47 protein-coding genes (1 of these 47 running past the window's edge) are annotated in these 57,671 nt (G+C 36.7%); 18 read left to right on the top strand and 29 right to left on the bottom strand.

Annotated features, from left to right (window positions below):
* Positions 1–208 precede the first annotated feature (208 nt).
* The 7 genes from IV36_RS01990 to IV36_RS02020 form a co-directional block, all read right to left on the bottom strand.
* Positions 209–580 carry a DUF956 family protein gene (locus IV36_RS01990; RefSeq protein ID WP_056990545.1) on the bottom strand — a complete coding sequence of 124 codons (372 nt, stop codon included), beginning with the start codon at positions 578–580 and terminating at the stop codon, positions 209–211.
* A gap of 268 nt (positions 581–848) precedes the next feature.
* Positions 849–1,763 carry a PTS system mannose/fructose/sorbose family transporter subunit IID gene (locus IV36_RS01995; protein ID WP_056990546.1) on the bottom strand — a complete coding sequence of 305 codons (915 nt, stop codon included), beginning with the start codon at positions 1,761–1,763 and terminating at the stop codon, positions 849–851.
* A 17-nt stretch (positions 1,764–1,780) separates the two neighbouring features.
* Positions 1,781–2,593: a PTS mannose/fructose/sorbose transporter subunit IIC gene (locus IV36_RS02000; protein ID WP_056990547.1), complete on the bottom strand. Its 813-nt coding sequence runs from the start codon at positions 2,591–2,593 to the stop codon at positions 1,781–1,783.
* A 23-nt stretch (positions 2,594–2,616) separates the two neighbouring features.
* A complete protein-coding gene (locus IV36_RS02005; RefSeq protein WP_056990548.1) occupies positions 2,617–3,588 on the bottom strand; it encodes a mannose/fructose/sorbose PTS transporter subunit IIA in 972 nt (323 codons plus the stop codon).
* Positions 3,589–3,680: 92 nt separating this feature from the next.
* Complete coding sequence (locus IV36_RS02010) at positions 3,681–4,172, bottom strand: PTS sugar transporter subunit IIB (protein WP_056990665.1); 492 nt, start codon at positions 4,170–4,172, stop codon at positions 3,681–3,683.
* 202 nt (positions 4,173–4,374) lie between these two features.
* Complete coding sequence (locus tag IV36_RS02015; RefSeq protein ID WP_056990549.1) at positions 4,375–7,215, bottom strand: sigma-54-dependent transcriptional regulator; 2,841 nt, start codon at positions 7,213–7,215, stop codon at positions 4,375–4,377.
* Between the two features lie 299 nt (positions 7,216–7,514).
* The gene (locus IV36_RS02020; protein WP_056990550.1) at positions 7,515–9,134 is read right to left on the bottom strand and encodes a peptide ABC transporter substrate-binding protein; all 1,620 of its coding nucleotides are present in this window, start codon (positions 9,132–9,134) and stop codon (positions 7,515–7,517) included.
* 295 nt (positions 9,135–9,429) lie between these two features.
* Between IV36_RS02020 and IV36_RS02025 the strand changes: the two genes are divergently transcribed.
* From IV36_RS02025 to IV36_RS02040, 4 genes are all read left to right on the top strand, one after another.
* The gene (locus tag IV36_RS02025) at positions 9,430–9,861 is read left to right on the top strand and encodes an Hsp20/alpha crystallin family protein (RefSeq protein ID WP_056990551.1); all 432 of its coding nucleotides are present in this window, start codon (positions 9,430–9,432) and stop codon (positions 9,859–9,861) included.
* Between the two features lie 397 nt (positions 9,862–10,258).
* Positions 10,259–11,482, top strand: a complete 1,224-nt coding sequence (locus tag IV36_RS02030) for an L-lactate MFS transporter (RefSeq protein ID WP_056990552.1) — start codon at positions 10,259–10,261, stop codon at positions 11,480–11,482.
* Between the two features lie 150 nt (positions 11,483–11,632).
* Positions 11,633–12,568, top strand: a complete 936-nt coding sequence (locus IV36_RS02035; RefSeq protein WP_056990553.1) for a DMT family transporter — start codon at positions 11,633–11,635, stop codon at positions 12,566–12,568.
* Between the two features lie 13 nt (positions 12,569–12,581).
* Positions 12,582–13,460 (top strand): NAD(P)-dependent oxidoreductase, encoded by an 879-nt coding sequence (locus tag IV36_RS02040; protein WP_056990554.1) that lies wholly within the window; start codon positions 12,582–12,584, stop codon positions 13,458–13,460.
* Positions 13,461–13,798: 338 nt separating this feature from the next.
* Here the strand turns inward: IV36_RS02040 and IV36_RS02045 are convergent, their stop codons facing one another.
* From IV36_RS02045 to IV36_RS02085, 9 genes are all read right to left on the bottom strand, one after another.
* Positions 13,799–14,308, bottom strand: coding sequence for a GNAT family N-acetyltransferase (locus tag IV36_RS02045; protein ID WP_156648620.1), 510 nt, complete (start codon positions 14,306–14,308; stop codon positions 13,799–13,801).
* Positions 14,309–14,402: 94 nt separating this feature from the next.
* Positions 14,403–15,200, bottom strand: coding sequence for an alpha/beta fold hydrolase (locus tag IV36_RS02050; protein WP_056990555.1), 798 nt, complete (start codon positions 15,198–15,200; stop codon positions 14,403–14,405).
* Positions 15,200–16,603, bottom strand: coding sequence for a triphosphoribosyl-dephospho-CoA synthase CitG (citG, locus tag IV36_RS02055; protein WP_056990556.1), 1,404 nt, complete (start codon positions 16,601–16,603; stop codon positions 15,200–15,202). The genes IV36_RS02050 and citG overlap by 1 nt, the downstream gene beginning before the upstream one ends.
* Before the next feature lie 176 nt (positions 16,604–16,779).
* Positions 16,780–18,318 carry a citrate lyase subunit alpha gene (gene citF / locus IV36_RS02060; RefSeq protein ID WP_056990557.1) on the bottom strand — a complete coding sequence of 513 codons (1,539 nt, stop codon included), beginning with the start codon at positions 18,316–18,318 and terminating at the stop codon, positions 16,780–16,782.
* Positions 18,308–19,222: a citrate (pro-3S)-lyase subunit beta gene (gene citE, locus IV36_RS02065; protein ID WP_056990558.1), complete on the bottom strand. Its 915-nt coding sequence runs from the start codon at positions 19,220–19,222 to the stop codon at positions 18,308–18,310. The genes citF and citE overlap by 11 nt, the downstream gene beginning before the upstream one ends.
* Positions 19,222–19,518, bottom strand: coding sequence for a citrate lyase acyl carrier protein (gene citD / locus IV36_RS02070; protein ID WP_056990559.1), 297 nt, complete (start codon positions 19,516–19,518; stop codon positions 19,222–19,224). The genes citE and citD overlap by 1 nt, the downstream gene beginning before the upstream one ends.
* On the bottom strand, positions 19,508–20,563 hold the full coding sequence (citC, locus tag IV36_RS02075; RefSeq protein WP_056990560.1) for a [citrate (pro-3S)-lyase] ligase: 1,056 nt from the start codon (positions 20,561–20,563) through the stop codon (positions 19,508–19,510). The genes citD and citC overlap by 11 nt, the downstream gene beginning before the upstream one ends.
* A gap of 18 nt (positions 20,564–20,581) precedes the next feature.
* Entirely contained in the window at positions 20,582–21,568 is a 987-nt protein-coding gene (locus IV36_RS02080) for an AEC family transporter (RefSeq protein WP_056990561.1), read from the bottom strand.
* 68 nt (positions 21,569–21,636) lie between these two features.
* Positions 21,637–22,788, bottom strand: coding sequence for an NAD(P)-dependent malic enzyme (locus IV36_RS02085; RefSeq protein WP_056990562.1), 1,152 nt, complete (start codon positions 22,786–22,788; stop codon positions 21,637–21,639).
* 309 nt (positions 22,789–23,097) lie between these two features.
* Here IV36_RS02085 and IV36_RS02090 point away from each other — a divergent pair, with 309 nt between their 5' ends.
* Positions 23,098–24,039, top strand: a complete 942-nt coding sequence (locus IV36_RS02090) for a sugar-binding transcriptional regulator (protein ID WP_056990563.1) — start codon at positions 23,098–23,100, stop codon at positions 24,037–24,039.
* Positions 24,040–24,346: 307 nt separating this feature from the next.
* On the opposite strand, the gene IV36_RS02095 is transcribed toward IV36_RS02090, so the two are convergent.
* Together IV36_RS02095 and IV36_RS02100 are read right to left on the bottom strand one after the other, a co-directional pair.
* Positions 24,347–25,555 (bottom strand): NAD(P)/FAD-dependent oxidoreductase, encoded by a 1,209-nt coding sequence (locus IV36_RS02095; RefSeq protein WP_056990564.1) that lies wholly within the window; start codon positions 25,553–25,555, stop codon positions 24,347–24,349.
* 18 nt (positions 25,556–25,573) lie between these two features.
* Positions 25,574–26,485, bottom strand: a complete 912-nt coding sequence (locus tag IV36_RS02100; protein WP_056990565.1) for a prenyltransferase — start codon at positions 26,483–26,485, stop codon at positions 25,574–25,576.
* A 105-nt stretch (positions 26,486–26,590) separates the two neighbouring features.
* Here IV36_RS02100 and IV36_RS02105 point away from each other — a divergent pair, with 105 nt between their 5' ends.
* On the top strand, positions 26,591–27,571 hold the full coding sequence (locus IV36_RS02105) for a polyprenyl synthetase family protein (protein ID WP_056990566.1): 981 nt from the start codon (positions 26,591–26,593) through the stop codon (positions 27,569–27,571).
* A gap of 200 nt (positions 27,572–27,771) precedes the next feature.
* On the opposite strand, the gene cydC is transcribed toward IV36_RS02105, so the two are convergent.
* From cydC to IV36_RS02125, 4 genes are read right to left on the bottom strand one after another with little or no spacing between them, the layout of a single operon-like run.
* Complete coding sequence (cydC, locus tag IV36_RS02110) at positions 27,772–29,532, bottom strand: thiol reductant ABC exporter subunit CydC (RefSeq protein WP_056990567.1); 1,761 nt, start codon at positions 29,530–29,532, stop codon at positions 27,772–27,774.
* 1 nt (position 29,533) lies between these two features.
* Positions 29,534–31,249 (bottom strand): thiol reductant ABC exporter subunit CydD, encoded by a 1,716-nt coding sequence (cydD, locus tag IV36_RS02115; RefSeq protein ID WP_056990568.1) that lies wholly within the window; start codon positions 31,247–31,249, stop codon positions 29,534–29,536.
* Positions 31,249–32,265 (bottom strand): cytochrome d ubiquinol oxidase subunit II, encoded by a 1,017-nt coding sequence (gene cydB, locus IV36_RS02120; protein ID WP_056990569.1) that lies wholly within the window; start codon positions 32,263–32,265, stop codon positions 31,249–31,251. The genes cydD and cydB overlap by 1 nt, the downstream gene beginning before the upstream one ends.
* Positions 32,265–33,683 (bottom strand): cytochrome ubiquinol oxidase subunit I, encoded by a 1,419-nt coding sequence (locus IV36_RS02125; RefSeq protein WP_056990570.1) that lies wholly within the window; start codon positions 33,681–33,683, stop codon positions 32,265–32,267. The genes cydB and IV36_RS02125 overlap by 1 nt, the downstream gene beginning before the upstream one ends.
* 484 nt (positions 33,684–34,167) lie before the next feature.
* On the opposite strand from IV36_RS02125, the gene IV36_RS02130 reads away from it, so the two are divergent.
* Positions 34,168–35,244: a glycosyltransferase gene (locus tag IV36_RS02130; protein ID WP_056990571.1), complete on the top strand. Its 1,077-nt coding sequence runs from the start codon at positions 34,168–34,170 to the stop codon at positions 35,242–35,244.
* 155 nt (positions 35,245–35,399) lie between these two features.
* Here IV36_RS02130 and glmS read toward each other — a convergent pair whose 3' ends face one another.
* The 7 genes from glmS to IV36_RS12580 all read right to left on the bottom strand — a co-directional run bounded on the left by glmS (position 35,400) and on the right by IV36_RS12580 (position 45,204).
* On the bottom strand, positions 35,400–37,220 hold the full coding sequence (gene glmS, locus IV36_RS02135) for a glutamine--fructose-6-phosphate transaminase (isomerizing) (RefSeq protein ID WP_056990572.1): 1,821 nt from the start codon (positions 37,218–37,220) through the stop codon (positions 35,400–35,402).
* Between the two features lie 238 nt (positions 37,221–37,458).
* A complete protein-coding gene (locus IV36_RS02140) occupies positions 37,459–38,613 on the bottom strand; it encodes a mannitol-1-phosphate 5-dehydrogenase (protein ID WP_056990573.1) in 1,155 nt (384 codons plus the stop codon).
* Positions 38,613–39,056: a PTS mannitol transporter subunit IIA gene (locus IV36_RS02145; protein ID WP_056990666.1), complete on the bottom strand. Its 444-nt coding sequence runs from the start codon at positions 39,054–39,056 to the stop codon at positions 38,613–38,615. Before IV36_RS02145 ends, IV36_RS02140 begins: the two co-directional genes overlap by 1 nt.
* An 8-nt stretch (positions 39,057–39,064) precedes the next feature.
* Positions 39,065–41,134, bottom strand: a complete 2,070-nt coding sequence (locus tag IV36_RS02150; RefSeq protein ID WP_056990574.1) for a BglG family transcription antiterminator — start codon at positions 41,132–41,134, stop codon at positions 39,065–39,067.
* A gap of 15 nt (positions 41,135–41,149) precedes the next feature.
* A complete protein-coding gene (locus tag IV36_RS02155) occupies positions 41,150–42,955 on the bottom strand; it encodes a PTS mannitol transporter subunit IIBC (RefSeq protein ID WP_056990575.1) in 1,806 nt (601 codons plus the stop codon).
* 281 nt (positions 42,956–43,236) lie between these two features.
* Positions 43,237–44,703, bottom strand: a complete 1,467-nt coding sequence (locus IV36_RS02160; protein WP_415586894.1) for a PTS transporter subunit EIIC — start codon at positions 44,701–44,703, stop codon at positions 43,237–43,239.
* Positions 44,704–44,718: 15 nt separating this feature from the next.
* The gene (locus tag IV36_RS12580; protein WP_056990576.1) at positions 44,719–45,204 is read right to left on the bottom strand and encodes a PTS sugar transporter subunit IIA; all 486 of its coding nucleotides are present in this window, start codon (positions 45,202–45,204) and stop codon (positions 44,719–44,721) included.
* 194 nt (positions 45,205–45,398) lie between these two features.
* Between IV36_RS12580 and treR the strand changes: the two genes are divergently transcribed.
* From treR to IV36_RS02220, 11 genes are all read left to right on the top strand, one after another.
* Positions 45,399–46,163 (top strand): trehalose operon repressor, encoded by a 765-nt coding sequence (gene treR / locus IV36_RS02170; RefSeq protein WP_056990577.1) that lies wholly within the window; start codon positions 45,399–45,401, stop codon positions 46,161–46,163.
* Positions 46,156–47,835 (top strand): alpha,alpha-phosphotrehalase, encoded by a 1,680-nt coding sequence (gene treC / locus IV36_RS02175; RefSeq protein WP_056990578.1) that lies wholly within the window; start codon positions 46,156–46,158, stop codon positions 47,833–47,835. Before treR ends, treC begins: the two co-directional genes overlap by 8 nt.
* A 430-nt stretch (positions 47,836–48,265) precedes the next feature.
* Entirely contained in the window at positions 48,266–50,299 is a 2,034-nt protein-coding gene (locus tag IV36_RS02180; RefSeq protein ID WP_056990579.1) for a BglG family transcription antiterminator, read from the top strand.
* A gap of 9 nt (positions 50,300–50,308) precedes the next feature.
* Positions 50,309–50,935: a bifunctional 4-hydroxy-2-oxoglutarate aldolase/2-dehydro-3-deoxy-phosphogluconate aldolase gene (locus tag IV36_RS02185; protein WP_056990580.1), complete on the top strand. Its 627-nt coding sequence runs from the start codon at positions 50,309–50,311 to the stop codon at positions 50,933–50,935.
* 14 nt (positions 50,936–50,949) lie between these two features.
* Positions 50,950–51,414, top strand: a complete 465-nt coding sequence (locus IV36_RS02190; protein ID WP_056990581.1) for a PTS sugar transporter subunit IIA — start codon at positions 50,950–50,952, stop codon at positions 51,412–51,414.
* Between the two features lie 49 nt (positions 51,415–51,463).
* Positions 51,464–51,751, top strand: coding sequence for a PTS sugar transporter subunit IIB (locus IV36_RS02195; protein ID WP_056990582.1), 288 nt, complete (start codon positions 51,464–51,466; stop codon positions 51,749–51,751).
* 50 nt (positions 51,752–51,801) lie between these two features.
* Complete coding sequence (locus IV36_RS02200; protein WP_056990583.1) at positions 51,802–53,178, top strand: PTS galactitol transporter subunit IIC; 1,377 nt, start codon at positions 51,802–51,804, stop codon at positions 53,176–53,178.
* 58 nt (positions 53,179–53,236) lie between these two features.
* Positions 53,237–54,382 (top strand): galactonate dehydratase, encoded by a 1,146-nt coding sequence (dgoD, locus tag IV36_RS02205; RefSeq protein ID WP_056990584.1) that lies wholly within the window; start codon positions 53,237–53,239, stop codon positions 54,380–54,382.
* A gap of 30 nt (positions 54,383–54,412) precedes the next feature.
* Positions 54,413–55,015 carry a hypothetical protein gene (locus tag IV36_RS02210; protein WP_056990585.1) on the top strand — a complete coding sequence of 201 codons (603 nt, stop codon included), beginning with the start codon at positions 54,413–54,415 and terminating at the stop codon, positions 55,013–55,015.
* A 786-nt stretch (positions 55,016–55,801) separates the two neighbouring features.
* Positions 55,802–56,629: an undecaprenyl-diphosphate phosphatase gene (locus tag IV36_RS02215; protein ID WP_056990586.1), complete on the top strand. Its 828-nt coding sequence runs from the start codon at positions 55,802–55,804 to the stop codon at positions 56,627–56,629.
* Positions 56,630–56,876: 247 nt separating this feature from the next.
* Positions 56,877–57,671, top strand: the 5' portion of a protein-coding gene (locus tag IV36_RS02220; protein WP_420864913.1) for an amino acid permease. The gene runs 582 nt beyond the window's last position; 795 of the gene's 1,377 nt are visible here — the first part of the coding sequence; its start codon is at positions 56,877–56,879; the stop codon falls past the right edge of the window.

Consider the following 57,671-nt stretch of genomic DNA (forward strand, 5'->3'; position numbering starts at 1 on the left):
TTGATTTGTCGAAACTTTGTTCAGTTTTCAAAGGTCTACTTAATTGCTTAACGCAACCTTTATATAATACCATGTTTAACAACAACTGTCAAACACTTTTTTATTTATTATTGGTTGCTTTCACTTTTTCTGAAACAAGCAACGAAATTAAATATACTCTTAATTTCATCACTCGTCAATCTTTTTATTACTAAAAAACACAATTTAATTACTTTTTCTTTTTTCTCGTCATTGCTCTCTTTAAAACTTGGAAAAAAGTTAGCGATTTTACTATTTTGTTGGCATCAACATATTTTCTGATCGCACGTAAAACTTTCTTGGGATCTTTGGAGGAAAAAGTAAATAATCCATTTCTCTTGGTCTTTAGAGCATAGCGTGGAATCCACATTCCTTTAAATAAAACCGATACCACAACAACATCTACTTCTTCCCATGGAATTTGAATGAAGTTTTTTACATTGCGACTATCATAAAATTCAAATCCCTTATCACCTATCATTATTTTGCCGTAGTCTGTCATTCCCATATGAGAATTTCCCTTAATAACCAGATCCACTGTCGTATTAATCGATTTAACCATTTTTTCTTCTCCTTCTTAAATTACGTACTTTAAGCAATTATATAGCTTTGCCATTGAACACGTAAAGCATTCTATTTCTATATTTTTCAATCCAATCAAAGACTCACTTATTATAGTAAGAAAAGGACCAGATCAAAAATTTCATTTTGACCTAGTCCCTCCTTAATTACATGTAAATGTATTCCATAAGTCAGAATTTCTTGCCTAATTCAAGTTAGGTCTCAAATTTTACTGACTTATCTTATACATTTTTTATTCATTTTTAGTTCTACATTACACCTAAAACATGCATTACTACCCCAAATACAAAGAGGCCAAGTATGATAACAATTGGAGAAACGTTCTTCTTTAATAGCCACATACATAAGAATGTAATAAGCAAGGCTGCTAGCCCTGGAATCAATTGATTTAAGTTATCTTGTAAAGTAGTGACCTTGTATTCTGTTAGAGAAAGACCCGAACTCTGCTGAATTAAAGCCTCCTTAATTCCTGCTGCTCCTGAAGGTAATTTACTCCAGTCAATATATGCACCTGCACTTTGTTTGATACTTGAAACCTTAACTGGACTAAAGTCAACGTTAACCCATCTCTCTATAAGTGCCGCTAATATGAACATACCTAAGATTGAAGCACCTTTGGTAATATCTTGTAAAATTCCACCAGATAAATCTTCTGTAATTTTTGAACCAGCCCTATATCCTAGTTCTTGTGTATACCACATAAAGCCCATTCTAATTGCATTCCAAACGACAAAATAAAGAATTGGTCCAATAATACTTCCACTTATAGCGAGTGATGCGGCCAATGCACCGACAATTGGTTTAACTGTATACCAGAACACTGGATCACCTACACCAGCTAATGGTCCCATCATACCAACTTTTACACCTTGAATTGTAACATCGTCAATTGGTGCACCGTTAGCTTTTTCTTCTTCAAGCGCTAATGTTACCCCAATAATTGGTGAAGCTACATATGGATGAGTATTAAAAAATTCCAAATGACGAGTTAGCGCTTCTGAACGTTCTTCTTTAGTCTTGTATAATCTTTTTAGTGCTGGTATTAAAGTGAAAGCCCAACCACCATTTTGCATTCTTTCATAATTCCACGAACCTTGAAGGAATGTTGAGCGCCACCAAACACTAATACGATCCTTTTTACTTAATTTAATTTGATTAACCATTATTTTTCCCTCCTTCTCTAATATTTATCTATCAGGTCGCCGACTGGATCACCTGTATTTGAACTTCCACCATCGCCGTTACTATTGCCGCCTTTTTTCGAAAGAGTCAAGTAAATCAACGCTATTGAAATACCAATAGCACCAAGTCCGATAAGTGTAATTTCACTAATAGCTGCAAAAACAAATCCAAGGATGAAGAATGGCCAAACTTCGCGACTAGCCATCATGTTTATAACCATTGCATAACCAACGGCAACAACCATTCCACCACCAATAGATAAACCATCTGTCAACCAACTTGGCATTGAGCTTAATAATGACTTAACTGGGCCCGCACCTAAAGCTAAAATTAGAGCTGCTGGAATTGCAATACGTAATCCCTGCAAACAGATAGCGACAATTTGCCAAAATTCGATTTTCCTAAAACTACCTTCTTTAGCAGCACCATCCATAAGGTGAACAATACCTGTTGCTAACGTACGAGTAATAATAGTGAGAAGAAGACCTGCAACTGCCAGAGGGATCGCTATAGCAATAGCTGATGAAACCCCTGCACGTCCTTGACCACCTAAAACTAAAATAATTGCTGATGCAATCGATGCGAGAGCTGCATCAGGTGCAACTGCAGCACCAATATTTGACCAACCCAATGCGATCATTTGTAAACTTCCGCCTAAAATAACACATGGTAATAATTGCCCTGTTACTAAACCTACCAATGTACAAGCAATAACTGGTTGATGAAAATGAAATTCATCCAAAATGCCTTCCATGCCGGCTAAAAACGCCACTAAGACAACCAAAATGATTTGAATCATACTCAGGTTCATAATTTATCCTCCATTTCTTTTGACTAATGCTTTTCCTTCAACATTTCTTGTGCCTTTTTAAGAATGTTATCCATATTTTCTCTGCCATCACTTGGAACTTTACGTACATCAAAGGAAATTCCTGCATCTTCCAATTCCTTATATGCATCAATATCGCTCTGATCAAACGCCAGAACCTTATTAGGCTGTACTTTCCCAGCAGAATGTGCCATTGAGCCAATATTTAGTGTTTTAATAGGCACTCCACCTTTAATTGCCTTTAATGCATCTTGTGGATTTTCAAAAAGCAGCAAAGCTCTTTGTCCTCCAAAATGCTTATCATCTTTTGCTAATTTAATCATCTGCTCAATTGGCACCACATGTGCTTTGACACCTGCTGGAGCTGCTTGTGTGATCATCTTTGTGCGTAAATCATCTCTAGCTACATTGTCAGAAACAACAATAATTCGGGTTGGGTTAACCGTCTTGCTCCAAGCCGTTGCAACCTGTCCATGCAATAAACGTGAATCAATTCGTGCAAGAACATATTCAAATTTGCCTGGGCGACCACTAGTGTTAGTTCCTGCAGCTGTTGCAGTCTTCACTTCTTTAGGTTGCAATTTCTCTGGCTTAACCTTCACACCGTCTTTTGCTGTCTCTATAATGTGTGTCGCAATTTCCTGGGCAGATTCCATTGATAATCTTGATGCATAAGCTTCAATTACCATTGGAAGATTCATCCCAGCAACAATCGCCCATTTGTCTTTATGTTGCTCTAACAAATTGTTGGCTTGATTAAATGGTGTTCCACCCCATAGGTCAATCAAGAAGAGAACTTCATCTTGATTATCAAAAGAAGAAATAGCTTCTTCCATTTTGGTTCTTACATCATCTGGGCCTTCATTAGGCATTAAGGTTACAGCCTTAACATTTTCTTGTTCGCCAAAAATCATCGAACCAGACTGGAAAATGCCTTCTGCAAACCCGCCGTGGCTCGCAAGAATAATTCCTACCATGTTTAATACCTCCTAATATTTTTTCTTTTGCATCTTATGCAAAAGTTGATAAAACCTACTATATAACTCCACTATATTAAGTAATAAATCCATCAAACCAATTTTTTTTCTGAGAGTGCATGCCACAAATCCTTTGAACTATCGCCCGATACTTTACGAACATCCAGCTTAATTCCCTTCTTGTGAATCCAAGAAAAAGCTGCCACATCCACATCATTCACTGCAATCGCATCACTAACCATTACCTTTGTTTTATCAAAACTAATTGCACCAATATTGACAGTATCAACTGCAACACCACCTGCAATCAATCTCTTAGCATCTAAAGGTTCTTCTACTAGAATCATCACCTTTAGCAAACTAAAACGAATATCGTGGTAAATGCCGATCATCTTAGCAACTGTAATGACGTTGACGTTTATTCCCGGCGGACTGGCTTGTATCAATAAAGTTCTTCTAATTCTGTCTCTTGCAACTTTGTCAGAAACCACTAAAATACGATTAACCTTTGTTACCTTTGCCCAATTAGTAGTTACTTGACCGTGAAGCAATCGGCTATCAATTCGTAAAAGACGAACATCCATAGGCACTGCTTATCACCTCATAGCAAATGAAATTGTCACTTAATATAGTTTGTAGTCATCTTGTAAGCGATACCTACACCCTATGTATTAGCAACTTTCATGCCAAGTTTTGTGTATTATCGAATTTTCCTTCCATTAAGGGCTTTCTTTATAAAAAAACAAATAATGACACACTAAAATTTAGTGTGTCATTATTTGTGTATCAATTTTTCTGGAATTCTGTATTAAAAAGTTGCATTATATAATAAATTTCATTCCCACCTAATTTGATGTTCAAGGCTTCTTGAAGTATCTCATTGGCCTGTTGTACTGTACTATACAATGAGTCCTTCTTCATCAACTCAAGTTCATCAGCAGGAACTGCCATTTCAGAATTCGTTAAAACCCTCTCAATTGCTCCGGCCAAATGCATAATCAAACTGATTTTAAAGGCATTTGTAAGTTTTTTTTGAACCCTTCTATCGAGAAAGTCACAGTATTTCCACAGTATTCCCGTAATTTTCTTAGGATTTATAAATGTAAAATACTGCTCTAAATATTTCTGGGCAATCTCTTCTGTAAGAACATCAGAATACTCAAAATCCTCGCTTTGATCTATTTCTAATTCCATACCCTCAATCAAGCTGATTAAACTCTCTCCACCATCTTGTAATAACTTTTCTAGCGGAATAAAGGGAACCGACACATTGGGATCAACTATTCCAGTTGCAGCCACTATTCGCTGATTCTTCTTTATCTTTTGTACTTCTTGTTTCATCTGTACTACCGAAATCGGGATGACTTTTAGGTCATTAATTAAATTATCAATGAGGATTTTGTCCAATAACTCCTTAATTTTTTTTGCTGTTCCTTCACCCGTAGAACAAACTGCAATAATAACTTTCTGTCGTCCATCATCGTTTGGTAGTGTACCTTTCTCCTTTTTTTCTGTAACCTTTTCTGTGGTACGTGAGTATCCTGCAAATTCACGCAATTCACGGTACACCGTCAATAGATCACTGTCGATTAACGCCGTCTTACGAGCAGCTTCTAGGATCATCGCAGTTGTAACCATGTCAATCGTTCGAACCTCTATCCGCGTTTTCTCCGTCAACTTGCTGCTAAAGGTACTTAAAGATCCCATATCTACTAAAAGCAGTACCCCATTGCCTTGATTTATTTTCTTCACTTGGACAGCAATTCCGTCCAGTGCAACTTTTGGACTCATTTCTAGCGGCATATCAAAGGAAGTTATATTATCAACTGATAATAATTGCGTAACTACCTGAGCCATTGATGAAGCAGTACTTTTACCATGTGCCGCAACTACAATACCAACCTTTCCCGCCTTTGGTTCTGCTTTTAGTGATGCAAGCAAAATTGCCATATAATACACTTCTGACTCAGGAATAGGAAATTGGTAAGAGTCTTCTATTATGCCTTTGACCTTCTGTGCGACTTCTAATTCATCCGGATAATCATGTACCATGGACGTCAAATCCTTTGATATTTGTCTAAGCGGCTTGCCAGACTGGATTCTCTTCACAAAAGAACTGATATGTAGGCTCATTGCATATATGAAATTAGCGCGTGCAGGATAAGCCTCTTCTTCAACCAAAAATTTTTGAATTCTCTTTGTTAAATCAATTATATCCTGATCGACAATTTCATTTAATTTATTCTCCGCCTTGTCAAGTTTTCCTCTACTATAAAATGATTTCAAATGTAAATTGATATCCGTCATAATAAAATTGTTTATTGATGATTTGTCTAATCCTTCATCCTTTAAAAGAGCCGCTTTATCACCAATAATTTCATATAGATTATATGGCAATTCATAACTATCAACTTCGGTATATTTCTTTTGGGCATCAGGTTTAATGATCATCTTTGTATCTAATAATTTCGTTATCTCACCTAGTTCATGCCTATTATTTGCCAAGTGGGACAACCCATCCTTGATATTTGGCGGTAATTGTTCGAATTGTAAACTAATTTCATTTTTATCTTGCATGCTGTTCAAAAAGCCCTGTGCACACACAAGTTGAACATTTGATTTAAGTTGCCCAACATTTCCATATGTGACACTCCCAATTAACGCCTGTACTACATCTTCATTTAGACATATATTCTTCTGAATTCGATTTGCTTCGAGAGTCAGCAGCTGTTCCAGCAACTGAATCTTTTCGTGTGCAGTTTTTTGCTGAAAAGCAGGTAATTGAATAATAATGGGGATTCTTCTTACAAATGTTTGAAGCAGCGAACTCTCTGGATTCTCAGTTGTAGCACAAACTAATCTGATATCAGCATGATGTACCTTCGCGGTTTCGCCAAGTCTACTATATATACCATGATCCATGAAATAAAAAATCATTTCTTGCCCCTCAGGAGGCAAACGGTGAACTTCATCCAGAAACAGCATTCCACCATCAGCTTGCTGAATCAAACCGTCCTTATCCTCATTAGCTCCTGTAAAAGCACCTTTAACATATCCAAACAGATGAGACATTAACAATTGTGGGTTATGAGCATAATCTGCACAATTGAATGTAATAAACTGTTTTTTCGTTAAAATATCGGAATCGACCGCAAAATGATACATAGTATTAGCAAAATAAGTTTTACCTGAACCAGTTGGGCCAATAATCAATGTATTTAATCCATGTGGCGGATAGAGCAAAGCCGCTTTAGCCTGTTCAACTTGATTCTTTAAACTGTCTTGGTGTCCAACCATGCTTTCAAAAGTGTTTCCTTTTCTCCTTGAAAAAGGAGTGAAAACTTTCTTAGGTTCAATGCTTTTATCTGCAGCAAAACCTATTTTTGTACTTTCAATCTTTTTTTCTTCAATCGGATCAAGTTTTATCCCAGTTGTGTTCAACCAATATCTTACTGGTCTGCCACTTTGTTTATTCACAAGACCTTCGCGTACAAGTTGATTTAACTCCTTACTGACATTCGATCTAAGGATACCTAGTCCTTCCGCCACCTCACTGGTTGTAACAGCCTCAATCATCCCAGTGCCATGACTCGCTAAATAATCAATAATTTTTTCGCGCCGTGTCATACTTGTAACCCCTTTCGCATTGTGTATCAAGAGTGTATCACTCATTTGAATTAGTTTCAAATTTTGACACTCAAATGTAAAACACAATCTTTCTTACACAATATTCAGTAGCTAGTTTTACTCACAAACAGCTTCATATAATTAGCTTGAAGTTGTGGTAAAGTACGCTGCATAAAAAAGGAGATTACTGAAAATTTAAAAACATTTTCGGTAATCTCCTTCATTTTTGAAACATATTAGGTTCTTCTATTCCTTGCTAGCGTCACACTGAAAAAATAATTTCTGCTTTGGTTACTTCACTACTTCACATATGCATCCTTGAAGTTAAAGTTAACACCAGCTGAATTGTAAATAACACCCTTAACCTTAGATCTAACCAAAGTTGCCTGTGCCTGTTGATACAATGGTGAAACACCTTGCTCCTTCATAAGAATTTCTGAAGCTTGTACCATATCACTCCAACGTTTTGCTGTTGAACCCGCATCCCTATTCTTGGAAGCAGAAATTAATGAATCATATTCGGAATTACTCCACTTACCATTGTTATATGAATTATCAGACGTAAATAAATCTACAAAACTAATTGGATCTGAGAAATCAGCTCCCCAACCTGAAAGAACTACATCAAATTGGCCATTCTGGGATTTACTTAAACGTGTCTTGAAAGGTACATTATTCACAGAAACTTTAATTCCTGATAAAGTTTCTTCAAGTTGGCTCTGAATATAAGCTGAAACATCCTTTGCAGCATCTGTATCATCAGCTAACAGAGTAAATTGCACACTGTTTGTTCCTAATTCTTTAAGACCTTCTGCCCAAAGTTTCTTTGCCTCTGCCTTGTCACTCTTAACTCCGTCATAAGTCTTAGCATCCTCTGTAAAATCTTTGCCGTTATATGTTGCAAGTCCCTTAGATACAATACCAGGAGCAACAACAGATCCATCACCAAGAACTTTCTTGACTAATTGTTTACGGTTGATTGCCAAGGAAATAGCCTGACGAATCTTTTTATTTTGGAAAACCTTTTGTGTTTGATTAAATTCAAGGTAATTGATTCTTGCCCCACTACGAACGGTAAATTCTTTTGAATTTGACAATTGCTTTGCCTGTTCAGAGCCTAAAAGTGTCTCATCAAGTTTCCCGCTCTGATACAAATTATAACCAGTTGTTGTACTCTTAGTAACCTTAAAATTGATTGCTGATAATTTTACATCCTTCTTATCCCAATAGTTGCTGTTCTTCTTAAGTGTCCAGCTAAGGTTAGAACCTGTCCAGCCAGTCATCTTAAAGGGACCACTGTAAACCATATACTTGGAAGCTGTTCCGTATTTGCTGCCGTATTTCTCAACCGCACTCTTGTTTTGTGGGAAGAATGAAGGGAAACCCATTAAAAGTTTGAAGTAAGGTACCTTCTTTTCAAGTGTAACTACCAACTTATAATTACCTTCAGCTTTTATTCCAAGTGTATTAACTGCTTTCTTGCCTGCAGCAATATCATCAGCATTTTTAATGCCGCTAAACAGGTACGCATATTCTGAAGCTGTCTTTGGATTAACAGTTCTTTGCCATGAATAAACAAAATCTTTGGCTGTCAATTTATCACCATTACTCCACTTCGCATCCTTACGCAGAGTAAATGTATAGGTCATCCCATCATTAGAAATTTTTGTAGACTTTGCAATTCCTGGCTCGATCTTACTATTTTTACCTAGACGATATAAACCTTCGTTTGTGTTGTTCAACATATCAAAACTAATTGTATCTGTTGCCTTTGAAATATCCATTGAAGGCAGCTCCGACGGCTCACTCCAATTGATAACTTGTTTTGAACTAGATGAACTGCTATTACCACAAGCTACCAAAATTAACGAGCAAGCGGTAATTGCCACCCCTAAACTAAACCTTTTTTGTATCTTCATAAAAGCATCCCCTTTTTTCCACAAAAAATTCAACATGTTAGCATGAAATCAATTTTAAATTAAAATATCATTAAAAGCAATAATTTAAAAAAAGTTTATTTAATCGTTTTCGCAACAAATAAAAAATGGCGCCCACCTTCCGCAGTGGACGCCTCACCGTATAATAGAATCTTAAGCTTACCAGTTAATCAAAAAAAAGTCAATATCATAAAGAGAACTTCAGTTCGCTTTTGTTGTTTTTTTTTATAAAAGGACTTAAAATATAGTTGAAAAATAAAGAAAGGAAGTTTTAGAAATGAGTAACGAATTAACTAACAGAATCAATAACTGGATGGGACAAGACGATTTCTTCAGCAATTTGGGACATTCATTTTTTGAAGGAGCAAAATCTTTTAATCAGGCTCTTAAGACCGATATCAAAGAAACAGATGATGCATACGATGTTAAGGTTGATGTCCCAGGGATAAACAAGGACGACATTTCTCTATCTTATGACAATGGAATTCTTTCAATTAGCGCAAAGAGGGACTCCTTTGAAGATGAAAGCGATAAGGATGGAAACATCATCACCAGTGAACGCAGTTATGGCAGCTACTCAAGACAGTATCGTCTTCCTAACATTATTAAAGATCAAATTTCTGCAAAATACACTGATGGAGTATTGGAAATTACACTTCCAAAGTCAAAAAATGCTTCCTCATCTGAAAATCAAATTAAAATTGACTAATCATTTTATCACGAGTTTCTTTTAGAATAATATAGAAGGAGCTGGATCAAAAGCTATATTTTGACCCAGCTCCTTCTATTTATTACGTAAGTTAAAATTACCCATCCAATCTCGAATTAATACTCAGTCTTTATTGACTAATGTTACACTCCTTTTTTATTTGTCTAATTTTTCTAAAAACAACAACTTTAATTTGTGAGATACTGACTTTTATTTCATTGTTGTGCAGAAAAAATCATCTTTTATCACTAGATTCTTTTTTGCCACTGACATATAGTTCGTAAAATTATAAATAATCATCTTACAAAACATATTATTGTATGATATAATCTCAATAAGCATATTATTAAGTTAATAAAACACAATATAGTTCGCGTTTAACGGAGGAGAATTTATTTTGAAGACAAATAGATATATTGTTGCTTTGGCAGGTATTATGTTACACCTAATGATAGGTTCAGTTTATGCTTGGAGCGTTTTTACGGGCCCAATTGCTAAGCAGACCGGTTGGACTGAATCTTCTGTTGCAGGAGCTTTCAGCATTGCAATCTTTTTTCTAGGAATGTCTGCTGCTTTTATGGGTAGGATTGTTGAAGCAGCTGGTCCAAGATTAACTGGTACAATTTCTAGTATCTTATACAGTCTTGGAATAATTTTAACGGGTTACTCGATTCACATTCATTCACTTGTTCTTTTATACATTGCATACGGTGTTATTGGCGGACTGGGTCTTGGTTCTGGGTACGTTACACCAGTATCAACCATTATTAAATGGTTCCCCGATAAACGTGGCCTAGCAACAGGACTTGCAATCATGGGATTCGGCTTTGCCGCAATGCTTACAGGACCAGTTGCTCAGAATCTAATGTCCACAGTTGGACTTGAAAGAACGTTCTATATTCTTGGCACATTCTATTTTATTGTAATGATTATTTCTGCACAATTCATTCGCAGACCTGATTCTTCGAATGAGGAAGTAACCCTTGAGAAAAAAGGGGTCCGAATTACAGTTGGGCCAGAACTTACTGCTAATCAAGCAGTTAAAACAAAATCATTTTCTCTCCTTTGGCTTATGTTCTTTATCAACATCACATGCGGCATTGGGCTTGTATCCGCAGCGTCTCCAATGGCACAGGAAATGACTGGTATGTCAGCTGCCACTGCTGCTGTCATGGTAGGAATAGTCGGCCTGTTCAATGGTTTTGGTCGACTCGTTTGGGCCACTCTCTCTGATTTCATTGGCAGACCTATCACTTTCAGTGCTATTTTCATCGTGAACGTTGTAATGCTTTCAGTTATTCTTGCCTTCAGTAACCCGCTAATATTTGTAATTGCACTGTGTTTAGTATTGTCATGTTACGGAGCTGGTTTTTCTGTAATTCCTGCATATCTAGGAGATGTATTCGGTACAAAGGAACTTGGAGCTATTCATGGATATATTTTAACTGCTTGGGCAGCTGCCGGAATAGTTGGACCACTACTCTTATCCTTCACACACCAAGTCCTTCATAGTTATTCCGTTACATTAATTGTTTTCATTGTAATTGATCTTCTTGCCTTAATATCCTCATTTTGGATTCAACGAGGATTTATTAAACTCGGAAAATTAACAGATAAGTAACAATGTGCAACCATAATTACGGAACTTTATCCATTTTATAGTTCCGTATTTTTTTGTCAAAAAATCCTTTAGTTTTACTACCAATTTTTATCTGCTAATATGTAGGCATAGATTATCAATCTTGTCTTTTAATAAAGTGAGGTTATAAAAATGTATTTATTTGCTATTGGCATCTGTATTGGCATTTTCTTACCTATGCAGACTGCGATCAACTCGCGCTTGCGTGTCTCCGTAGTTTCCCCTTTCATCGCTTCAACAATCTCCTTTAGTGTTGGTACCATTTTCTTAGCAATTCTCGTGATCATCACTCATGGTGTACTGTTTCCAAGTACTACCCTCATCTCAAACCAACCATTGTGGATTTGGTTAGGGGGAATTCTTGGAATCATATTCTTAACTGGTAATATTTTTCTTTTCCCACATATTGGCGGAGTTCAAACAGTCATCATGCCGATATTAGGACAAATACTCGCAAGCATGTTAATTGATAATTTTGGATTATTCTATTCATCCCATCATCCATTGACATTTCTTCGCCTTTGCGGAGCAATTTTAGTTTTTGTAGGAGTAATCGTAGCAGTTGCGTTGCCCAGTATTCTCCATCGTGATAAACTTGCTGCAAAAGCAAAAGAATCATCTCTCTTATTGTTTTGTTGGCGCCTTTTTGGAATTATCACCGGTTCTTTCAGTGCTATCCAGACTGCGATTAATGGTCATCTAGGTGTTATACTTAATTCATCCATCAATGCAGCCTTCTTTTCTTTTCTGGTTGGTACGATCTTCTTATGGCTAATTGTGTTGATTAAGGATCGTAAAAATCTCAAAAATCTAAAGAGTCCGCAAATTATTTGGTGGAACTGGACGGGCGGTTTGCTTGGCGCTATCTTCGTAACAGGTAATTCTTTTTTAGTGCCACATCTCGGAACAGGAATCGTAACTGTGATTGTGTTGATTGGAATGATTATCGGGAGCCTTTTGGTCGATCATTTTGGCTTGTTTCTCTCACCAAAGCACCCTGTCCAATTCACACAAATCATTGGGATCGTTGTTATGGTAATTGGTGTTGGTATTATCAAATTGTTGTAGAAATTCGTATCATATGGAAAGGATGACAAAATTGAAAATTGGGTTTATTGGAACTGGCGTAATGGGTGCTGCAATTGCAGGCCATTTAATAAAGGCTGGTCACAAACTAACTGTCTATAATCGTACAAAAAGTAAAACCGACAAATTAGTCGCTGCTGGTGCAACTTGGGCCGATACTCCGACTGAGGTTGCCAAAACAAGTGATGTTGTCTTTACAATGGTAGGCTTCCCAACCGATGTCGAAGAAGTTTATTTCGGTGGCAAGGGTATCTTCAAAGGCTTAAAAGCAGGAAGTATTACAGTTGATATGACGACAAGTCGTCCAAGTTTAGCAGTCAAAATTGCAGACTATGCAAAAAAACATGATTTCCATGCTGTTGATGCGCCCGTTTCTGGTGGTGATGTTGGCGCTCAAAACGCAACATTAACCATAATGGTTGGTGGAGAAGAAGAAACATATAACGAACTCCTCCCCCTCTTCAAAGTTATCGGTAAGGCAACTAATTTCTTTGGAGCTGCGGGATCTGGCCAACACGCTAAAATGGCAAATCAGATAATGATTGCTGGTACAATGACAGGTTTGACAGAAATGCTTCTTTATGCGCAGCATGCTGGACTTGATGAACAAAAAGTCCTTGAGACGCTTTCTGCCGGAGGTGCAAATAACTGGAGCATGACTAATTATGTCCCACGCATTCTAAAAAATGACTTCACACCTGGATTCTTTGCTAGACATTTTCTTAAAGATTTGCGCATTGCTCTAGAAGAAGCCGATAAAATGGGGCTTGATCTTAAAGCCACTGCTGAGGCTAAACGACTTTATGAAGTAATGGTTGATGTCAAAGGCCTTGGAAATCAGGGAACTCAGGGCTTAATCAATATCTATAAATAATAATCACTACAAAAAGTCAGTATCCATACAATGATATATCTGTACAGAATTATAATTTTTACCAATTCTATATCTAGATTTTTTGTTTCTTGTCAGTGACAGTTGCTGGAAAGTTTAAAAAAGAAATCAACTCAAAAACGAGTTGGTTTCTTTTTTATTTGAACAGTAATTAAATTCTGCCAAATTTATGTAAAAAAATGCGCTCAATTTAGTAACTAACTTTTTCAACTTGCTTGATCTTACACTTGATCCCTTATAGAAATAGGAATCTATTAAAAATAGTATTCACTGTTCTGTCTTTGATCAAGTGCATAACTGACCCTACCAGCTAATATGAATTAGCCTTCATAATTTTGAAACCTTCTTTCAAAATATGCTAGGTCATAAACCCTTCCATTTTTTTCAAAAGCCCTTTTTTCTAAAGTAAAAAAGGACATCCCATTTTTAAGCATCACTTTCTTTGAAGCAACATTATCCGGTACACATCCCCCAATTACTTTGTTTAATGAAAAACTCTTAAAACCAAATTCTATTAATGTCTTGACGGTTTCGCTAGCAAAGCCATGCCCCCAGTACTCTTCTGCAATTGTGTATGACAACTCACCAGTTGTCCCCTTGATCGCGAATTGACAATTACCAATTAGCTTATTACTTTTCAAGAAGATACCCCAAAAATTGCCTGCTTGATTATGCCTTTCAATAAAAGCTTGCGCCTCTTCAATACTTTTGAAATTGTCATGCTTGGTATACACAAATAAATTTGGGTTTTTAAATATTTGATATTCTTCTTGTGCTAACTCAATTGGGATAACAGCTAGTTTAATTCTATTGCCATTAATTTCATTCATCTGAATTCCCACTTTCTAAAACTCACAGGGATGTTAGATCAAAAGTTAAGTTTTACCAACTTATGTCGCCCCCATGAAATACAGATAATTACTACTACTCTTCATCATCCTTTTTCATTATAAAAGTCAATAATATCTGATTAAATTTCTCTGGTACCTCCATGTGTACTAGATGGCCCGCATGTTTTACAACTGATACATCAGCATCTTTAGCGATATCTGCACAAAAGGTTGCGTAATTGCTTGACCATAATGGCGAACATTCCCCTGCAATAAATAACTGGGGCTTTTTGATTGTAGAAATAATATCACGCCAATCTTGTTCCATATGATTAACCAACAACGGTTGATTAAGCTCATAATCGAATGGATATTGCTCACGTTGTTCTTTCAATTCTTCTACAAATTCAGGATTCAAAGCAATCGCATTCAGATGTTTTTTACCTAGCAGGGATATATTTACCCAAAAATTATTCCAGTAAATATCCTTACTTCCATATTTCCAATAATCATCGTTAATTAGTTTTGGCGATTGATCAACAGTTATAATCTGCTCAATTTTGTCCTCACCAAATAATGAAACATATGCCCAAATGGTGCTGGCCCCCATTGAGTGACCAACAAGAATTACTTTTTCCAATCCCAAGTATTCTATCAATTCTGAAATATCCGCAGCTAAACGGTAAATACGCAAATTTTTGCTAGTTCTCATTGATTCCCCATGATTGCGCCAATCTATTGTCAGCACATGATAATTATTCGCTAATAATACCTTTTTTTGATACTTCCATTCCTCTTTGATTCCTGAATACCCTGATAACAATAAGACGGATCGTCCACTTCCTTCGGAGGTATACGTCAGCAAGACATTATCACTAGTTTTAAACTGCATTAAATAATCCCCTCAATTCTGCCTGCAAAAATCGTCAAAATCAACAGATCTGCCGATCCCCCTAAACTCAGGTTCCTTCTTTTAAAAACCTCATCTAATTCATTCAAAAATTGTATTCCAGTGACAGTTTGGCTCCCACCTAACTCGAAAAATCTCGCAGACCATGATTTCATCTCACCTAGAATTGTTAAACTTTGTGCCCTCTTAATCAAATTAGAATCACTCGCATGTCCTGCAATATACATCAGCGTATTAAGCAGCCGTTCATTAATATTGCCCTTTGTACTCTTCAAGAATGGCAATGCTAAATCAAACACAGCTGGATATCCAGCAGCAGCCTCACCTCTGATTCCCATGGTCTTGTATTTCAAGAATTGGAATTCTCCCGCGCTTAGCTTATCTTTAGGTTTCTTAGAAACTTCCTTAAAATCATTTTGCAATAAATTGATCAGCATTGCTTTAATCGTTGCTGTCAAAGTAGATTGGCTATACACCCCGTTTTTCTGCAAGTATGCAGTGGCACACACAAATATTCCTAATGAGAAAATTGCACCTTTGTGGGTATTTACTCCATTTGTAGCATGAAACATTTTCCTTTCAGCCTCAACACCAACCCGACGTAACTGATTAAACATCTCGGGTAACGAATTACCAGCAAATTCAAAGCCTATCTCCTGAGCAAGATGAAAATATGACCGTAATGACTGAGCACTTTCGATAAAGGTAAAGACATCCATGTCTTTATGTGCCCCATTACTAGCAGGATCGACAAGACCTGGCTTGGGATTCGTAACGACTTCATATAATAAGGCTGTAACTGCAATTTCTGCTAAATCTTCAGTTCTTCCCAGATTATTAGATTTCTGATTGTCTTCATCAATCAGTTTTTGAATTGCCCGATATATTTCATTGAGAGTGTGCCTTTGTTCTTTTGCACAAAATTTTGCATTGCGTCCACATACAAGGCACCTGCGCGCCTCAAAACCCAGTTGAGTTCTTGACAGCTGATATTCATCACCATTTTGTGACATCACATCGGCATCAAACAATCTTCCAAATAAGAAGCTGCTTTCAAATAGAATCGTTAACTGCTTAATTTGGTTTATTTTACCGGTAACTACCAGCATCCCTTCCGGTCCCGTTTGCTTATCTAGAAAGAGTCTTAGAAAAAGAATCTCATGACTAGCTGCCCGAAGCTGTTCTAATAGCTCTTTCCAACCATCAAGAAACATCTTCTTCAAATATATGCTTGTTTTTATAGGACCAGGGATATTTAACTTGACCCCAATTACTATCTCATTTGGAAATTGCATTTCTAAGCTTTCCTGATAATTTTGCCTCCATTCCCTTGTCTCAAGAACTGCATTCAACCCTATTTCCTGCCCACCGGCTAGAAAATCCATCCTGATCCCTCCAAAAATAACTTTACACATGTAACACTTATATATGTATTAAAAAGAGCTGCAACACTCTTATAATTGTTGCAACCCTAGTATATCAAATAGCTCTGATTAAAGAATCAGTCCTTTATTGACTCTGGATAAACGTATTTTCCCCAAGTCAAAATTCTCAGTTATAGCTAATCTTTGACTTCCTTGATCACATCGATCAGTGAACCATCACGATATTCGATCAAAGCGACCACACGATCAGTGAATTCTAATGGCTTTGGTGTCCCAACCTTTTCTTGTGCCATTTTCTGTAATTCTTCGATCGTGTATACAGGAACACCTGGAATCTTACTTAAACTTGCAATTAAGTCTTTCCGTTTTGGATTTATTGCAATTCCGACTTCAGTAACTAATACATCAATCGAATCTCCCGGAGTAACAACCGTAGTAACATCTGGAACTACAGTGGCAATTCGACCGCGGACCAGTGGTGCAGAAATAATTGTCAATTTGGCAGTCGCGGCGTCCTGATGTCCCCCAATTGCACCACGGATCACACCATCTGAACCGGTCATTACGTTAACATTGAATTTAGTATCGATCTCAAGAGCCGACAAGATTACCACATCTAAAGCGTCGACCATAGCACCTTTGTTAGCAGGATCTGCATACCATGAAGCATCAATTTCTTGTTGATTCTTATTTTGATGCATTGATTCCGCAGCACCCTTATCAAAATCCTGCACATCCATTACCCGATCAACAAGACCTTCTTCGAGTAAGTCAACCGTTGGCTTTGTAATCCCGCCAAGGGCAAATGAAGCCTTAATCTGATTATCAATCATTGACTGACGCAAGAAACGTGTCACAGCTAATGCAGCACCGCCCGAACCTGTTTGGAATGAAAAACCATCCTTGAAATATTCAGAATGAGTAATTACATCATTAACAGTTTTGGCAATCTTCAATTCTTTTGGATCCTTAGTAAATCGAGTTGCTCCAGAACCGATTTTATCTGGATTACCAACTGCATCGACTTTAACAACATAATCAACCTGTGTTTGTTTGATTGAAGCAGGAGTATTTGGATAAGGTCTGATATTATCAGTTACCAAAACAACCGTTTCAGCGTATTGTGCATCCATTAAGGCATATCCTAAAGACCCGAATGCAGTCTCTCCGTCCATTCCATTTGCATTACCCATCGCATCAGAATTAGGAACACCTAGGAATGCAACATCAATCCTTATTTCACCCGTTTCAATTGCACGTGCACGATTGCCATGAGACCTGAAAATAACAGGATTTTTTAGTGCACCATGTGATACAGCATCTCCAAGGGAACCACGCATGCCAGAAGATGTAATGTTAGTAACAACACCCTTTTCAATAGCTTCAACGACAATATCATTCATTACATTAGTCAACGATGATGGTGCCAGAGTTAAGTCCTTAAAACCATGATCAATGATAATACGCATTACTTTATCGAATACATAGTCGCCTTCTCTGAAATGATGATGGAAAGAAATTGTCATTCCGTTCTTAACTGTTTTCAGTACGACATCTTCAAGCGAGTCAACGACTTTTTCACTCCCAGTCGTTGCACGCAGCTTTGGTGCTACTTTCTGGATTACAGGAGTTCCAAAATCATCCGTTGTATATGCTTGGTAATTTTTTTCTTTTAAGATTTCGTCTGGTATTTCACGGTTTATACTATTTTTCAATATAGTTTCCCTCCTCATCAACAAGATTTGCGGCAGCTGCGAGGCGCATAACACGTTCTGCACGCAACACAACTGGTCGGTCAACCATTTGACCATTCATCGAAATAACACCAGATCCCCTGCGTTTGGCTTCTTCAATTGCTGCAATTACGCCTTGTGCATTCAAAATCTCTTTCTTAGTTGGCTCATATACTTTATTAACCATCTCAATCTGACGAGGGTTGACTAATGACTTACCATCAAAACCAAGTTGGTGGATCAACTCTGTTTCACGGTAGAATCCTTCTTCATCATCCATGTTTGTAAAGACAGTATCAAATGCTGCAATACCTGCTGCACGCGCAGCATGTAAGATAACATTGCGAGCATATAATAATTCTTGTCCATCCGAATAACGATGTGTCTTCATATCGGTTGTATAATCTTCAGCCGATAAAGCAATTCCGATCATCCTATCCGAAGAAGTAGCAATCTCATAGGCATTAATTACACCCTTTGCAGATTCAATTGCTGCCATCAAATTTGTTGTCCCAACTTCAATGCCAAATTCTTTTTCAGCTTCAGCGACTAATTTTTCAAGCTTTTTCATCATGTCTGCAGATTCGACTTTTGGCAACCGAATAACGTCAACACCGGCCTTAACCATTGCCTTAATGTCATTCTTATAATATGGTGTATCTAATCCGTTTATTCTAACAACAAGCTCAGAATCACCATAATCAATTGTTCTCAATGCCTCATAAACAAGATAACGTGCAGCATCTTTTTCTGTTATTGACACAGCATCTTCCAAGTCGAACATAATTGAGTCAGCTCCAAAGATTCCAGCATCCTTAACCATCGCAGGATTGTTGCCTGGTACAAACATCATTGTCCGACGCAAACGTTCTTTTTGGTCTTTCATTATTTGAGCACCTCCCATTTGGGTGCATCAACAATATCTAAAGCACGTTGAACTGCAGCAATTGCACGGGCTTTGATAACAAGATCTAAGGCGCCTTTATCGACTACCTTTATTTTTGCATTTTTCACATCATACATCTTCAAAACTTTTGTAATTGTTTCCTTGATTTGATCACCAAATTGTTTAGCAACATCTGATTCAAGATCAAACTCAAAACCGTTTGATCCTGCACTCAACATAATCTGTACGTCCGAAGATTCCAATGTTCCCGCAATTGCGGTTTTCTTAATTTCCATCAATCCTCTGTCCTTTCTTTATGCGTAACTGCAATCTATCTAAGTTTGCCGTAATATAGGCAACTGTCGTGCTTGGAATATACTTCAAACACTTATTAACATCACCTTCTGCAATTGCTTCTCTAACCTTTGTAGCTGACACCACTTCCTTATCAACTTCTAGTCGATCAACGATCACGACATCAATTTCAGCTCCCAATTCTTTTTGCAATGCTTCATTATATAAATCCGTAGTATGTGAAAGTGGCTCATTTCCTAAGTAACGGCTGGTAATGCCCAACGGTTTAATAATCTGCGTCCTAAAAATTCTAGCATCCAGCAGTGTTTGATATTTAATAATTTTATCCGTATTCTTAATGAAATAAGCAGGGAAACTAACAAAGCTAACCATATAGTCACCGCCATTAATAACAGCAACATTCTCCAAATCAGCGGTCCCCTCTTTAACCAATTCTAATCTTTCTGCCGTTTTAAAGAGTGAAGCATCTTGTTTAACTACAAACACATACACATAATCATTTTCTTTTGCCGCTTTTTCAACTAAGTATCTATGCCCATTGGTAAATGGATTCGCATTCATCACAATGCTCGCAATTTTGTTTCCGGCATCAAATCGTGGAATCTCATCAAGATAGTCATCTACATTAGGTGTGCCCTTTTCAAGAATTACACCAAACTCAGTTGCGGCCAAGGCTTTGAAACCTATATACTCAAAACTTGTTTGATATCTTGGCTTAGTAAATACGAAATAATGAAATTTGTTCAATTGAGCCAGTCGACTCTCTATTTCTGAAATTATTTTATTGAATCTTGCACCTTTATTGTGTGCTCCAATATCACAGACCGCTACATATTTAATGACATTATTAGCAATGGACCCTGTTGCGACTAACCTGTCTTGCTCGTCAAAAAGCCCGATCGTTTGTTCAATTAATTTCGTTTCGCTTTCTGCAAAGTTCTTGATTCCACGTTTCTTTAAAAATGCCATCCACTCTTGCTTGGCACTTTTATTAGACAAATAAATATCTTGAATCCTCTCAGTCATTTCAAACCTCACTCTTTTTTACAAAGCACTTTGTAAAATCATAACTATTGGAACAACTATTACGAATAAAACCGATGAAGAAACAACCACATTTGTAGCAAATTTTACATCACCATGATATTCATTAGCCATAATTGGTAAAACAGCCAGTGTTGGGGTAGCCGATTGAATAATCAATGTCTTTTGGAAGATTGATGTCAATTCAAACCCCAATGCATGTGCACCAACCAAAATTACGATTGTCATAACGATTGGGGAAATAACGAATCTTCCAATCAAAGTTAAGGAGATATGCCGGTCGAATTTCATATTCTTCAATCCGAATTGCTGTAACATAATTCCAATATAAATCAGCGATAATGGTGTTACAAGGGCTCCCATATTAGGAACAAATGTATTACTTAAAAATGTCAGGTTCATATAGAAATGTTTCAACGGTTCAATATAGATAAATGGCAATGCAACAATAAAGCCATACAAAGGAACCGGTAATAAGTGAGATAAATCAAACTTTACATTGTCATTTCTGCCCTTAACAGTTGGATCATCATTAGCGATAACCCATACACCGACTGTCCATATAACTATGGTATTCACAATGTAGTATACAAGTAAGTATGGAATAGCACTTGTTCCAAATAAAGCATTGTTCAAGGGCATACCAATAAATACGGTATTTGCACCCGTAAATGCTTGGATCATCAGTCCCCTTTTACCTCTTGGAACGCGAAATACTCTTGTTAAGAGAAATGCTATTACGTAGTCAATTGCAACCGCAATGATCACATAAATAAGTCCTGCACCTAATCTACTCAAAACAGTTGGGTTGAAGTTTTCTAGCATTGAGTTGAAAATCGCCAGTGGTAAAGCAATTTTCATAATTAGTTTTGATAATGAATTAGAAAAATCTTTACCGAAAAATCCAACCTTTTGTGCAAAATAACCAACAGCGATCATTAAAACAATAGCCAAAACGCTTTGTATCGAAGTGAAAAAAACGCTCATGTTCTACACCTTCTTTTAAATTTAGGTGTGGTAGAATTGACCATCGCACCCAGTAATGCCTTTATATACTATTTATTTGCCTTACTGTATTCCACAACTGCATTTGCAACAGCATCAACGACACCATAATCAAACACAGCTGGCACAATATTATCTTTATTCGGTTCTTTAATCATGTTTGCCAAACCATTTGCCACGCTAATCTGAAGATTCATATCAACACTCTTCACACCGCTAGCCAGCAGACCTTTGAACAATCCTGGAAATGCCAAAACATTATTTACTTGGTTTGGCCACTGTGCTGATCCTGTAGCTGTGACAACAGCACCACCTGAAGCGGCTTCTTCCGGTAAAATCTCAGGAACTGGATTTGCAAGCGCAAACACAATCGCCTTGTCATTCATTCGTTTAACTTGGTCAACACTTAATACCTTTGCATCAGAAAGCCCAATAAATACATCTTGGCCATCAATAACATCATCAAGTGTTTTCCCCTCAGTCTGATTAATTTGGCTAACCAAACCGCGCTGATATTTGTTATATCTGTCATCGTTAGCCGTAACAACACCGTGAATGTCTACAAGCGTTAAGTTCTTTGCTCCCGCGGCAATCAGTAATTTAGCCGTTGCAACTCCAGCTGCCCCTATACCATTAATCAGTATCTTCATATCCTTTAATTCTTTGCCAACAACCTTAGCAGCGTTAATAAGACCAGCTAAAACAACAATTGCTGTACCAGTTTGGTCATCATGATAAACAGGTATACTTAATTCTTCACGCAATCTCTTCTCAATCTCAAAAACTCTTGGAGCAGCAATATCTTCCAAATGAATTCCTGCAAACGATGTTTCCATATTCTTCACACAACTCACAAATTCGTCAACTGTACCTTGCGCAAATGCCAGTGGAATTGCATCTACTCCTGAAAAACTCTTGTATAAGAGTGCCTTGCCCTCGATAATTGGAAGCCCAGCTGCTGGTCCAACATTCCCCAGTCCCAATACAGCAGATCCATCAGTTATGATTGCGACTAATTTACCGCTCATCGTATATTTATTCTTATTTTCAGGGTTTGACTCAATCAATTTGGCTAATCCAGCAACACCAGGTGTATATGCTTCGCTAAGTTCATTGCGATTAACAACGCTGAACTCAGGAAAAATCCCTAATACACCCTTATGTTTTTCATGAATTGACAAGACCTTATCCATATCAACCATTTGTTTTCCTCTTTTCAAATTTTTAAAAAAACACAATACGTATTAATGTAATTCCCGTTGCCTAGTGTAGATCTTATATTCTAAAATGTAAACAAAAATATTTATAAATTTAAAAAATAAACAGCAAAAACAAAATAATTTTTAAATTTTTTAAAAAAGAAAGTTGCTTTTTAATTACTATAACTGTTTGCAAAACATTTTAAAAAGATGAAATGTTGTTTAATTTTTTAAAAAGCTCTATTATATACATTGAACTAAAGTTTTATTTATACACTACTCAAAATTTATTTAGGTTAGGAGCTGACTATCTTGTCTCATGAAGAACTATTATCAGCGATCTCAGAGGATTACTATCTTAACAAATTATCATTTGGAGAAATTTCAAAAAAATACGACATCAGCCGCTACCTCATCAATAAGTACTTAAATGATGCAATCAAAGGCGGCATCGTCAAAATTGAAATTGCAACTGTTACAAAAAGAAACACTCAGCTTGAAACAATGCTAAGTGACAAATTCAAAGGAATCCACTTCTTTGTCATTTGCGACGGTTCAAATGATATTGCAACATCTAAGGAACTATCGCAATCTGCCGCACTAGTTGTAGAAAAAATGTTCAAAAACAATTGCAGTGTCGTTGGTACAAGCTGGGGAGAAGCCATATACAGCCTAGTCGACAGCCTGCATAGTTTCCCGCTTGAATCAGTAAAATTTACTCAATTTATGGGGGAAAATATGAAATACAATTCAACGGCCGGCTCTATGAGAATGGTAGAGAAAATCGCATCAAAATTCTCTAGTGAGTTTCTAACTCTACCTGCACCCCTATACATCGTGGATAACGATACAAGACAGGGGCTTTATGCAGAGCCTTCAATAAAGCACACTCTGAATGTTGCTAAAAAAATGGATGTCTTATTAACAGGACTGGGGACAATTCGCTCGTTGCAATCCATTCCCATCTGGAAAGAAAACATACCTCTGTTATTTCCTGGCTTAGATATGACCAAAGTTGCGGGATTTATATATGGACGGCCATTTGATATTGAGGGAAACATTTTAAATTCCAGTGATGATAAGGTCTTAGGAATAACAATTGAAGAAGTGCTAAACACACCAAAAAGAGTCTGCCTAGTTAGAAGCAAGTCAAAGACACGGGCGATCCTCGGAATTCTACGTGGAAAGTTGATTACAGATATTATATTAAGTGAGACCCTTGCATACCGTGTTTTAGCAGAACTTAATCTGTAACCACTGTAATCGCTTATAAATTTAAGTTATTTTCTTAACTTGTATAAATTAAGTTTTGCACAATCTTTTTATAAAACAAATCCTTATTTTAAAGATTTTTTTATTAAATTGGCTAAAAATCATTGACAATTTGAATATAAATGAGCAAAATCATAGTATACAAAAAAAGTGTCGCCACAAAAATACTTTGTGACAACACTTCTATTGATTAAAAAAGTATGTTTCAAAACTAAAATTGACTCTAAAGCTTGATCAAATTATAAACATTATCAATCTAAGACTTATTCACAATTTACGGTTATGCTCTCTAATGATACAAATCGAAACGTCCCTTAGCAAGTACTTCTTTGACACCACCAGTAGCAAATAATGACTTATCCATAATCGCTTTCTTAATAAATGATGCTGGATAGCCCTTGACTGCTGATTTACCAACCATACCGAATGCATGGGTATTTCCGATAGAAGCAACAGAGCCAAGTGATTTAAAGGTAAACTTTTCGATCTCATTGCCTTTTAATTGTGCAAGTAAATGTTTTGCAGCGTAATCACCCATTTTAAGAGCAACTTGTGCTGTTGTTGGATATGGTCGGTTGTTTTCCTTATTCATGAATGCCGAAACGTCCCCAACAATATAAACATTATCAAAGTCAGGATCCGTCAGGTTATCACTCACAATAACGCGCCCACGTCTTTGTGAAAAGCCAGAAGCCTCCATCACTTTGCTGCCACTTACACCTGTTGTCCAGATGATTGTGTTTGCAGAAAGTTCCTTAGTCGCACCAGTTTCTTTGTCGTCCTGATAGATAACTGTATTTGGTTTGATTTCTTTAATAGGTTTACCAGTAAGGAACTTGATACCCCAGTTCTTCAAACTAGAAATCCCATAATCAGCCAGTTTTTCATCAAACATTGGTAAAAGACGAGTAACAGCTTCGACACAATAGATTTCTATCTGGTCAGCAGATACTCCAGCAATCTTAGCTAAAGATGAACGAGATTCTGTAAGTGAGCCTAAGAGTTCGATACCTGTAAAACCGGCACCACACACGACAATCTTCAGGTCGTCAGGATTCTGTGTCTTACTGTAGTCTTGCATTCGTTCAACAATATGGTGGTACACCTTCTCTGCACTATTAACGTCTACCATCTCAAGTGCATTGTCTTCAACACCAGCAATCCCAAATGATTCTGAGCGGAATCCAAGCGAAACAATTGCATAATCATAGTTAAGAACCTGTCCATTATCCAACGTGACCGTTTTTGCTTCACGACCAATTGTTTCAACCTTAGCCTGAATAAATGTTGTCACTGAAGGTTTAACAACATCAGTTATTGCATAAGTAATCTTTTCCTTTGATTGAGTACCTGCAGCAACCTCATGTAAATCAGTTGCCTCATAATGATAACTATTGCGATCAATAAGAGTAATATGGAAATCACCCACGTTTGCTTGTAATCGATGAAGAGCACGTAATCCAGCGTACCCTGCACCTAAAATAACTATTTCCTTCATTTCTGCATCTCCTTCTTCTTAGTTATTAATGAATGGCATGTAAATCAAAAAAGTTAATGTTTGACTTACAGCTCCAATGGCAAGTATTTTGATTGCGCAGCTAAACGTCTCCTTCTTGACTTGTTTGTTGAAAAAAATCATAACTTGTCTAACGATAACTGGCAATGCAACCAAGGATAGCAACATCGTCCAAGGTGCAATTTTCAAAACGGGTGCAGCCACCAGAGCAATTATAGCTACAAAGTTCATTATAACAAATAACTGTAGTGAATGTCTCTTCCCAATATAATGAACTAAGGTAAATCTTTTATTTTTTTCATCCTCTGCAAGGTCACAGATATTATTGGCCAGCATTAGATTCGAAATCCACATAGTATTAGGTAATGAAATTAACAATATTGCCCCTACATTCACCAAACTCCACGAAAAATTCTGGTACGAATTAATGTATACACAAATTAATGTAATCATAAAACCCATTGTTGGGCCGGAAAAAACTTCCCCTAAAGGCAAGCTGGAAAGCGGCTTAGGACCTGAGGAATAAAAAATTCCTACAAGGTAACAAACTCCCCCCATTATCAATAATGGCCAACCTGTTACATAGGCCAGAAAAAAGCCAATAATCGCTGATACAGCAATCATTCCAACCATAATCCCAAAAACAAGTTTCAAAGATAGATTCTCACGCCCAATAATATTGGTTTTCTTCTTGTAATCATGTTCCTCAGTTGCATTTTGATAATCGTTGTAATTATCTAAAATATCAACGGCCATATTGAACAAAAACATTGCAATAAAAAACATAACTAGCAATCCAAGATTTAATGAATGATAGTTGAACCAGCTAAAACATGCTCCCAATAAAAATGGTAGGATACTTGCCGTTTTAGCCTTTATTTCAACTAATTCTAAGAAAACTGGAACAGTCAATTAAATCACTCCTTCTCTTTATTATAGCTAAACTGCTGATTTTGGTTTAATATAGTGTAGAACATATTATGCTCATAGTTCACCGGAAAGGAATTCAATGTTAATATGCTAGATATATGGTCTCACTACCCAAATGTTGCTCAAAAACTCAATACTGTCAGTTCTTTAATCAACGAACATCTCAGCACTGATAACCCTGACGTACAACAATTGCTTGCTGATTTGTCTCAAGAACAGGGGAAAATGTTACGTCCTGGCCTGTTTTTTCTTTTTGCAGAGCTTGGTGACAGCCATGAACAAAATGAAGAACAACTACTTAAAATTGCTGCTTCTTTAGAAATATTACATAAAGCTACACTCGTCCATGATGATATCATTGATGACTCTCCCTTAAGACACGGTGCAGTTACGATTCAATCTAACTTTGGGAAAGATGTTGCCGTTTATGCGGGCGATTTGTTGTTCACAGCATTTTTTGAATTATTGATTGATACCATGAATGGTATGTCTATGATGGAAGATAATGCTGCAGCGATGAAAAAACTCTTATTTGGAGAGCTCAGCCAAATGCATGCTCGATTTAATCAAGAACAGACGATTGAGAACTATGTTGAAAATATCAAGGGAAAAACAGCAGAACTATTTCGCCTAGCATGCTTGGAGGGGGCTTTCTTCGGCAAGAGTTCTCCCGAAACAACCCAAATAGCAGCCTCAATAGGTGAAAACATTGGCATCGCCTTTCAAATTTATGACGATATCTTGGATTATACTTCCTCAAGTAAAATTTTAAAAAAACCTGTGTTAGAAGATTTAGCTCAAGGTGTCTACACTTCACCACTGCTATTTGCAATTGCAAAGAAGCCCCAAGCCTTCGCTCCCTTTTTGGATAAAAAGCAAGATATTTCAGTCGCTGAAATCAAGAATGTAAGTAATCTGGTTCACAAGCTTGGCGGTGTCAAAGATGCAATTTCTTTTGCCCAAGGCTACACAAGAAAGGCCCTGGAAGATATTGATAAGTTACCTCAAAATAAGATTACAGCCAGTATCAAAGAATTAACAACTAGCTTACTGAATCGTAAGTTCTAAAAAACTGCCCGGAAGGGACTGGACCAAATGTTAAGTTTTGGTCTAGTCCCTTTATTGTCCTCGTGTGAATAACTTCCATAAGTCACATTCTCTTTTTTCGCAGAGTACGACCTTTTAGTGAACTAGCGAACCATTGAGGGAGACATGCTCAGTTCACTCAATGATTATCACCAACCTATTTCACCACTGACCAAGCTTATTTATTCGACAACATAATCACCATGGTCAATTGCTAAAAGTTTCTTATAATGCTCGTTGGAAGATGCAAGTTCACCAGGTGATCCTTCAATTTTAAGTTTTCCATCTTCAATAAAAATCACTTTATCCATCATTGATAATCCCTGCAAATGATGCGTAATCCAAATTATCGTTTTGCCCTCTAACTGTTTCATAAATGTCTCTATCAAGTCTTGTTCAGTCAGAGGATCGAGACTGACTGTTGGCTCATCTAATATCACTATTGGGGTATTCTTCAATAGTATCCTAGCTAATGCCAACCTGTGCCGTTCTCCTCCAGAGAAACGAAGACCGGCTTCATCGACTACTGTTTCAAGTCCTTCGGGAAGACTTGCCACAAGATCCTTCAACCCCACACGCTCTAATACATTCCAAAGACTAGCAGCAGTTGCGTCTTCATTGCCAACTCTCAGATTATTGCTGATCGTCGTATTAAAAAGATATGGTGCTTGATGGATAACTCCAATATAGTCACTAATTGATTCACCAAGTTCACTCACATCTATTCCATTCAACTTAAGACTGCCTACACTTGGCTGCAAGTCTCCACGCAACAATTTAGCTAGTGTTGTCTTACCTGAACCACTTCGTCCTAAAATTGCCAGCTTTTGTCCACTGCCAACACTCAGAGTTAAATCATCCAAGACTTGTTTGTTATCATCTGGGTAATGATAACTAAGATTATTTACTGTTAGTACAAAGGGTGTCTTCAATTGCTTGATGCTTGCACTTGGTTTTCTATCTTTGGAAGATTCATTTGACAGTCCATTTAGACGTTTCAGCGAATCTTGATAAATATTTGTTTCTTGAGCAGCGTCATCCAACGGTGCAAATGCATCAATCAACGGAAAAATAACCAAAACAAACGCTGCAATCCAATTAGCTGCACCTCCATGATTTCCGGGGAATTGCATCCCTGACCAAAGCAACAGGGCAATCGCTATCACTCCAAACATCAATTGAACTCCAGTATTACGATAATGATTACTCTTCTTGATTGCTCGTGTCACATGGTGAAGCTTATCTTCAATCTCCTTATGAAACTCTAAATATTCTTTTCCTCGTTGACTGAATATCCAATCAGAAACACCCAAAATATTATCAGTAAGCTCTGTATAAAGCTCATTTTTTAACATCTTCTGTTTCTCTTGACGCGCACCATTAACAAGAATTGCCATGAGTGGGAACAAAATAACTTGGACACAAAGCAATAGAAGCATTATCAATGCAAACCACAGCGAAAAGATACCAAGAGCTATTACAATAAACACAGTGAGTATCCAAGCTATTACTGTCGGAAAAACCGTTCTTAGATACAGGTTTTGGATATGATCGATATCTTCTGACAATAACCCTAGAATATCTCCCGTCTGATACTTATTCTTAAAAAAAACGGCGTCCTTTTCCAAGACCCTATATAATTTTAAACGTAATTCTGAGGTTAATTTCAGGACCCAATTATGACTAGTCAGACGCTCCAAGTATCTAAAAACAGGTCGACCTATTCCAAAAGCTCGTGTTAATACAATTGGCACATATACTAGAAGGATGTTTTCAGGATGTGCAGCGGATTTACTAATTAAAAAACCCGAATTAAACATGAGCGCACCGCCACAAAAGAAAGTCATAAAGCCTAACGCCAATGCAAAGAAGAGCGACTTACGGTATTTACCTAAAAATGGTCTAATCCAAGTATCTTTTTTGAATAACTTAAATATCTTCATCCTATCTTCTCCTCAAAGACCGCATTAGTTCTGCGAAAGCCCCATTACTTTGTCGTAATTCATCCAAGGTTCCAGCTTCAACTACTTGCCCTTTATCCATTACCAAAATCAAGTCCATTTCTTTCATCCAATGTAATCTATGAGTGGCAAAGAACACCAAATGGTTCTCCATCAAAGGCAGCATTCTTTCCTTCAATTCAACTTCAGTTTCAATATCCAAGTGAGCCGTGGGTTCATCAAACAAAAGAACTTTCCGTTGTTTATCCAAAAAGGCTCGAGCTAAAGCTATTCGCTGTGCTTGTCCGCCACTAAGTGCACGTGCGCCCTCACCGATTTGCGTATCTAACCCCATTGGTAATTCTGAAACCAGTTCACTCAGCCCAACAACTTCTACGGCTTGTTTGACCTGCTCCATTGTTGCATCAGGTTGATAGAACACAACATTATCTCGCAGTGTCCCCTTAAATATATAGGGACTCTGCGGAATGTAAATAAGTTGCTTCTGCCAATCTTTTTGAGCAAAGGAGGCGGCTTCTTTGTCATTAAACCTAATAACTGCTTCGTCCGGATTCAAAAAACCGCTTAGAATGTTGATTAACGTAGATTTACCTGAACCACTTAATCCGATAATCCCAACTTTTTTATATCCGGAAACTGCAAGCTTTATCTTCTTCAATGCTGGTTTATTTTCTGCATAGGAAAAACTCAGATTACTAAATTCCAATCGTGAAGAATTATTCCATTCATTGATAGAAAGCGGTAGAATTTTCGGTTCTGGTACATCCAGAATCTTGTTTATTGCACCTAACGCGTTTTTCCCATTTAGCGTTGCATGATAGTCACTCGAAAAATCTCTAATAGGCAGAAAATATTCTGGACTGAGAATTAGAATCGTCAATGCTGGATAAAGAACCATATGACCATCTATTAACCGCAATCCCAGAAAAACAGCGACAACGGCTATTGAGAGAGTTGTAAAAAAATCCAGTGCAAATGTTGAAAGGATTGCAATCTTCAGTGTGTTAAGTGTTGCCTTGCGGAATTTCTCACTTGTCTTGAAGATACTATTAGCATACCGCTTACTGAGCCCAAAGTACTTTAAAGTGTCGATTCCTCTGAGAGAATCAACAAAGTGATTGGACAGCATCTGATATGAAACATACTGTCTGTCAGCCCTTGATTGAGCAGCATAACCCAATACAATCATAAAAATAATAATAACAGGAAAAATGCCTAACAAGAACGCAGCCGACTCCCAATCGAAGTAAAAAATTGCTGCTAGGACAATCCACGGAACAATCATCAAAGTTGTAACCTTAGCAAAAATAAGATGCAGATAATCTTCAACCTGATCAATTCCTTCAAGTGCCATTGTTGTGGTATTACCAGTACCATTACTTTGAATAACAATTGGTCCCAGATAAAAAATCTTTTCCAAAAGTTTTCCGCGTATGTTGCCAGCCTGTTCAGCAGCATATTTATCCAACAATTCCTCACGATAAAAATTAACCAGATGTCTGAGTGCATAGCACAAGAAAAACAGTAAAATCCACTTGAATTGACTGACTAATCCATTCCCGCTCCACAAATTAACTATTGCTGTCGACAAAAAGCAAGCTTGTCCAACAATTGCGACAGCTTGCATTAAAGCCAATCCGGTCAGGATTAATAATATTTTTTTTATTCCCGGCAACAACATCAGCTTTTTATCAATCATTATTTCGTCTCCAAAACCGGTGCATGTTTTACTCTTCTTCTAAAAATATAATAGGTCCACGCAATATATGCCAAAACTAATGGCAAGAACATAATTGCTGTATATGACATAATTTTCAGCGTATATGGACTGGATGAAGAATTTGTAATCAATAAATCATACTTAGAACTAATTGAGCTAATCATCACTCTTGGAAACATACCCGTGAAGATTAACGCAACAAGTGCTACAAAAGTTGAACCACTTGCTACAAAAGTCGTTATCTCAGCGTCTTTCATAACAGCAACATTGGCAATTACCGTCAATACAACCATCAATACAAGCAAGGTCAAGGTAGTTGCAAAATGCAGCCTGAAGAAATCTGTTTCAAAATACATCAAAACAGCAAACGCAACCAAGCCAATGTACAAAATTCCATATAAAAACTTTGCGTAATTCTTTGCACGGTCACGAATAGGTCCAGTTGTCTTAAGAGCAATATAGTTCAACCCATGCAAGTAACTAAGCAAGACCATTGCAACTCCACCAACGATCGAAAATAAATTAATGTAATCACCAAATGTAGCGGACATATTGCCGTTAGCATCTATCGGCATACCTTGAATCATACTAATAAACATCACACCAAAGAAGAATGGCACAATCAAACTACCAATAGAAAGTGTCCAATTCCAAAATTGTTTCCGCTTAGCTGGAACATTCTTCCTAAATTCAAATGATACACCACGAATAATAAGCCCTGCTAATATCGTAAATAATATTAGATAATATCCACTGAACAATGTAGCATACCAGAAAGGATATGATGCAAACAAAGCTCCTCCAGCTGTTATCAGCCATACTTCATTTCCATCCCAAACAGGCCCAATTGTTGCTACAATTTGATCCTTTTCATTTTCATTATGCGTAAGAGATTGAACTGCCATCCCCACACCAAAATCAAAACCTTCAAGAAAAAAGAAACCTGAGAATAAAACTGCGATTAAAATAAACCATAGTAATTGTAATCCACTCATTATTCAAATGCCTCCTTATCAAACGGATCAATCTTAGCAGCTCTTTTTTCCTCTTCATCGAGCTTTTCTTCATAATCTGGGCCCTTTTTAAGTTCACGAACAACCAATGAAATCATTGTTATCCCTATGCCAGTGAATAAGAGGAAATAGACAGTATTTGATATTAATAATGATGCAACTGAAACATTTGGCGAAATACTTTGTTTGATAGTAAATAAGCCGTAAACAGTCCATGGATAACGTCCTAATTCTGTTACTAGCCAACCAGTAGTATTAGCTAAAAATGGTGCAAAAGTACATAACCCTAAAATCCACAGCATCCATTTTTGACGATATAAAAGTTGGTTTTTCTTTCTAGTAAAGAACAATCCCAGTAGAGAAATGAGCAGCATTAATGTTCCAAAGCCAGCCATTATCCTAAAACTCCAAAAAAGTACGTTAACTGGTGGGTAGTAATTACGATTCCCATATTCTTTAACCAGTTGTTTATTTATAGCGTTCATTCCCTTAACAGATCCAGATGGTTCATCATATGCCAAAATGCTTAATACGTAAGGTACTTCGACACCCCAGACGCGTTTATGACCATTCTCATTTGCCCATGCTACAAGCGTCCAAGCAGCAGGATCACCCGAGTTTTTATATAACCCTTCAGTCGCCGCAAACTTCATTGGCTGCTCTTTTACAAGGGCCTTCATCTGGAGATCTCCAGCTGTTAAAACTGCAATTGATCCAAATAAAGCCACTAACAAACCAATATGCATCGACTTCTTGTAAAAATCAGGATTCCCAACCTTTTTCTTGAGTAACTGAAATGCTGATAGCCCTGTAATAATAATCCCACCGGTTACAACTGCGGCAGCAATTACATGCCCAAATTCGTACCATAATTGCGGATTCTTTAAAAGTGCACTAAAACTCGTCATAACAGCATGACCATTCTTGATTGTATAGCCAGTAGGATGTTGCATAAAACTATTAGCTGCCAAAATCCACAATGCTGACAGCGATGAAGCTAGGGTTACGATCCACATAAAAGTAACGTGTAATTTTGGACTAACCATCTTCCATGTGAAAATCCATAGTCCTAAAAACGTTGACTCCATGAAGAAAGCAAGCAGTGCCTCCACTGCCAATGGTGCCCCAAAAATATCGCCGACAAACCGCGAATAAGCCGACCAATTCATTCCAAACTGGAACTCCTGAATAATACCAGTTACAACACCAACCGCGAAACTCAATAGGAAAATATTACCCCAAAATTTCGTCATTTTTAGATATTCGTCTTTTTTTGTAACAACATACATTGTTTCCATAATTGCAACTACCAATCCCGTTCCAATTGAAAAAGGAACAAAGAAGTAATGATAAATTGTTGTCATCGCAAATTGAAACCTTCCAAGTGCGACAATACTCATACGAAACCCCTCCTTTTTGCTTTTTTAAAACCACTAATATTCCTCACACGCCACTAATTTATGTAAGAACATTAAACATACCCACCTAAAAATATACTACTATAATAAGTAAAATCAATTATTAGACCGTGAAATATTGTGAAAAACCTATTTTTTTATTCAATTTTAATATTACCCTTTCTAATTACCTAATTTGGCAATTACTTTTATTTTCCCTACTATAAAAGGGGTAGATAATTATCATTCTTTTTCCAGTCCTACTCTTTCAATGGTAAAATATGCTTTTCTCTTTATTATTGTAATAAATTATAGTAGCTTTGAAGGAAGTGAGGAGGATAGACACTACTTTCGTTATGAACAGTTCCAAATAGCCAGCAGAAAATGCCTTCGATATATACAATGATGCACAGAACTTATTCTGCTGGGAAACTTATTATTTCAGTAGGTAAAGTTGGGAAGAGCTCATATTTAGGAGATGTAGATTATGAAGATATTAATTTGTGTAGAAAATCTAGTAATGGATGGACTCAAACGAGTCTCAACAGTTATTGGCAATGAACTCGCCAAAAAAATAGAAGTAAATTATTATTCTCTTTCAGATAATGCTTCTTTCTTTAAGCTCGCCGCTCCGCTGATTACATCAAAACATCCTGTAAATACCGGGAAGAGCTTCAGAGGCAAGGAACCATTTATTAATTACCAAGATCAAATAACGGACTTGATTAGAGTATTGGAAGTTGGAAATTACGATGCAGTTATCTTGACTGCTGGCTTACTAACTAGTTTTATTCCAAAAATAAAAAATCAACTCCCCAATATGCATTGTGTTGCTTGGATGCATAATAGTTATGAGACTTATATGAACAATTATTATCAATTTATGAAAACAGAATTTACAGACGGATTAGCCGCCGCTGATAGGGTAGTGGTTTTGACAAGCCATGATTTGAAAGGGTTTTCAGGACATCAATCTAAGACCATACTATTATACAATCCGCTTACCATTAACATTAATCAACTTTCTAACCTGAATAATCCTGTTATTAGTATGGTATCTAGAATTGATACACAGCAAAAAGGATTGGATTTATTGCTCAGCACAGCCAAACAACTTCAAGATGGTTGGACTATCAAATTAGCTGGTGATGGTCCGGACTTTAATGACTTTCAAAAAGAAATTAAGCGACTGGGACTGGAATCCAAATTGCAGCTTTTAGGAACACTAGCAGATCAACAATTACAAAAACACTATCAGACCTCCTCAATCTTTCTTATGACCTCACGTTGGGAAGGAATGCCCTTGGTGATTGGTGAGGCCATGAGTTTTGGTCTGCCCATCATTTCAATGCATAACACAGGTGCTTACGAATATTTGCTGGATAATAAATTTGGTATTATCACTGACGACCACATCGTTGCCGACTTGGTTGAAAAACTTAACCGTCTCACACAAAGTAAGAAAGCGCGTGCATATTGGGCCGATAAGTCCTTAAAAAGATCTCAAAGTTTCTTACTTCAAAATATTGCCGCACAGTGGAAAGTAATGTTAGAAACAATCTGACTAGTAAATTTTTAATAGTAGGATTTTTGAAGTTACTGGTGTAATTATCAATATTTTTAACATCAGATCAAAATAGAGACCAGATCAAGATTTAAATCTTGATCTGGTCTCTATCAATTTTCTGTAAACTATTACTTATTTTTTAAAACTTATTTCTATTCAACAGTTACACTCTTAGCAAGATTACGTGGTTTATCAACATCGTATCCCCGTTGAAGACTTGTGTAATAAGCCAATAACTGACAAGGTACAATAGCTAACAATGGAGTTAACAGCGAATGTACATCGGGCAAAATAATTTGATCACCATCTTCTGCCAGATTACGACTTACGATATTTATAACGTTTGCACCTCGAGCCAAAACTTCTTGTGTATTGCTCCTAGTATGTTTTGCAGTCTTTGCCCAAGTAATAATTGCTATTACAGGAGTTCCCTCTTCAATCAACGCAATCGTTCCATGTTTCAATTCACCTGAAGCAAATCCTTCAGTCTGCACATAGGATACTTCTTTTAACTTCAATGCAGCTTCTTGTGCAACATCATAGTCGATTGCCCTACCAATATAGAACGCATTACGTGTTGTTGCAAGGGCGTTTGCTGCGATTTGTTCATACTGACCTTTTTCATCAACAAGTTCCTGCATCCCATTCGCAACGGTTGTAAGTTCGCGTGCAACATTAAATGAATTTGCGGCTGAGACATCTTTTTCTTCGCCTAGTCTCTTTGCGAGAATTGCTTCAAGTGCAATCTGTCCAGTATATGCTTTAGTAGAGGCCACCGCTATCTCAGGTCCCGCGTACAACAACAGTGTAAACGTTGCCTCACGTGATAATGTCGAGTTTTCAACATTTGTAATTGTTAAACTTTCGTATCCCCACTTGTTGACTTGTGCCAAAACTTGGCGACTATCCGCAGTCTCTCCGCTTTGTGTAAGGAAAATAAAGAAGGGCTTCTCAGACAGTATTGGTGGATTATAACCGAACTCTGAGGCAACATGAACTTCTGTTGGTACCTTTGCCAATCCTTCAAAAATTTCTTTACCAACAAGTCCTGCGTGATAACTGGTTCCAGCTGCTACTATATATAAGCGATCAGCTTTTTTCATACTGTCCAAGAGTGCACCGTCAATTATTACTGATCCATCATCTGCAGTATAATGCTTAATTAACGAACGCATTACCGTAGGCTGTTCATCAATCTCTTTCAACATATAGTAAGGATATGCGCCCTTTTCAGCTTCAGAAGCATCTGTATCCACATGGAATGGTTTCCGATTAATGATATTTCCCTGTGCATCTTCAATTGTCACGCTTTGTGGTTTAACAATCACAATCTCGCCATCAACAAGTTCGATAAAATCATGTGTTTGATCAAGCATTGCAATTGCATCACTACATACAACATTAAAGCCTTTGCCTACCCCTATCAGAAGTGGGCTCTTATTTTTTGCAACATACAATGTTTCCGGTTCCTGATTATCCATCAGTAGGAATGAGTATGAAGAGCTTTCATCTATTAGCGAGATAACCTTTTTAAAAGCCTCTTTAGTTGCAAGATTCTCTTCTTTTGCAAATTTTGCAATCAATTGCACGATTACTTCTGTATCTGTATCGCTGGCAAATTTAACGTCTTGAAGATAAGTTGCTTTTAATTCAGCAAAGTTCCCGATTACACCGTTATGTACCAAAAAGAAACGTCCGTCTGCTGAAACATGTGGATGTGCATTTTCTTTACTAGGTACTCCATGCGTTGCCCATCTTGTATGACCAATGCCGCTTGAGCCATGGACATCTTCCCCGATTTCCTTACGTAAATCGTCAATACGTCCCTTTTCCTTAACAAGATACTCCTTGCCATCTTGCGAGTTCACATATATGCCTGCAGAATCGTAACCTCGATACTCCAAACGTTGTAGCCCATTCAATAAAATGTCAACTGCATTTTCGTTACCTGTAATACCTACTATTCCACACATACCAAAACCAGCCTTCCTAACCATTTTCTAATTAATTACTAATTTTTTAAAATTGGTCTATATCAAATTTTATTTATTAATAGCTTGAATACGTCTAATATAATACCTATCAATACAGTTGTCAAACACTTATTGAAATATTGGTATACGAAAATGTATAACAAAAAATTAACATATACCAAAAAGACACACAGCTTAGATAATCTTTCAGCCGCATGTCTTTTTCTAATGAATTTAGTTATTTATTAGCAAGTGCTTTTTTATAAGACGTAACAATCTGTGTTACTAATTCACGGTCCTTCAATCCGGTTGTCTGTTCTACAACATCCTCGATTGGTTTATCGGCAATTAACTTCTTCAATTCTTGACTTTCAGTATCATTAGGCTCGTCAAAAGTATAGATCATCCCAACTGTTTCCAACAGTGCTTCATATGATAAGCCCCTATCTTTTGCTTCACGAATTGGCCGAATAAATCTTTCGTCATATCCTAATTTGCGAATTGGAGTTCTTCCGACTCGTGCAATATCATCAGATAAATATTTATTCTCAAATCTGCCAATTATCTTTCGTTGATAAGCTTCATGACTCTCACGATCAAAGTTCCATTTTGCAATCAACAAGTCCCCTGTTTCTTTCAAAACTCGTTTTAACTGTCCAAGAACTTGTTCATCGACTATCGCTGAACCAATATCTGAGTATCCTTTGTATTTACCAGTATATGCAACTGTTGCATGCCCCGTATTTACAGAGAATAATTTTCTCTCAATGTATGGTTCCAAATCAGGAGCATATTCTACACTCTTTAGTTTTATTTCAGGTGCCTTCATCTGATGTTCATCAACAACCCATTCTTTAAATGGTTCAACTGATACAAACAATGGATCTTCATGTTTTTGTAGTGGAACAATCCGATCAACTGCAGCATTCGGGAATCCAACCGCTTCATCAGCATATTCCTGACCTTCGTCAGTTAAGTGTGTGTATACTTCCTTCTTCAGATTTTGGCTTCCACCAATCATATTCTCGCAGGCAATCACATCAATTTTATTCTTGTTGCCCGCAGCCTTTCTAGCAACAATCCCGTCTGCTATTAATGGTGCAATGAACTTTAGAATCTTTGGTCCGATCGCTGTTGTTACAATATCTGCACCCGCAATTGCTTGAACAACCTTTTCCGGATTTTTAGCGTTATTAATACCGCTAACATTAGTTACTGTAATTTCCTTTTGGGATTCATCGGCTAACTGGATTGTATAGCTTTTCTTCTCATTCAATGCATCGATTATCGTTTCATTAACATCGACGAATTCAATTTCAAATCCATTGGCTGCAAGTGTTTCACCAATAAATCCACGACCAATATTACCTGCTCCAAAATGTACTGCTTTCATTATTTATCGACCTCTTTCAACAAGTTTATAATTTCTTGTTCCGATTGCGCATCCGCAAGCTTTACAACATTATTAACATCGCTACAAAAAAGTGCTATCTGTGATAACAAGTTTAGATGTTCCCCATTTAGGCCTGCTATCCCAAAAACTACAGTCACAACATTTTCATTCTGACTATCTTCCGAAAAATCAACTCCCATTGGAATTTGAACAACTGAAATTCCAGTCTTCTTAATAAACTTCTTACCATCTTCGGTTCCATGGGGGATTGCAATAAAGTTCCCCATGTATGTTGAAACATCTGCATTTCTAGCAATCATAGATTCTACATATTCAGGCTCAACATCTCCACTATCCACAAGTAATTTTCCTGCAAGACGAATAGCTTCTTCCTTGGTTGCTACATGCTGATTAAGCTTGATCATCTCTTTCTCCAAGTCCATCTTCATCATCACTTTCCTTTTATTTCAATTTGTTCCAAAAATTGCGTAGCTATCAGGTCGCGAACTTGTTCCTGATTACCTTTTTCAAAAATACCCGTAGTAAAATTACTCATTACGATTGCTCCACTGACCGTCCCCATTAAAACATTCTGAAAATCTGTCATCGGAGTCGGACCTAGCATCAAAAGAATTCGACTTACTTTGATTGGAGCTTGGTCCATTGCCAACATGTCAATTGGCTCCGTAAGGTCATAAATGTTAAAGAAAGGCCTCTTTACATTTAAATTTGTAGCATGGACTAATGCTATCGTTGCTCTTGGAATTCCAACCGGAGCTAGTTGTATTCTCTTTAAAAGTTCTGCTTTTATTTCTTGTTTTTCGCTTGTAACTTTTTCCGAAATTACCTCAAGTATCAAGTCCAATGTACTTCCTAAGTCACCTGTACTATTAATCTTAGAGATTTCGACTGATTCCACGAACTCGTTTGCCTCATTTACTTCTTGGGCTAATAGCGTCAATTTCTCCTGTCCCTTATCGTATACAGCATCTGCCACTTTTTTGTTTTGTTCTTCCACATACTCGCGGCGCCCACCAAGTTTTCTGATTAAAGCCTTAACCTGCTGCACTTCTTCATCTAGAAGAAGCGGACTAACCACTAAGTAATTCCAGCTAAAGCCGGGAAGACTCACTGTTGACAGGATTAAATCATACTGACCAAGATCAACGTTATTAAGCTCTGAGACCTTTGCTATTCTCACGGTATGAATCTCAGCTATTTCTCTTTGCAGACGACTCTTTAAAATACTTGCTGTCCCGATTCCATTGGGGCACACAATTAACGTCTTCATTTTTTGTATTTTGGAATCACTGGTATAACTATTCGCAAAGTACAATAGTATCAATTGTTCTTCCATCGGTGTAAAAGTAAACTCGGGAAAGGTTTTGCTCAAAGCACCTTGAATTGCCTTATAGAGTTCTTGATATTGCTGGCTAACATTTTCAAGTGTTTCGATTCTTGTATTAGGCAATTTGAGTGTATTACTTTTCAGCAATAGGGTAATATGCTTGCTAAGCCTATCAAATAAGTCTCGATCACGACCAAAGTTCCAACCAAATGCATCCGAGACCCACTTGATCAATTCCTTGACATCGTATGATATCTGTAAATCGTAGTCATTCGACCAACTCTCGTTTGAAAAGTGATAATCAAGACCCTTCAGTTGAACTGCCAAAAAGTCGATCTCTCCAGAAGTTATTTTTTCCTTTATCTTACTTCCGAATTTGTCTAATATTGTCAAAACTTCCTGGCGATATTTGAAAATGCCCTTTTGCTTCGCTGCAGAATAACTATTAATTACCGCTGTCTTCATTCGCAATATCGATATTGCAACCAACAAAACCCACTGTACTTCTTGCACATCTGATTTTGTATTATGTTCTATCATCGTTTCTTTGAGAGCTGTGACACATTCGAACAAGATCTCTCTTGGTAGTAAATTCAGAAAGAAACTCTTAGCTGGTTTCTCATCAGTGGAGTTCAAATAGTCAAAAAACTCATATTCGTTGATTTCACTTGTGAGAATTCCACACAATATCAACCGTTTTTGTACCTCTTCACCTGTGATTTGAACACCAACAGACTTTTTCGCATCGACTTCTATTCCGTATTCTTCCAAGGCTTTTGCAATGCTTTTCAAATCTCTTTGAATAGTATTTTCACTAACTCCTAATGTAATGGCTAAAGAAAATATTTTAATTGGTTCGGTGCCAAGTAAAAGCATGCATACAACTGCAGCTTGTCTCTGACTACTTGATAGCGTAACCTCCGCAGCTTGATTATTTAGTTCAGTCATTAATTTCTTTCGATTTTCGTCTGATCCATTCAGCCAGTAGCGACCATCATTACTTTCAATCCTTAAGCCATGCTGCAAAAGATACAATTTTAGTTCTGAGAATTCACGGTACACCGTCCTTCTGCTAATCACCAATGAATCTTCAATTGCAGCCATTGAAACACCCTCATCGTGTTTGCACAGCTTTTGTAGAATCTTTTTCTGGCGTTCTGACAATAAAATCAAGCTACATCATCCTTTTTAATTTAAATGTGCTACAACCGAATCATATTCGTCAGCTTCAAGCAAATTAGATACACTCAAGATCTGAACGTTTGTATATCTCAATTTGAGGTTCTTTTCTGCTTCTTTTGTCACAATAACCAATCTATCCTTGCTATCTTCCAGTTCATCTATTCCAATATTCTTAACCGGTATCTTTCTACCGGCTTTCTTCAAACGATCCTTGAACATTGATGCTGCCATTGTAGCAGAACCAACTTGTTGATCATGATGAATAAAGTCTACTTCTTTAAGTACTTTAAAATCTATATTTTGTATCCCCGTCTCAGCAGTCGCACTTTCGTCAGAAATGTCTTTTTTCTCTTCGCTTGGAGCAATTTGATTCAATGCTTTCAAGTTAAGGACTACTTCATCATACTTAGGACTGCTCAAGAAGTTATCAACCGAAATATGCATTGCCCCTGGTGTCTTTTGTAAAGCTCTTTCAGCCAGTTCCTCTTGCGTAATAACAAGCAGACCGTCTTCATCTTTCAAACGACTAATTGCAGTATTGGTAACAGGGATATTTGTAATACCAGCTTTTTTAACCTTATCTCTTAATAAGGAAGCTCCCATTGCAGAAGAACCCATCCCAGCATCACATGCAAAAATAATCTTCTTAACATCTTCATATTCCTTAACTTGTTCTGTAGCACTTTGACCAGTTGTAACAGTTGCAGTACCACCCTTTGACTCAGCCTTCATTGCATCCATCTGTCGTTGACGTGCTTCAAGGTCGTCCTCATCAGTCATTGATTTATCAGACTTCAAGATTATCGATGCAACCACGAAAGATACAATAGCTGCGACCAGAACACCCGTTAAAATCTTTAAATAATTACCCTTTGGTGTCATCAATAAAATCGCGATGATCGAACCAGGGGATGCAGCTGCCTTTAATCCTGTGCCTAAAAGTTGGAAAGTGAATGTTCCACTTACCCCACCTGCAATAGCTGCAAAGACCAATGCTGGTTTCATCAAAATGTATGGGAAGTAAATCTCATGAATTCCTCCAAAGAACTGAATTATAGCAGCTCCTGGTGCAGAAGCCTTTGCTGTTCCCTTACCAAAAATAATAAATGCTAACAGGATACCAATTCCGGGTCCTGGATTAGACTCCAGAAGGAACAACACTGATTTACCTGATTGAGAAGCTTGTTGAATACCCAAAGGTACTAAAATCCCATTTCCAATCGCATTATTCAAGAACAATATTTTCGCAGGCTCGATGAAAATATTTGCAAGAGGAAGCATGTGAATAGAGATAATCCAATCCACACCCTTACTCATGAAATTACTTCCGGCAGTTACAAGTGGATTAACTACAAAAACTCCAAAAATTGCTAATAACATTCCTAAAATTCCACTTGAGAAATTATTATAGATCATCTCAAAACCGGACTTAATCTTATCTTGAAACAATTGATCGAACTTCTTAATACTCCAACCAGCAAGTGGTCCCATGATCATTGCTCCTAAGAACATTGGAACACTAGAGCCAACAATCACACCCATTACTGCGATTGCACCTACAACTGCCCCGCGTTCTTCATAGACCATTCTACCACCAACATAAGCAATTAAAAGCGGAATCATATAATTAAGCATCGGATCAATTAGCGTCGCTATCTGCTTATTTGGAATCCACCCAGCTGCCATAAATATAGCAGTAATTAACCCCCAAGCAATAATTGCCGCTATATTTGGCATGATCATTCCACTAAGACTGGTACCTAGTTTCTGGATTTTAGCCTTAAGTGAATTTCTTGATTTCTTCATTTCCATTAAAAATCCCTCCTTTTTACATCTTCTATTTTACTGTCCTGTTGCAAGCGTTTTCAAGATAAAGTAAATGCCATTAAGTCACAGAATCTCGTGTCAGACTAAGCTCACAATTTCACATACACATTATTCCCATTTTTTTCCTACAAAAAAGAACTAAATCAAAAATCAGCTTTTGATCTAGTTCCTTTATTAATTACCTATAAATGTACTCCATAACTCGAAGTTTTGTGTCAATACTCTGTCAACTTGTATTGAATTCTACGTGTAGCTTTTTGGATTTTTTATGCCTTTGCTGGATTCTTCTTCTTTTCAACTTTCGTTCCCGCCTGCATTTGGTCATTATAGCCCCAGAACCAAGTAACTAAGAAGCTGACAACCAATGCGGCCAAACTAGAAAGCAGGAATGCATAAAAGCTATTCAAGTCTGCGGCATTCTTTGGATTAAAGAATGATGAAAAACCAATCAATGAACCTGTGAACCCAAACATGTTTCCGTGCATCAAACCTGTGATAAATCCGCTGGCTGCTGAACCAATCAAGCCTGAAACAAATACCCTTCTATAACGCAGGTTCACACCGTATATCGCAGGCTCAGTTACACCACAAAAAGCTGAAATAGCTGCTGCAAAACCGAGACCTTTGATATCATCCTTTTTAGATTTAATTGCAACTGCCAATACTGCAGCACCCTGAGAAACCATTGTTCCAGAAATAATTGCATTCAGTGCACTTTCTCCGCTTCCAGAAATTTGCTGTGCAACTAATGGTACGACTCCCCAATGCAATCCAAAAATTACTAATACCTGATAGAAGCCACCAATAACTGCTCCACCAAGCCACCCAGAAATGTGAACGAGCCAATTGATAAAGTCAGCAATACCATTAGCTGCCCCCTGAATAACAGGTCCTGTAATAACAAGCGTGATTGTACTTACAATTAAGACTGTGATCAATGGCGTAAAAATCATCTGCAAGTAACTTGGAAGATTTTTCTTAAGCCAATTGCCAATTTCTTTCGCAAACCAAGCAGCTAGAATCATTGGAAAAATTGAATACGTATAATTTAGAAATTGAAAGTTAAAACCACCGATTGAAAACATTGTCTTAAAATTGCTGCCCCATTCAATGATTTGCGGATAGGTTAAAACTCCACCAATTACTGCTGTTATAATCGGGTCGCCTTTCATATATCGGGCCGCCGCAAATCCTACAAAAATAGGTAGAAAGAAAAATGCCGAATCTGCCATTGCACTAATGGTAAGATATAATGTACTTTTTGCACTTAATAATTGCCCTAATTGTGGTAGTGTCAATAATGCCAGGATTCCCTTAATAATACCAGAAGCAGCGATAACTCCGATTACAGGTGTCATTGATCCAGTAATGACTCCAATTAACTTATTTATATAATGCATTATTCCTTTTTTGTCTGGATCTGCTTCTTTTGAATCATTAGCGGCTTCGCCATCAGAATCTAACTTCTTAGCAAATTCTGGTCCCAATTCATCAACTACTGCATCGTATACATTTGCTACCTCATTACCAATAACAACCTGGTATTGTCCTGATGCTTTTATGACATCAATCACACCATCGGTATTTTTTAATGCATCATCCTTTGCAATACTTTCGTCCTTTAGGTAAAAACGTAATCTTGTAATACAGTGAATCAAGTTGTCTACGTTTTTTTCTCCACCTACGTCAGCGACAATTTTCTTGGCCAACTTTGAATAATCCTTATTTGCCATCGTAATTCCTCCTATCTACTTTTTTAATTTCAGAGTTCCAATAACGTCCCCAACAGCACAACTTTTTCCCTCTATCTCAAGTGTCTCAATCTTATCATTAGAATTCGTTACAACCACCATAACGGTTGTTAATAAACCTTTATCCTGAATATCTTTCCTATTCATTGATGCCAGTTTCTGACCTTTTTTTACCTTATCACCAACTTTAGCAAAAACTTCGAATGGTTTTCCTCCCAACTCAACAGTATCAATTCCCAAATGAAGAAGTACTTCCAAACCCTCAGCAGTTTTCATTCCTATAGCGTGTTTTGTTTCCGCAATCACAGTTATTTTGCCATCAAAAGGGGATACAATTGCGTCATCACTTGGCTCAATAGCAAACCCTTGTCCCATTGCTCCAGTAGAAAAAACCGGATCCTTTGTCTCAGAAAGCGCAACCAGTTTTCCGGAAACAGGTGCACGAACTTCTAATATATCTACTTTCTTTTTAAAACCGAACATCGAAATCGCCTCCATATATCAAACGCTTACATAATTTCACTATCATATTATAACTTGTATATACATCTGTCAACATATTGGGTTTGTACCCCTCATATATCCCTTTTAAAAAAGAACTTTATCAAGTAAAATATATTTATTGATTGCATATACAGGAATGTTATAATAAAAAGAAACCGATTACTTAAGGAGGGATGATCTTGCAAAGGAATAAAAGTAAACAAGATATTATCGCAAAAGACATTGCAGAAAAAATTCATCATCGTATTTATTCTCCCAAAAGTTTTTTACCAAGTGAGCATCAGCTTTGTGATCTATATGGAACTTCTCGTGAAACAATCAGAAAGTCCTTAGAGCAATTGACAGAACTTGGCTTAATTCAAAAAATAAAGGGACGCGGATCACTTGTTTTAGACATTCAAAGATTTACATTTCCAATTTCCGGAATTACTAGCTTCAAGGAATTGAATAATTCACTTAATATGCATGCAAGCACCAAAGTACTCCAACTGGAAAAAAGGACTCTCCCAAAATCACTAGTGGCGGGGCTCTCCTTACCAACACAGGATGCATTTTATCTTGAACGTCTTCGTTTGATTGAAAATGAACCTGCCGTCTTAGATATCGACTATTTGTTAAGTCCTCCTGTTGCTGAATTACCGATTTCAGCTGCTGAAGATTCGATTTATGATTATCTTGAAAATGAGCTGGGCTTAGAAATTTCGTACGCCACAAAAGAAATTACAGTCGAGGAAGTCTCTGAAAAAATTAGCACCGATTTAATGTTAAGCCCCAACAATTTAGCCGTCTTGGTAAAAAGCTTTACTTACCTTGGAAACACTCATCTCTTGCAAGTTACAAAATCATACCATCATCCTAAAAAATTCAAGTTCGTTGATTTTGCCAGACGACGGAAAATCATGATTCATGATGAATTAAAGGAGCATCGCTATGAATAAAGAAAAAATACTCACCAAACTAGGAAAAAAGGTAATTTATCAAATTTATCCCAAGTCATTTTACGATAGTGACGGAGACGGAATTGGTGATATTCGTGGAATAATTGAAAAAATTGACTATTTAATTAGTTTGCATATTGATATGATTTGGTTCAATCCATTTTTCATTTCACCGCAAAACGACAATGGTTATGATATAGCAGACTATTACAATATTGACCCATTATTCGGTACGATGGCAGATTTTGAAGAACTAGTATCAAAACTGAGGGTTAATCATATTGGTGTAATGTTGGATATGGTTTTTAACCATTGTTCAACTTCGCATCCCTGGTTTCAGAAGGCACTCGCTGGAAATGAAAAATATCAAAAGTATTTCTATATTCGCCCAGCAAAAAAAGACGGTACTCTCCCTACTAACTGGAAATCCAAATTTGGCGGCCCAGCTTGGGCAAAGTTTGGAAATACTGACAAGTTCTATTTACATCTATACGATCCAACTCAAGCAGACCTTGACTGGCACAATCCAGACGTTCGTAAAGAAGCCGCTAATATCATAAATTTTTGGCGAAAAAAAGGAGTTACCGGATTTCGTTTTGATGTTTTTAATGTTATTGGTAAATCCGAAATTCTTACTGATTCCAACGGTGATGAAAACGACGAAAAGAAGCTCTACACTGATACTCCAGTTGTTCACAAATATCTACACGAACTAAATCGAGCAAGTTTTGGACAAGATTCTGAAGTCATAACAGTCGGTGAGATGTCCTCTACCACGATTGCAAATTCTATTGAATATACGAATCCTAATAACCGAGAACTATCTATGGTTTTCACCTTTCACCATCTTAAAGTTGATTACAAAAATGGTGACAAATGGCAGACCATTCCCCCTGACTTCAGCAAGCTCAAGAACTTACTTTTCACTTGGCAAGAGCAGCTTGATGAAGGTAATGGCTGGAATGCATTATTCTGGAATAATCACGACCAACCTCGCGCACTTAGCCGCTTTTGTAATACACGTAAATACCGGACACAAGGAGCACAAATGTTAGCGACCGCTATTCAGCTCCTTCGTGGGACTCCATTTATTTATCAGGGTGAAGAAATCGGGATGATTGATCCAGACTATTCTTCAATTGATGAATATGTTGATATTGAGAGCAAAAACGCATATCACATATTACAAAAAAAGGGATTCTCCGCTCATGATGCTTTTCTAGCCGTTAAACAAAAGTCCCGCGATAATAGTCGGACTCCTATGCAATGGACAGATGATAAATACGCTGGCTTTTCAACTCAAAAGCCGTGGTTAACTTCTACTAATCAAGACACAATAAATGTTGTTGCAGAATTAAAACATGGTGAAATATTCAAGTTTTATCAGAAATTGATTACGCTTCGAAAGAATGAACCTCTGATTAGTGATGGACACATTAAAGCATTATTGCGCGAAGACAAACACATCTTCGCCTATAGTAGATATTTGGATGATTCAGAGTTAATTGTCCTTACTAACTTTTATGACGAACCTGCATCCCTTGAATTACCTTCACAATATTTGCAATGCCCAGGCACGGTTCTTCTTTCGAATTATCAGCGAATTTTGAAGGAGTTACCCAGTTCAATAACACTAAAACCTTATGAGGCACTTGTATTTAAGTTTAACTGATTCATGAATTCTTTAAATTAAAAGAGATTAGTACGAATTCTTGCTAATCTCTTTTTTGTTTCATAAAATTTTTACTGTTCTGCTTATTAATTAAAATCAAATTTATTACCAATATACATAACTTATTTAATTGGTAACATAAGCTATCTGTAAAGTATTCACAACTACCATTTTCTCTATTATGTTTTATCCAATATTTATCTTCACAATCATTTTCTTTAACGTAACTTTTAAAAATATTTATTCTAAAAATGTCAATGTTACAGATGCTGAACGTGTTGAAAAAGTAATTATTTTGTGCTTTTTATTACTAAAAGTACACCTTGTACACTAATTTATTGGCGTACATGTACAAAAGTTAAAATGAAAGCGTGCTCAAAAAAAATTATCTTGGCCTATAATGTACTTGAGCTTGGAGGTGATAATTATCGTGAAAAAACGTAATCTACAAATTTTTTTTGAAATTATTAAAAATCCTAATTTGAAAAGTGGTGATTTAGAAAATAAACTGCATATTACAAGGAGGCAGTTAACTTATGCATTATCGCAAATTAATCAGGATTTGGCTGACCAACAATTACCAAAAATTGAACGTACACCACGCGGTGAATTTATTACATCAAATAAGATTACAGAACTTTTCAATTTGGAAGCGGTTACTGGAATCAGTCATGGAACATATCGAGAAGAGAAAGAACGCATTTTAATTACTTGCTTATATCTCCTAACAAGTGATGAATTAATTTCATTAACCCATATCTATGATTTGAATAAGGTAAGCAGAACTACCGCTTTTGTAGATTTGAAATCTGTAGAAAAGTTTCTCGACAACCGAGACTTACAGTTGAAATATACAAGAAAGCTAGGTTATTTCATCAAGGGAACTGAGCTAACTAAACGTAATTTGCTTAATTATTTAGTCACTCAGCTCTTGTCATATGATGATGTCCATAGTGTAGTTGAACAATTGGGCCGAGTCTCAATTGAACCTGTAATACATTTCATTCACAACTTTGAACATGTTCAAAAAATAACATACTCGGACGAATCTTTTAACTTTCTGATGTTGATAATATCCATGAATGTAACTAGAAATCTATCACACGTATCGAGAAATACCCATTATTTTGAACATCAAATTGATGATACGCAAGAATTTGTTCAAATACGTCAACTAATCCCGAATAATTGGATAACGAGTAATTCTGATGCTGAATGGCTTATCATCTTATTACTTTCTGCCAATACAATACATTGTGGAACTAATATCACAAATGAAACGCTAATCAACGTTCTCCATGTAATGGTAGATAAATTTGAACAACGAACTTTTATAAAAATTGTAGATAAGAATGATTTTGTAACCCGCCTTTTAACACATCTTCGACCAGCCATTTTCCGTGTTCGTTATAATCTACATTTGCAAGATATTGGCATTGATCAGGTAGTGATTTCTAATTCTCGACATCACTTTTTAATGGAAACCATTAATATCATCATTGAGCCACTCGAAAAATTAACTGGCAAAACATTCCCAACAGATGAACGAAATCTCATTGCGTTTTACTTTGCTGGAGAGTTGGAAAAATTTTCTAAATTGCATACAAGTAAGGAACGTGCAGCGGTTGTTTGTACAAATGGTTTGATTGTTTCCAAATTAATGATACAAAATCTACGTAGGTTATTTCCTGATATAAGCTTTCTATCTGCTACATCTGCACGTGAGTTCGAACATTTTTCTGGTGATTATAATCTTGTCTTTACAACAATACCTCTTAAAACTGACGCAAGACAATATATTATTCATCCGTTACTAAGTGAAACAGAACAAGCTCAATTACGTTATCAAGTTCTTAATGACATCGGCGTCAAGAATATTCAACTAGGCGTTGAGGAGCTTACGTCGATTATCCGAAAAAGCGCTAAAATACTTGACTATAAAGAACTTAGAAAGAGCCTTCATCAATTTTTGGCTGACCAAACTATTGCAGAACTTCCAAAAACAACACAATCAACTTTAGCAGCTTTTACTGCGCCAAGATTGATTCAGATTGGTAATGCTCATGATTGGCAAGAAGCTCTTAAACAGGCTATTGATCCTTTAATAAAATATGGTTATGTGACAGCTGATTGGCGAGAAGTTTTGATTAAAGAAACTGCTTCTCCAGAGAATTATAGTTTTCTAGGAATGCATGTGGCAATTCCCCATACTATTCCCGAAAATGGTGTTCTCAAAAATGGATTTAGCTTCTTTGTTCTTAAAGAACCTATTATTTATCCAAATGGCTTTAAAATTAAAATGATTGTTCCTATTGCAGTAAAAGATACCGATAAACATCTTAAAGCAATTCAAGAACTTACAGAAATTATAAGTAATAAATCATTACTGAATATGATTTATAGTTCAGAAAATAATCGTCAAATTTACAATATTTTTCAAAACTATTGTTCACAAAATAGTTAGGAGGAAATTATGAAATTATCTGAATATCCCACATTTACCATTATCATGCGAGGCTACACACCCGATCAAGCCGATACTATTATGCAGGCCATGGATGGATTTGAAAATCAATTTGGTGTTGAGGTGACAATGAATACGCCAAAGGCACTTGAGATTATTAGAGATGGTAACCAAAAGTACGGTAATAGAATCAAAATAGGAGCTGGAACAGTGACCACCCTAGATGAAACTAAATCAGTGATTGCTGCGGGAGCAAAGTTTATGTTAAGCCCTATCAAATTTTCTGATGAAATTTTCACTTATGCAAATAAAAAGGGGGTAATTACCGTTCCCGCTGCAATGACTCCGACAGAGGTTCATGAAATGTTTAAAAAAGGAGCTGACATCGTCAAAATTTTTCCTGCAACAACAGTTGGCCCAGGTTTTTTCAAGGCTTTACAAGCTCCTCTTGGAAACCTACCTCTAATGGCTGTTGGTGGAGTAAAACTACAAAATGCTAAAGAGTTTCTAACCACCGGTGCTAGCTATCTCGGAATTGGGTCGAATCTATTCAATAAAGATGACTTGATAAATAAAAACATTAATGGTTTATCAACTTCTTTACAAGCCTTTATTGGCATAAAAAATATGCTCTAAGGAGGAATATATCCGTGGTTGTTGATTTAACTCTTGATAAAAACTTATTTTTGACACACTTAGATGCAGAAGATAATCTAGATGCCTTGGGTAAAATTGCTGATAATTTATATAACTACAACTATGTAGAAAAGAATTATCGTCAAGCTGTACTTGAAAGGGAAGAAGATTATCCAACAGGATTACCTTCTCATTGGCCAATAGTAGCTATTCCACATGCTGCTTATAAATTGGTAAAGAAAACTACAATCTCAGTGGCTACATTATCCCATCCAGTGAAATTTCATGATATGGGTGATGTTAATAATATACTTGATGTTGATGTCATTATCATGATGGCAATTGGGCAACCTCATGGACAGGTAGAGATGTTGCAAAAAATTGTTAGTGTCATTCAAGATGATAGTTTACGCAACAAGATTTTTAATGCACATAATTCAACTGAACTATACCAATTATTTAACGAACTTTTTAAATAACTAATTATATATTAGTAAGAATTCAGATTCTAATTAGGAGGAATATATTATGGTAGCTCGTATTTTAGTAGCTTGTGGTAACGGTATTGCAACTTCAACGGTGGTTGCATCAAAGATTAAAAGCTTTTTAGCTGATAAAAATATTACAGTTGAAACAACACAAACAAAATTGATGGAAGTTCCTAGCAAGATTGAAAATTATGATTTGTTAGTTACAACTGGTCAATTTGAAGGAAAAACACATAATGTACCCTATGTACATGGTTTACCAATCTTAACAGGTGTTGGTGCAGAAAGTACCTTGAATGAAATTTATAATGTTATTAAAGATAAATAATTAATGAACGGTAAAATGCTTACTTATTTAAATGGAGGGGTAATTTCACTATGCATATAATAATGGATGTATTTAATTGGTTAATTGCTGCTGGTCCTACAGTTCTCTTACCTGTAATAATCACCATTATCGGAATGATTTTTGGCCTACGAATTGATAAGTCATTCAAATCTGGGCTTACTTTAGGAATTGGTTTTGCAGGAATTAAACTAATCTTGGACTTCATGACGACTAATGTTGGACCTGCAGCAAAAGCAATGGTTGAACGCACAGGCGCACACCTAACGGCACTAGACGTCGGATGGGGGTCAATCGCTGCTGTCACATGGGCTTCCCCCATCATTGCAATTCTGATTTTTGCTATTTTGGCAGTAAACATTATTTTGTTAATTTTAAAAAGAACGCATACACTTGATGTTGATATATGGAATTACCATCATATGGCAATCGTTGGAGTTATGGTATATTTTGTTACCAAAAACATTTTACTTGGTGTTGGTGCATCAGTTGTAATGTCTCTTATTACTTTTAAGCTCGCTGACTGGTCCCAACCAATGACTGAAAAATTTTTTGGAATGCCTGGTGTTTCTCTACCAACAGTCTCTGCATTATCTTCATTGGTAATCGCTTGGCCCTTGAACTGGCTGTTAGATCGTATTCCTTTTATGCGAAAAAATAAATTCTCCATTCGTGATGCTCAAAAATATCTTGGATTTTTTGGAGATTCCATGATTATGGGTTTATTAATCGGAATGGCTATCGGATTTTTTGCCGGCTATGATCTTATGAAAATCATGCAGTTAGGTGTCTCGATGGCAGCTGTGCTTGTCTTAATCCCTAAGATGACATCTCTATTTATGGAAGGATTAATGCCAATTTCTGATTCTGCACAAAACTGGTCACAAAAACGTTTCAAAGGGCGTCAATTATTTATTGGTTTGGACGCGGCTGTCGTTGTTGGGAATGCTGATGTTATCACAACAGCACTGATTATAATCCCATTAACTATCTTAATGGCATTAATTTTGCCAGGCAATCAAGTCCTCCCCTTTGCTGATTTGGCAGTTGTTCCTTTCCGTGTAGCTCTTGTAGTTGCCTTAACAAATGGTAACTTGCTCAAAAATATTATTATTGGCCTTGTCGTTACTGCGTCACTGTTATGGTGTGGTACTTCAACAGCACCTGTATTAACTGCAATCGCAAAATCGGTAGGAATTAAACTGGGTGCTAATTCATTATACATTTCATCATTTGCTGCAACTTCAATGGTTCAGAGTTTCGCTGTTTACTTTGCATTCACATGGCATCCGTTACTATCAATTCCAGTATTGCTTATCATTTTCACTGGTGTATGGTATTTCTTCGATGGCATAAAACATGTCAATGCTGCTATGGATGAACAAAATAATCAAAAAATAAATGCTTAAATTAAGTTGCGTAGGATATACGTATGCGTACAAAAAATTTGGAGGAGGTTTTTTTAAATTGAAAATTTCAGATGTTAAAGTTTATAAGGTTAAGCCCCGTTGGATATTTGTCAAAATATTGACTGATGAGGGAATTGTTGGTTGGGGTGAGATGATTTCTGGGACAAAAACTGAAACAGTCGTCGCAGGGGCACGCGAAATGGGGAAAAAATTAATTGGGCGCAACCCATTTGAAATAGAACGACTTTGGCAAGAAATGCATCGTTCATTTTTTCGTGGTGGTCCAATTAATGGTACGATTATATCTGGCTTAGAGATGGCACTGTGGGATATAAAAGGAAAAACATTAAATCTACCAGTTTACGAATTACTCGGTGGTGCAGCCCGTGATCGTATTCGTGTGTATTCTTGGATTGGTGGTGACAGACCCTCTGATGTTGCTAAGCAAGCGCAGGCTCGTGTCAACAAGGGGTTCACAGCTATTAAAATGAATGCTACATCTGAATTACACTATATTGACTCTTATAATAAAGTACAAGAGGTTGTTGACAGAGTGGCTTCAATTCGCAAACAAGTTGGAGATAAACTTGAAATTGGTATTGATTTTCATGGCAGAGTTCATCGACCAATGGCGAAAGTTCTCGCACATGCTCTTGAACCTTATCATCCAATGTTTCTTGAAGAAGTTGTTTTACCAGAAAATTGGGATTCATTTGATGATATTGCCCGTGAAATATCTGTTCCTCTTGCAACTGGCGAAAGACTTTATACACGTTGGGAATTTAAAAATCTCTTCTTACAAGGAGCTATTGACATTGTCCAACCCGATGTAGCTCTTTGTGGGGGTATTCTTGAAACACGTAAAATTGCAGCAATGGCAGAAGCTTTTGATATAGCTTGTGCCCCACATGCACCTTATGGCCCAGTTTCATTGGCTGCAACTCTCCAAATTGATGCTTGCACGCCAAATGTCTTTATTCAAGAACAAAGCCTTGGAATCCATTATAACCAAGGATTTGATTTATTAGACTTTGTTAAAAATAAAGAAATATTTGCATATGAAAACAGTTATGTTAAATTACCCAAAGGTTCAGGACTTGGCATTGATATGGATGAAGATAAGATCAAAGAAGTAGCTCAAGAAGGCTTGGTCTGGAGTAATCCATCATGGAAAAACTATGATGGTACAATTGCTGAATGGTAATTTATTAACAACGAAAGGGGAATATTTTTTATGATTGATGTTTCTGCTACAACAATTCTAATTCTAATTTTACTTTACCTTGAGTTCCAACAACAACATAAATTGGCAATTAAAAGTAAATCATCAAAAATTAAAATCGTATTAGCAATTGTAGCAGCGATTTTGCTTGTAACCTTATTTTGGTCAACTAACACCATTAGCAACATTCGACTTGTAGTTCTAGCTGTGTTGATTGCAAGCATTGGTTTATATAATCAAGGACTTGGTAAAAATAAAGTAGTTACTTATGGTTCAATAATGCATGCCAGCGCTTATAGTAGATATGACCGTATCATCACCGAAACTATTAAGCAAGGCGTAATGGTAACTTTTTGGTCGCAAAAAGGTGGCAGCTATTTCTTGATATTTGACCAACCTATCTCGACAATCCGTAAGTTTTTAAAATTAAACTTACCTCAAAATGTAAAATTGCTCACAAGTGAAGAGTTTGGTCGGTTAGAGGAAATAAACTCGCAAAATGATCATAACCGTCAAGTGGAGTTACTTAAAGCAATAAGAAATCGTCCCCAGCGTAATCGTTTGCCTTGGCAAAAGAAAAATGATGCTACAACTAAATTTCGCCACAGAAATTGATAAAGCAGCTGGTCATTAAAATTTAGATAAGAAACTCTTATTAGAGACTGGGTCAAAAGTTATTTTGATTTGGTCTTCTTTGTTCTCCCGCTAATCAGACTAGTTTTAGTACTCAGATTTGGCTAAGACACGTCAGTTTGAAACTGTATGTTCTCTTAAGTTTCCTATTCTTTAATTGTAAAAAAAATTCAGAAGATCTTTACATGGATAATTGTCCCCACCATTATGCATGCAAGAAATTCCTCATAAGGTTATCATTTTGATTTACCAATTATGACAATCCCTTTTTCTCTTTAATTGTTTCATTACCTAGTTTTGTGGGTTAGGTTTCTCCTTATTGGCTCCACAAATATTGTTGAGAAGGTAAGTATTGGTAAGCCCCTCTGTAGCAGTCAAACAAACCTACAAGGAAACATTTAAAGCCTGTAGGTATGTCCAAGATTTAATACGAAGGAATCGTGATAATAGACATTATCAGTATGGATACTAATTTAGTAATTCTTAAATAATTTGTTAATATTCAATACTTGAGAAACAATGTTAGCGATGGGTAACACTAGAAAAATACGGTTTTATACTATATTTACAAGCTTATTACAGATATATTCCCCAACTACAGACCAAATAATTTACAAAAAGGTTCTAATGATTGACCCAAATAGAAATAAACTTGCTGAAATTGTATGATTTTAATTACTTGTTCCGGTTGACCTAAATTGTTTATCTGTCTAAAATGAAGTATCATAATGAAGTGTGAAAACTTTTTAGTTATGAAGGAGAAGTTATATGTTTGACATTATAAAAGCAATTATTCTTGGAATAGTTGAAGGTATTACAGAATTCCTGCCCATCAGCTCCACAGGGCATTTGGTTTTGGTCGATGAATTCATTAAGATGGAACAGTCAAAGGCTTTTGTGGACATGTTCAATGTGGTAATTCAGTTGGGTGCCATAATGGCGGTTGTCGTTATTTACTTTACCAAGTTAAATCCGTGGGCATCAAAAAAAAGCCCACTTGAAAAGAAGCAAACATGGACCTTATGGAAGAAAGTTATCATTGCGGTTATTCCTTCGATTATCATTGGTTTACCGTTGAATGACTGGATGGATTCGCACTTGATGAACTGGTTAGTCGTTTCAATTGCATTGATTTTTTATGGTATTCTCTTCATTATCATCGAAAATCACAATGCACATACTCAACCAAAATTCTCAGATTTAAATACGTTATCATATAAAACGGCGATTATCATTGGTTTATTCCAGGTCCTTTCGCTGATTCCAGGAACCTCTCGTTCAGGTTCTACCATTTTAGGTGGAATCATGGTTGGAACTTCCCGCTACGTAGCTGCGGAATTTTCATTTTTCTTAGCCATCCCAACAATGTTTGGTGCATCCTTACTTAAACTCTATAAGTTCTTTAGTCATGGCGGAAGCTTGGCTGGGCTCCAAGGGGTTATCCTTGCAGTTGGTGTCATTGTTTCATTTGTTGTAGCATATATTTCCATTAGATTCCTTCTTAATTACATTAAAAATAAGGATTTCAAGGTTTTCGGTTGGTATCGAATTGTCTTAGGTGTCATCGTGATTGGATACTTCCTTATTTTCCATTAATTGTTAGTCGCTATAAGAGAAATTATGTTATGAGTTTTAAAAAATAAGAAACTGAATCAGAAGTTAAATTTTGATTCAGCTTTTTTATTATTTTCGGAAAATGATCGCAAAATTCTTGAATTAATCTAAAGTACTTAAATTTATAAGTAAGTTCTGGCCATTTTTCAGTTTAAACAAAAGTGATGAATTTTACTATAATAGCAAAAAAATATAAACTAGATAAGGTATAACAAGGAGGTACTTTATAATTATTAAAAAAACAGAAATAAATAAAGATGGCACTCACCGTTCATTAAGTAATCGTCATGTGCAGATGATCGCAATTGGTGGAACTATCGGTACCGGTCTATTTTTAGGGGCCGGGACTACTATTTATAAAACAGGGCCTTCAGTTTTATGGATTTATTTAATTCTAGGACTTTTTTTCTTTCTCATGATGCGTGCTATTGGCGAAATGTTTTATTCTGATCCTTCACAACATACTTTTGTTGCATTTATCTCTCGTTATTTAGGAGATACGATTGGATGTTTTGCAGGTTGGACCTATTGGCTAGGTCTTATTTTCCTTTCAACAGCCGAATTAACTGCTATAGGAACTTATGTGAAATACTGGTTCCCCGATTTTTCTGCATGGCTTATTGAATTAAGTTTCTTATTCATACTAGTTGTAATTAATCTAGTTGCAGTTCGTTTATTTGGTGAAGCTGAATTTTGGTTTGCAATGATTAAGATTATTGCAATTGCCGCACTTATTGTCACTGGTATTTTTATGATAATTACAAAAACAAAAACTCCTTTGGGCCATGCAAGTGTTAATAATATACTCACAGGTTATCAATTATTTCCAAAAGGAATTTTTAATTTTATTACTGCTTTTCCGATGGTTTTCTTTGCTTTTCAAGGAATAGAGTTTATCAGTATCACAATTGGTGAAGTTAAATCACCGCACTCCATAATTCGCAAAGCTGTTAACGAAACTCTCATACGAATTCTCCTTTTTTACATAGGGTCTCTTGTAGTAATTATGTGCATCATTCCATGG

The organism is Liquorilactobacillus mali (assembly GCF_001437155.1).
GTDB lineage: Bacteria > Bacillota > Bacilli > Lactobacillales > Lactobacillaceae > Liquorilactobacillus > Liquorilactobacillus mali_A.

Excerpts from the sequence above, each read along its gene's own strand:
- IV36_RS01990 (WP_056990545.1), bottom strand. The coding sequence starts at position 580 with ATGGTTAAATCGATTAATACGACAGTGGATCTGGTTATTAAGGGAAAT.
- IV36_RS01995 (WP_056990546.1), bottom strand. The coding sequence starts at position 1,763 with ATGGTTAATCAAATTAAATTAAGTAAAAAGGATCGTATTAGTGTTTGG.
- IV36_RS02000 (WP_056990547.1), bottom strand. The coding sequence starts at position 2,593 with ATGAACCTGAGTATGATTCAAATCATTTTGGTTGTCTTAGTGGCGTTT.
- IV36_RS02005 (WP_056990548.1), bottom strand. The coding sequence starts at position 3,588 with ATGGTAGGAATTATTCTTGCGAGCCACGGCGGGTTTGCAGAAGGCATT.
- IV36_RS02010 (WP_056990665.1), bottom strand. The coding sequence starts at position 4,172 with ATGGATGTTCGTCTTTTACGAATTGATAGCCGATTGCTTCACGGTCAA.
- IV36_RS02015 (WP_056990549.1), bottom strand. The coding sequence starts at position 7,215 with ATGACACGGCGCGAAAAAATTATTGATTATTTAGCGAGTCATGGCACT.
- IV36_RS02020 (WP_056990550.1), bottom strand. The coding sequence starts at position 9,134 with ATGAAGATACAAAAAAGGTTTAGTTTAGGGGTGGCAATTACCGCTTGC.
- IV36_RS02025 (WP_056990551.1), top strand. The coding sequence starts at position 9,430 with ATGAGTAACGAATTAACTAACAGAATCAATAACTGGATGGGACAAGAC.
- IV36_RS02035 (WP_056990553.1), top strand. The coding sequence starts at position 11,633 with ATGTATTTATTTGCTATTGGCATCTGTATTGGCATTTTCTTACCTATG.
- IV36_RS02040 (WP_056990554.1), top strand. The coding sequence starts at position 12,582 with ATGGAAAGGATGACAAAATTGAAAATTGGGTTTATTGGAACTGGCGTA.
- IV36_RS02045 (WP_156648620.1), bottom strand. The coding sequence starts at position 14,308 with ATGAATGAAATTAATGGCAATAGAATTAAACTAGCTGTTATCCCAATT.
- IV36_RS02050 (WP_056990555.1), bottom strand. The coding sequence starts at position 15,200 with ATGCAGTTTAAAACTAGTGATAATGTCTTGCTGACGTATACCTCCGAA.
- citG (WP_056990556.1), bottom strand. The coding sequence starts at position 16,603 with ATGGATTTTCTAGCCGGTGGGCAGGAAATAGGGTTGAATGCAGTTCTT.
- citE (WP_056990558.1), bottom strand. The coding sequence starts at position 19,222 with ATGAAAGACCAAAAAGAACGTTTGCGTCGGACAATGATGTTTGTACCA.
- citD (WP_056990559.1), bottom strand. The coding sequence starts at position 19,518 with ATGGAAATTAAGAAAACCGCAATTGCGGGAACATTGGAATCTTCGGAC.
- citC (WP_056990560.1), bottom strand. The coding sequence starts at position 20,563 with ATGACTGAGAGGATTCAAGATATTTATTTGTCTAATAAAAGTGCCAAG.
- IV36_RS02080 (WP_056990561.1), bottom strand. The coding sequence starts at position 21,568 with ATGAGCGTTTTTTTCACTTCGATACAAAGCGTTTTGGCTATTGTTTTA.
- IV36_RS02085 (WP_056990562.1), bottom strand. The coding sequence starts at position 22,788 with ATGGTTGATATGGATAAGGTCTTGTCAATTCATGAAAAACATAAGGGT.
- IV36_RS02095 (WP_056990564.1), bottom strand. The coding sequence starts at position 25,555 with ATGAAGGAAATAGTTATTTTAGGTGCAGGGTACGCTGGATTACGTGCT.
- IV36_RS02105 (WP_056990566.1), top strand. The coding sequence starts at position 26,591 with ATGCTAGATATATGGTCTCACTACCCAAATGTTGCTCAAAAACTCAAT.
- cydC (WP_056990567.1), bottom strand. The coding sequence starts at position 29,532 with ATGAAGATATTTAAGTTATTCAAAAAAGATACTTGGATTAGACCATTT.
- cydD (WP_056990568.1), bottom strand. The coding sequence starts at position 31,249 with ATGATTGATAAAAAGCTGATGTTGTTGCCGGGAATAAAAAAAATATTA.
- cydB (WP_056990569.1), bottom strand. The coding sequence starts at position 32,265 with ATGAGTGGATTACAATTACTATGGTTTATTTTAATCGCAGTTTTATTC.
- IV36_RS02125 (WP_056990570.1), bottom strand. The coding sequence starts at position 33,683 with ATGAGTATTGTCGCACTTGGAAGGTTTCAATTTGCGATGACAACAATT.
- IV36_RS02130 (WP_056990571.1), top strand. The coding sequence starts at position 34,168 with ATGAAGATATTAATTTGTGTAGAAAATCTAGTAATGGATGGACTCAAA.
- glmS (WP_056990572.1), bottom strand. The coding sequence starts at position 37,220 with ATGTGTGGAATAGTAGGTATTACAGGTAACGAAAATGCAGTTGACATT.
- IV36_RS02140 (WP_056990573.1), bottom strand. The coding sequence starts at position 38,613 with ATGAAAGCAGTACATTTTGGAGCAGGTAATATTGGTCGTGGATTTATT.
- IV36_RS02145 (WP_056990666.1), bottom strand. The coding sequence starts at position 39,056 with ATGGACTTGGAGAAAGAGATGATCAAGCTTAATCAGCATGTAGCAACC.
- IV36_RS02155 (WP_056990575.1), bottom strand. The coding sequence starts at position 42,955 with ATGGAAATGAAGAAATCAAGAAATTCACTTAAGGCTAAAATCCAGAAA.
- IV36_RS02160 (WP_415586894.1), bottom strand. The coding sequence starts at position 44,703 with ATGGCAAATAAGGATTATTCAAAGTTGGCCAAGAAAATTGTCGCTGAC.
- IV36_RS12580 (WP_056990576.1), bottom strand. The coding sequence starts at position 45,204 with ATGTTCGGTTTTAAAAAGAAAGTAGATATATTAGAAGTTCGTGCACCT.
- treR (WP_056990577.1), top strand. The coding sequence starts at position 45,399 with ATGATCTTGCAAAGGAATAAAAGTAAACAAGATATTATCGCAAAAGAC.
- treC (WP_056990578.1), top strand. The coding sequence starts at position 46,156 with ATGAATAAAGAAAAAATACTCACCAAACTAGGAAAAAAGGTAATTTAT.
- IV36_RS02185 (WP_056990580.1), top strand. The coding sequence starts at position 50,309 with ATGAAATTATCTGAATATCCCACATTTACCATTATCATGCGAGGCTAC.
- IV36_RS02195 (WP_056990582.1), top strand. The coding sequence starts at position 51,464 with ATGGTAGCTCGTATTTTAGTAGCTTGTGGTAACGGTATTGCAACTTCA.
- IV36_RS02200 (WP_056990583.1), top strand. The coding sequence starts at position 51,802 with ATGCATATAATAATGGATGTATTTAATTGGTTAATTGCTGCTGGTCCT.
- IV36_RS02210 (WP_056990585.1), top strand. The coding sequence starts at position 54,413 with ATGATTGATGTTTCTGCTACAACAATTCTAATTCTAATTTTACTTTAC.
- IV36_RS02215 (WP_056990586.1), top strand. The coding sequence starts at position 55,802 with ATGTTTGACATTATAAAAGCAATTATTCTTGGAATAGTTGAAGGTATT.